This is a genomic window from Caulobacter sp. UNC279MFTsu5.1, assembly GCF_900114015.1.
GTDB lineage: Bacteria > Pseudomonadota > Alphaproteobacteria > Caulobacterales > Caulobacteraceae > Caulobacter.
Genome location: NZ_FORN01000006.1, coordinates 1 through 57416, shown reverse-complemented (window position 1 = coordinate 57416; position 57416 = coordinate 1). Strand labels below are relative to the sequence as shown.

At 69.1% G+C, this 57416-nt stretch carries 50 protein-coding genes (1 of these 50 running past the window's edge); 33 read left to right on the top strand and 17 right to left on the bottom strand.

The window, feature by feature from the left end; genetic code table 11:
• Window positions 1–415 carry the 3' portion of a flagellar basal body rod protein FlgC gene (gene flgC / locus BM066_RS04915; protein ID WP_018113272.1) on the top strand. It extends 5 nt beyond the left edge of the window, so the window shows 415 of its 420 coding nt (coding positions 6–420); its start codon lies beyond the left edge, outside the window; its stop codon occupies window positions 413–415.
• 11 nt (window positions 416–426) lie between these two features.
• Entirely contained in the window at window positions 427–735 is a 309-nt protein-coding gene (gene fliE, locus BM066_RS04910) for a flagellar hook-basal body complex protein FliE (RefSeq protein ID WP_018113273.1), read from the top strand.
• A gap of 254 nt (window positions 736–989) precedes the next feature.
• Here fliE and BM066_RS04905 read toward each other — a convergent pair whose 3' ends face one another.
• From BM066_RS04905 to BM066_RS04895, 3 genes are all read right to left on the bottom strand, one after another.
• A complete protein-coding gene (locus tag BM066_RS04905) occupies window positions 990–3410 on the bottom strand; it encodes an FG-GAP-like repeat-containing protein (protein WP_089924722.1) in 2421 nt (806 codons plus the stop codon).
• Window positions 3411–3865: 455 nt separating this feature from the next.
• The gene (locus BM066_RS04900) at window positions 3866–4333 is read right to left on the bottom strand and encodes a BLUF domain-containing protein (RefSeq protein WP_018113275.1); all 468 of its coding nucleotides are present in this window, start codon (window positions 4331–4333) and stop codon (window positions 3866–3868) included.
• 154 nt (window positions 4334–4487) lie between these two features.
• Window positions 4488–4751, bottom strand: a complete 264-nt coding sequence (locus BM066_RS04895; protein WP_018113276.1) for a hypothetical protein — start codon at window positions 4749–4751, stop codon at window positions 4488–4490.
• A gap of 158 nt (window positions 4752–4909) precedes the next feature.
• Between BM066_RS04895 and BM066_RS04890 the strand changes: the two genes are divergently transcribed.
• Window positions 4910–5674 carry an ATP-binding cassette domain-containing protein gene (locus BM066_RS04890; protein ID WP_018113277.1) on the top strand — a complete coding sequence of 255 codons (765 nt, stop codon included), beginning with the start codon at window positions 4910–4912 and terminating at the stop codon, window positions 5672–5674.
• Window positions 5667–7211: a glycine betaine ABC transporter substrate-binding protein gene (locus BM066_RS27260; RefSeq protein WP_018113278.1), complete on the top strand. Its 1545-nt coding sequence runs from the start codon at window positions 5667–5669 to the stop codon at window positions 7209–7211. Before BM066_RS04890 ends, BM066_RS27260 begins: the two co-directional genes overlap by 8 nt.
• A gap of 270 nt (window positions 7212–7481) precedes the next feature.
• Here BM066_RS27260 and BM066_RS04875 read toward each other — a convergent pair whose 3' ends face one another.
• Window positions 7482–7955 (bottom strand): Lrp/AsnC family transcriptional regulator, encoded by a 474-nt coding sequence (locus BM066_RS04875; RefSeq protein ID WP_018113279.1) that lies wholly within the window; start codon window positions 7953–7955, stop codon window positions 7482–7484.
• A gap of 136 nt (window positions 7956–8091) precedes the next feature.
• Between BM066_RS04875 and BM066_RS04870 the strand changes: the two genes are divergently transcribed.
• From BM066_RS04870 to flhB, 12 genes are all read left to right on the top strand, one after another.
• The gene (locus BM066_RS04870; protein WP_018113280.1) at window positions 8092–8454 is read left to right on the top strand and encodes a VOC family protein; all 363 of its coding nucleotides are present in this window, start codon (window positions 8092–8094) and stop codon (window positions 8452–8454) included.
• A 65-nt stretch (window positions 8455–8519) separates the two neighbouring features.
• Window positions 8520–10193: an alkaline phosphatase PhoY gene (locus BM066_RS04865; protein ID WP_018113281.1), complete on the top strand. Its 1674-nt coding sequence runs from the start codon at window positions 8520–8522 to the stop codon at window positions 10191–10193.
• Between the two features lie 50 nt (window positions 10194–10243).
• Window positions 10244–12808: a family 20 glycosylhydrolase gene (locus BM066_RS04860; RefSeq protein ID WP_018113282.1), complete on the top strand. Its 2565-nt coding sequence runs from the start codon at window positions 10244–10246 to the stop codon at window positions 12806–12808.
• Between the two features lie 371 nt (window positions 12809–13179).
• Window positions 13180–15576 (top strand): TonB-dependent receptor plug domain-containing protein, encoded by a 2397-nt coding sequence (locus BM066_RS04855; protein ID WP_018113283.1) that lies wholly within the window; start codon window positions 13180–13182, stop codon window positions 15574–15576.
• A gap of 480 nt (window positions 15577–16056) precedes the next feature.
• Window positions 16057–18459, top strand: a complete 2403-nt coding sequence (locus BM066_RS04850) for a TonB-dependent receptor plug domain-containing protein (protein WP_018113284.1) — start codon at window positions 16057–16059, stop codon at window positions 18457–18459.
• A 304-nt stretch (window positions 18460–18763) separates the two neighbouring features.
• Window positions 18764–20380 (top strand): flavin monoamine oxidase family protein, encoded by a 1617-nt coding sequence (locus tag BM066_RS04845; RefSeq protein ID WP_018113285.1) that lies wholly within the window; start codon window positions 18764–18766, stop codon window positions 20378–20380.
• Between the two features lie 50 nt (window positions 20381–20430).
• Window positions 20431–20835: a c-type cytochrome gene (locus tag BM066_RS04840; RefSeq protein ID WP_018113286.1), complete on the top strand. Its 405-nt coding sequence runs from the start codon at window positions 20431–20433 to the stop codon at window positions 20833–20835.
• A 189-nt stretch (window positions 20836–21024) separates the two neighbouring features.
• A complete protein-coding gene (locus tag BM066_RS04835; RefSeq protein WP_029589477.1) occupies window positions 21025–21519 on the top strand; it encodes a RidA family protein in 495 nt (164 codons plus the stop codon).
• An 80-nt stretch (window positions 21520–21599) separates the two neighbouring features.
• Window positions 21600–22664, top strand: coding sequence for a serine hydrolase domain-containing protein (locus tag BM066_RS04830; protein WP_255367474.1), 1065 nt, complete (start codon window positions 21600–21602; stop codon window positions 22662–22664).
• Window positions 22665–22792: 128 nt separating this feature from the next.
• The gene (fliQ, locus tag BM066_RS04825) at window positions 22793–23056 is read left to right on the top strand and encodes a flagellar biosynthesis protein FliQ (RefSeq protein WP_018113289.1); all 264 of its coding nucleotides are present in this window, start codon (window positions 22793–22795) and stop codon (window positions 23054–23056) included.
• A gap of 13 nt (window positions 23057–23069) precedes the next feature.
• Window positions 23070–23825, top strand: a complete 756-nt coding sequence (gene fliR, locus BM066_RS04820; protein ID WP_018113290.1) for a flagellar biosynthetic protein FliR — start codon at window positions 23070–23072, stop codon at window positions 23823–23825.
• Between the two features lie 9 nt (window positions 23826–23834).
• On the top strand, window positions 23835–24917 hold the full coding sequence (gene flhB / locus BM066_RS04815) for a flagellar biosynthesis protein FlhB (protein WP_018113291.1): 1083 nt from the start codon (window positions 23835–23837) through the stop codon (window positions 24915–24917).
• Window positions 24918–24927: 10 nt separating this feature from the next.
• Here the strand turns inward: flhB and BM066_RS04810 are convergent, their stop codons facing one another.
• Window positions 24928–25281: a hypothetical protein gene (locus BM066_RS04810; protein ID WP_018113292.1), complete on the bottom strand. Its 354-nt coding sequence runs from the start codon at window positions 25279–25281 to the stop codon at window positions 24928–24930.
• Window positions 25282–25344: 63 nt separating this feature from the next.
• Here BM066_RS04810 and BM066_RS04805 point away from each other — a divergent pair, with 63 nt between their 5' ends.
• Both BM066_RS04805 and cckA read left to right on the top strand, forming a co-directional pair.
• Window positions 25345–25800 carry a MarR family winged helix-turn-helix transcriptional regulator gene (locus tag BM066_RS04805; protein ID WP_255367473.1) on the top strand — a complete coding sequence of 152 codons (456 nt, stop codon included), beginning with the start codon at window positions 25345–25347 and terminating at the stop codon, window positions 25798–25800.
• Window positions 25801–25948: 148 nt separating this feature from the next.
• Window positions 25949–28033 carry a cell cycle histidine kinase CckA gene (gene cckA / locus BM066_RS04800; protein WP_049801626.1) on the top strand — a complete coding sequence of 695 codons (2085 nt, stop codon included), beginning with the start codon at window positions 25949–25951 and terminating at the stop codon, window positions 28031–28033.
• 171 nt (window positions 28034–28204) lie between these two features.
• On the opposite strand, the gene BM066_RS04795 is transcribed toward cckA, so the two are convergent.
• Entirely contained in the window at window positions 28205–28744 is a 540-nt protein-coding gene (locus BM066_RS04795) for a GNAT family N-acetyltransferase (protein WP_018113295.1), read from the bottom strand.
• A gap of 66 nt (window positions 28745–28810) precedes the next feature.
• Between BM066_RS04795 and BM066_RS04790 the strand changes: the two genes are divergently transcribed.
• The gene (locus BM066_RS04790) at window positions 28811–29188 is read left to right on the top strand and encodes a YybH family protein (RefSeq protein ID WP_018113296.1); all 378 of its coding nucleotides are present in this window, start codon (window positions 28811–28813) and stop codon (window positions 29186–29188) included.
• Between the two features lie 139 nt (window positions 29189–29327).
• On the top strand, window positions 29328–31160 hold the full coding sequence (locus BM066_RS04785) for a DUF885 domain-containing protein (protein WP_029589478.1): 1833 nt from the start codon (window positions 29328–29330) through the stop codon (window positions 31158–31160).
• Between the two features lie 179 nt (window positions 31161–31339).
• Here BM066_RS04785 and BM066_RS04780 read toward each other — a convergent pair whose 3' ends face one another.
• The gene (locus BM066_RS04780) at window positions 31340–32944 is read right to left on the bottom strand and encodes an EAL domain-containing protein (RefSeq protein ID WP_089924716.1); all 1605 of its coding nucleotides are present in this window, start codon (window positions 32942–32944) and stop codon (window positions 31340–31342) included.
• A gap of 269 nt (window positions 32945–33213) precedes the next feature.
• Between BM066_RS04780 and recA the strand changes: the two genes are divergently transcribed.
• From recA to BM066_RS04765, 3 genes are all read left to right on the top strand, one after another.
• Window positions 33214–34284 (top strand): recombinase RecA, encoded by a 1071-nt coding sequence (gene recA / locus BM066_RS04775; protein ID WP_089924713.1) that lies wholly within the window; start codon window positions 33214–33216, stop codon window positions 34282–34284.
• Between the two features lie 471 nt (window positions 34285–34755).
• The gene (gene alaS, locus BM066_RS04770) at window positions 34756–37404 is read left to right on the top strand and encodes an alanine--tRNA ligase (protein ID WP_089924711.1); all 2649 of its coding nucleotides are present in this window, start codon (window positions 34756–34758) and stop codon (window positions 37402–37404) included.
• A gap of 159 nt (window positions 37405–37563) precedes the next feature.
• Entirely contained in the window at window positions 37564–38433 is an 870-nt protein-coding gene (locus tag BM066_RS04765) for a retroviral-like aspartic protease family protein (RefSeq protein WP_177218379.1), read from the top strand.
• Here the strand turns inward: BM066_RS04765 and BM066_RS04760 are convergent.
• From BM066_RS04760 to BM066_RS04750, 3 genes are all read right to left on the bottom strand, one after another.
• The gene (locus tag BM066_RS04760; RefSeq protein WP_089924706.1) at window positions 38397–39914 is read right to left on the bottom strand and encodes a TIGR01777 family oxidoreductase; all 1518 of its coding nucleotides are present in this window, start codon (window positions 39912–39914) and stop codon (window positions 38397–38399) included. The two genes, BM066_RS04765 and BM066_RS04760, sit on opposite strands and share 37 nt — an antisense overlap.
• Entirely contained in the window at window positions 39911–40615 is a 705-nt protein-coding gene (locus BM066_RS04755; protein ID WP_089924990.1) for a DUF4166 domain-containing protein, read from the bottom strand. Before BM066_RS04755 ends, BM066_RS04760 begins: the two co-directional genes overlap by 4 nt.
• Window positions 40616–40680: 65 nt before the next feature.
• Complete coding sequence (locus tag BM066_RS04750) at window positions 40681–41256, bottom strand: GbsR/MarR family transcriptional regulator (protein WP_089924704.1); 576 nt, start codon at window positions 41254–41256, stop codon at window positions 40681–40683.
• A 359-nt stretch (window positions 41257–41615) separates the two neighbouring features.
• Between BM066_RS04750 and BM066_RS04745 the strand changes: the two genes are divergently transcribed.
• The 5 genes from BM066_RS04745 to BM066_RS04730 all read left to right on the top strand — a co-directional run bounded on the left by BM066_RS04745 (window position 41616) and on the right by BM066_RS04730 (window position 45156).
• Window positions 41616–43106, top strand: coding sequence for an amino acid permease (locus tag BM066_RS04745; RefSeq protein ID WP_089924701.1), 1491 nt, complete (start codon window positions 41616–41618; stop codon window positions 43104–43106).
• A gap of 127 nt (window positions 43107–43233) precedes the next feature.
• The gene (locus tag BM066_RS04740) at window positions 43234–43581 is read left to right on the top strand and encodes a hypothetical protein (RefSeq protein ID WP_089924698.1); all 348 of its coding nucleotides are present in this window, start codon (window positions 43234–43236) and stop codon (window positions 43579–43581) included.
• The gene (locus tag BM066_RS26350) at window positions 43578–43733 is read left to right on the top strand and encodes a hypothetical protein (RefSeq protein WP_177218378.1); all 156 of its coding nucleotides are present in this window, start codon (window positions 43578–43580) and stop codon (window positions 43731–43733) included. Before BM066_RS04740 ends, BM066_RS26350 begins: the two co-directional genes overlap by 4 nt.
• A gap of 40 nt (window positions 43734–43773) precedes the next feature.
• Window positions 43774–44280, top strand: a complete 507-nt coding sequence (locus BM066_RS04735; protein WP_143093652.1) for a hypothetical protein — start codon at window positions 43774–43776, stop codon at window positions 44278–44280.
• 120 nt (window positions 44281–44400) lie between these two features.
• Window positions 44401–45156, top strand: coding sequence for a class I SAM-dependent methyltransferase (locus BM066_RS04730; RefSeq protein WP_089924692.1), 756 nt, complete (start codon window positions 44401–44403; stop codon window positions 45154–45156).
• A gap of 87 nt (window positions 45157–45243) precedes the next feature.
• Here the strand turns inward: BM066_RS04730 and BM066_RS04725 are convergent, their stop codons facing one another.
• The 6 genes from BM066_RS04725 to BM066_RS04700 form a co-directional block, all read right to left on the bottom strand.
• On the bottom strand, window positions 45244–47565 hold the full coding sequence (locus BM066_RS04725; protein ID WP_255367472.1) for a CHASE2 domain-containing protein: 2322 nt from the start codon (window positions 47563–47565) through the stop codon (window positions 45244–45246).
• A 3-nt stretch (window positions 47566–47568) separates the two neighbouring features.
• A complete protein-coding gene (locus BM066_RS04720; protein ID WP_089924689.1) occupies window positions 47569–48939 on the bottom strand; it encodes a FecR domain-containing protein in 1371 nt (456 codons plus the stop codon).
• Entirely contained in the window at window positions 48936–49781 is an 846-nt protein-coding gene (locus tag BM066_RS04715) for a response regulator transcription factor (RefSeq protein WP_369823223.1), read from the bottom strand. The genes BM066_RS04720 and BM066_RS04715 overlap by 4 nt, the downstream gene beginning before the upstream one ends.
• A gap of 134 nt (window positions 49782–49915) precedes the next feature.
• A complete protein-coding gene (locus BM066_RS04710; RefSeq protein ID WP_089924683.1) occupies window positions 49916–50542 on the bottom strand; it encodes a DUF1190 domain-containing protein in 627 nt (208 codons plus the stop codon).
• Window positions 50543–50550: 8 nt separating this feature from the next.
• Entirely contained in the window at window positions 50551–50961 is a 411-nt protein-coding gene (locus tag BM066_RS04705; RefSeq protein ID WP_089924680.1) for a DUF350 domain-containing protein, read from the bottom strand.
• A gap of 28 nt (window positions 50962–50989) precedes the next feature.
• The gene (locus BM066_RS04700) at window positions 50990–51643 is read right to left on the bottom strand and encodes a DUF2491 family protein (RefSeq protein WP_089924676.1); all 654 of its coding nucleotides are present in this window, start codon (window positions 51641–51643) and stop codon (window positions 50990–50992) included.
• 199 nt (window positions 51644–51842) lie between these two features.
• On the opposite strand from BM066_RS04700, the gene BM066_RS04695 reads away from it, so the two are divergent.
• The 3 genes from BM066_RS04695 (at window position 51843) to BM066_RS04685 (ending at window position 54244) form a co-directional block, all read left to right on the top strand.
• Entirely contained in the window at window positions 51843–52274 is a 432-nt protein-coding gene (locus BM066_RS04695; protein ID WP_089924673.1) for a YjfI family protein, read from the top strand.
• Window positions 52275–52352: 78 nt separating this feature from the next.
• The gene (locus tag BM066_RS04690; protein WP_089924669.1) at window positions 52353–53087 is read left to right on the top strand and encodes a PspA/IM30 family protein; all 735 of its coding nucleotides are present in this window, start codon (window positions 52353–52355) and stop codon (window positions 53085–53087) included.
• A complete protein-coding gene (locus tag BM066_RS04685) occupies window positions 53087–54244 on the top strand; it encodes a glutathionylspermidine synthase family protein (protein ID WP_089924664.1) in 1158 nt (385 codons plus the stop codon). Before BM066_RS04690 ends, BM066_RS04685 begins: the two co-directional genes overlap by 1 nt.
• A gap of 3 nt (window positions 54245–54247) precedes the next feature.
• Here BM066_RS04685 and BM066_RS04680 read toward each other — a convergent pair whose 3' ends face one another.
• Window positions 54248–55033, bottom strand: coding sequence for a YadA C-terminal domain-containing protein (locus tag BM066_RS04680; protein WP_177218377.1), 786 nt, complete (start codon window positions 55031–55033; stop codon window positions 54248–54250).
• Window positions 55034–55273: 240 nt separating this feature from the next.
• On the opposite strand from BM066_RS04680, the gene BM066_RS04675 reads away from it, so the two are divergent.
• Window positions 55274–55633: a YciI family protein gene (locus BM066_RS04675; protein ID WP_089924656.1), complete on the top strand. Its 360-nt coding sequence runs from the start codon at window positions 55274–55276 to the stop codon at window positions 55631–55633.
• A gap of 31 nt (window positions 55634–55664) precedes the next feature.
• Window positions 55665–56918, top strand: coding sequence for an RNA polymerase sigma factor (locus BM066_RS04670; RefSeq protein WP_089924653.1), 1254 nt, complete (start codon window positions 55665–55667; stop codon window positions 56916–56918).
• Window positions 56919–57416 lie beyond the last annotated feature (498 nt).

The window sequence follows — 57416 nt, the reverse complement described above, 5'->3', positions numbered from 1 at the left end:
CGAGATCCGCTCCCAGTCGATGGCGACCATGGCCATCGCCGCCAGCGCCCTGAAGGCCCAGCAGGGCCGCATGCGGGTGATCGCCGAGAACATCGCCAACGCCAATTCGACGGCCCGCACGGCCGGCGGCGATCCCTATCGCCGCCAGGTGCCGGTGTTCAAGCCGACCCAGGTGGCCGGCGGCGAGGGCGTGGCCATGGCCTCGGTCGATCCCGACCGCAGCGACTTCCGCACCGAATACGACCCCGGCAACCCGGCCGCCGACGCCAAGGGCTACGTCAAGCTGCCCAATGTCGACACCCTGGTCGAGGCGCTGGACATGAAGGAGGCGCAGCGCGCCTACGAAGCCAACATGAACGTCATCGAGACGTCGCGCGCCATGGAATCGCGCACGCTCGACATCCTGCGCAAGTAAGGAGCTAGGCGATGATCACCGCGCTCGCGGCCGCCAAGGCCTACGCCGCCCAGGGCTCGATGGCCGCGCCTTCGCTGGGCGGGACCGGCGAGGCCAAGAAGGCCATGGACTTCGGCGCCCTGCTGAAGTCGGCCATGACCGACACCCTGCACCAGACCCGCGCGGCCGAAACCAAGATGGCCCAGCAGGCGGCCGGCAAGGCCGAGCTGATCGACGTCGTCACCGCCATCTCGTCCGCCGAGGCCAGCCTCGACACGGTGATGGCCGTCCGCGACCAGGTGATCTCGGCCTACCAGGAAATCATGCGGATGCCGATCTAGGCGGCGGGCGTTGGCGCGGCGCTTCTCGGCGGAGGCGACGAAGGCCGGCGGTTTGACCGGACGATGATTGGCTGAGTTCGACCCCTGTGAGACGTTTAGACCAGCGCGATTGCATGGCCAAATTGGGCTCTCTCGGACTCTGGGAAAGTCCGCTGTCGGGAAGGGAGGCCCAGGCCGCCGGCTCGGAGTGGAGCGGCGCGTCGGCGGACCCCGGCGAGCGCCTGCTGGCGTTCGGCCCAAACTATGCCGCGCCATCAGACGAAATCGTAGCCTAAAGCCGCAAGGCTCCAGTTCGCGCCCACTGTTCCGTCCACCAAGACGTTCTGCAGGAAGCTCGTGCCGGCCGATTGCCAAATTGAGAAAGCCCCGCCGTCGTGGCGCCAAAGAAGATCGGCCCTGAGGTCGCCATTGAAGTCACCCGCGCTCTCGAGCCTCCAGTCGACGCCGACCGAAAAGTCGACATGGACGTTCTTCTGAAATCCGTCGCCGGTCGATCGCCACTCGCTGAAACCGCCGTCACTGTGCCGCCAGATCAGGTCGTCCTTGCCGTCGCCGTCGAAATCACCGGCCAACGCCAAAGACCAATCGGGACCGACTGAGCCATCGACTACGGCGTTCATTTGGAACCCGCTGCCCGTCGACATCCAGACGGTAAAGGTCCCTCCATCCTCGCGCCAGATCAGATCGTCTTTGCCATCGCCGTTGAAGTCGCCCGTCGCCGACAGGCTCCACGCAACGTCGACTCCTGCATCGGCATAGACGTTCTTCTCAAAGCTGGTCCCGGTCGATTGCCATTCGGTGAAAAACCCTCCGGAATGGCGCCAGATCAAATCGGCCTTGCCGTCGCCGTTGAAATCACCTGCCGCCGCCAATGACCAATCGGGAGACACCGTTCCGTCGACAACGACGTTCATGACGAAGTCGTTGCCGGTCGACCGCCATAGCGCAAACGTTCCTCCCTCGCGACGCCACATCAGGTCGTCCTTGCCGTCGCCGTCAAAATCCGCCGCCGTGGCCAGACGCCAGCTCGGATCGATGGCCGTCGTAAAGACGTTTTGGGTCACGGACAGTTGACCAGGCTGCGCCGCGAGCGCCCAGGTCGAGAACGCCCCGCCCACTTCGCGCCAAGCCAGGTCGTTGATGTCGTCGCCATTAAAATCCGCGACGAAGTTCATCGTCGGTAGCCGCGTTGCAAGAGACAGATTGACCCCGCCCTGGCCATCAGCCGAAGCGATCAGGCGCCCCTGGGGATTGCCCGCCAGGGTCAAGCTACTTCCCCCTCCCAGCGACACGGTCGCGTCGCTGCGGGTGAACGTGAAGCTTGAGAGGTCGGCGTCGCTGACATTGATCACATCGCCTAATGCGAAGTCGCTGATCACGTCGCCTGCCAGTTCGGCGCGGGAACCGCGGAAGATATCCTGCCCCGCTCCGCCCACAATACGGTCGTCGCCGAGGCCACCGACAAGAATGTCGTTTCCGGCGCCGCCCGAGATCAAATCTCCATCATCGCCGCCGACCAGGAGATCGGCCCCATCGCCCCCAGACAGGGTCCAGTTCGCAGTCGGGACGGCCATGAGTCCGTCCGAGAACGACAGGAACTCGACGCCACGCAGCGTATCGCGGCCATCCGTTTCGCTCTGAACCGTCACCACGCCATTTCCGAAGGTTAGGACGTGATCTGTTGCTGGCCCTACGAACACGACGGTGTCGATTCCCCAGCCGCCTTCGATCAAATCATCGCCCGCGCCGCCCTCGAGGCGGTCGTTGCCCGCGCCGCCAAGCTGATGGTCGTCGCCGCGCCCACCCCATAGCGAGTCGTCGCCATCGCGTCCGCGCAGGAGGTCCGCCTTCACGCCACCGTAGATGAGGTCGTTGCTGGCTCCGCCCATCAGCGGATCATTGTCCATCGCGCCATCTATGGCGAAGGCCACCACTGCCCCGCCCGCCGGATCGTAGCCGGCAAGATTGTGGGCCGTCAGCGTCCCAATATTGAGATCGGGGAATTCGGCGAGCAGCGTCCATTGATTGCCCCCGCCGTTGACGTCCATCTCGAGCCGGAGGGTCGATCCAGCCTGGACGAGCCGTAAGTGCTGGGTCGCGAAAGGGTTGTCCACTCCGTTCCAGTTGGTCAGGGTCCCTTCAAGATAGCCCGCAAGATCGACAACGTCGCCGCGATCACCCGCCGTGAAATGAGCAAGAACCAGGCTCGGAGCGTCCTGGGTCGTCCCATGGCTTGCCGCCTTGACCTCAACAACGTCCAACCCTGCGCCCAAACTGAAGCGGGCGTAATTTGCGTAGACGATCGTCGTGTAAGAACCAAAACCGGTGTCTGCGAGTAGCAGCCCATAGTCGCTGACGGTGATTCGATCGCCGCTATAGGCTTTGAGCGTCACAGCGCCCCCGGAGTCGATTACGATGCGATCATGCCCGAGGCCGCCGTCGAGATAGACATCCCCCTTATTGGCGAAGCCCCCCGTGATGCTCAGGACGTCATCACCTGCCCCACCTTCCAATCTGTCGCCGCCAACCCCGTTCAGGACGTCGTCGCCGTCACCCCCTTCCAAGTAGACGTTGCCGCCGCCCGTCAGGCGATCATCGCCCCCCTCGCCATCCACACGATCGCCGTTTTGTCCCGACAAAACGTCTGGCCCCTCCGTGCCCACGATCAAAGCCATGACATCCCCTCCCCCGAACTCGACGCGTTCATGCAATCGCACGTTGCCTTTATTGCGGTCACCCACAAACTGTCTTTACGTATTTGCTGCCAAAGGTGGGAAAGAGAATAATTGACGAGATAGCTCCGATTGGCCTCGGAATTCGATATATCGGAGTGAATGAAATAATCTTCTGAGCCGTGTCGCAGCTCACCGCTGTCGGGAAACGGAGAGGCGCCCGTCGGCGACCGCGATTAGCCCGTCTGGAGCCTTGGCCAAAAGAACGCCGGTCAGAAAATTCGCGCATCCTCAATGAACAGCAAAGCGGCTCGGGACCGACATCGACACGCGACCTCGAATGTCAGCTTTCGGCCTGGGCTCAATGACCGATCCTGGCGCGGAACAGTCGCGTCAGGTCTGCGGGTTCGGCGACCGGTTGAGCCCACCACCCATTGCCGACATTCCGTGCGTCCGCTCTAGGCCGACGCCAGCCCCTGTTGCTGGGTCAGTGTGAGTTTATGCACATCGGCGACGGTCCGCAGCAGACGCATCACGGCATGTTCTGGGAAGTCCGCCGGCTCAAAGGTTGGCCGCCGGTCAAGCTCTCCAAGGATCATCGCGTCGGTTGGCGAGAGCTGACGCGCGCACATGCTCCAAAGCCCGAATTCGCGGACCTGGGCGGGACCCTCGCCCAGGAGGATCGCATCGCGATGCCTGCGGTCGGTGCAAATATGCTTGAAAAGCTCGTGGACTTCGCCGGCCGGCCCTTCCAAGACCTGCAAGAACCATCCGCGATGTGCGATCAAAAGGCCGGTTATGTCCTTGGATCGATTGTTGCTGATCGACGACGCAAGGATCTGCTCAATATTTTCGTCTAGGTTCGCCAGGCACTCGGGGGTGGCGCGGCTGGCATAGACGACGCGAACGAGGGGTTGGGTTTTCATGGATCACCTGATCGGGTGGACTGCCGCCTAGATGCGGGACCACCCCGCTAGACCCGGTTAATCGGCCCGTGTGGCGAATCGCCGCTTGGAAGACGGCGACATCATCAACGCGAAAGAACGACCATCGACCTGGTGTCGGTCAACGGAGGCCGCCTCAATGGGTGATCGTGATGCTCACCTGGGGGATCGCCGCGATCCAGGCCGCGCCCCAGGCCCAGGCCTGGTCCACCAGCTGGTGCACGTCGATCAGGCCGCGCGCCGTGGCGATCATGCCGCCCCAGACCAGGACGTTCAGCAGCGCCATCAGCACGACGGCCTCGCGCAGGCGGGCGTTGGCGGCGCGAGCCCGCTTGCAGGCGGGGGTGAGGCGGGCTTCGAAGGGGCGGCCCGGGGCGAGGGTGTCGAGTGCGAGGGTCATGGTCGGTCTCCGGAAGCCGCTTCCCCTCGCGTCGAATCGCGCGGGGAATCAGCTGTCGCATTAGGCTTCCCACGCCGGGCGTTCTGGCTGACTGTGACAGGACGCCCCTGCGACAGCCTGTCCCGGGCGTTCCTCGTTCCTTCTGGCCTGGGAGCCGCATGACCGACGCCATCGTCCTGGACCAGGTGCGCAAGGCCTATGACGGCGCGACCGTTCTGGAGCCCACGAGTCTGTCTATCACGCGAGGCCAGTTCGTGGCCCTGGTCGGCGGATCGGGCGCGGGCAAGACCACCCTGCTCAAGACCATCAACGGCCTCGTCGCGCCCGACGGCGGCCGGGTGTCGATCGACGGGACGGCGACCGCCGATCTCGACGGCCCGACCCTGCGCCGGCGGATCGGCTACGTGTTCCAGGAGGTGGGCCTGTTCCCGCACCTGACCGTGGGCGAGAACATCGGGATCGTCCCGACCTTGTTGGGCTGGGAGGCCGCCGCGATCGCCGCGCGGACCGCCGAGCTGCTGGACCTGGCCGCGCTTCCCCAGGAGGTGGCCGCGCGCCGCCCGGCCGCCCTGTCCGGCGGCCAGCGCCAGAGGGTCGGCGTGGCCCGGGCCCTGGCGGCGCGTCCGTCGATCCTGCTGATGGACGAGCCGTTCGGGGCGCTGGACTCGGTGACCCGCACGGCCCTGGCCGACGACGTGCGCCGCTTGCACGACCAGCTGTCCCTGACCACGGTGATGGTCACCCACGATATCGCCGAGGCCGTGCTGCTGGCCGACCGAATCGTCGTGATGCGCCAGGGACGGGTGATCGCCGACGATACGCCGCGCGCCCTGCTGGCCGGCCACCCCGATCCGGCCGTCGAGGCCCTGATGCAGGCCCCCCGCCGCCAGGCGGCGCGGATGCGGGAGATCGCCGGTGAATAGCGGCCTGCTGTCCCTACTGCCGGAACGTCTGGCCTGGCACGTGGCCCTGTCGGCGGCGGCCCTGGCCCTGGGCTTGGCCGTCGCCCTGCCGCTGGGCGTGCTGGCCGCCCGCAGCCCGCGCCTGCGCTGGCCGGCCCTGGCCCTGGCGGGCCTCGTCCAGACCATCCCCAGCCTGGCCCTGCTGGCCCTGTTCTATCCGCTGCTGCTGGGGCTCTCGAACCTGGCCAAGGGGGCGTTCGGCCACGGCTTCTCGGCCCTGGGCTTCCTGCCGTCGCTGCTGGCCCTGACGCTCTATTCGATGCTGCCGATCCTACGCAACACGGTGACCGGCCTGGCGGGCGTGGAGCCGGCGGTGGTCGAGGCGGCGCGCGGCGTGGGCATGACCGACCGCCAGCGGCTGTGGCGGGTGGAGTTGCCCCTGGCCGCGCCGGTGATCATGGCCGGGGTGCGCACGGCGGCGGTGTGGACCATCGGGGCGGCGACCCTGTCGACCCCCGTCGGCCAGACCTCGCTGGGCGACTACATCTTCTCCGGCCTGCAGACCGAGAACTGGGCCATGGTCCTGACCGGCTGCGTCGCCTCGGCCGTGCTGGCCCTGGCCGTCGACCAGCTGCTGGGCCTGGTCGAGCGCGGGACCGAGCGGCGCGACCGGCGGCTGTGGGGCGCGGGCCTGGCGGGCCTCGCCGTCGGCCTGGCGGTCGCCGTCGCGCCCCTGGCCGCCGACCTGGCGCCGCGCCCGGCCCGCTACGTGATCGGGGCCAAGAACTTTTCCGAGCAGTACATCCTGGCCGAGCTGATGGCCGACCGGCTGGAGGGGAAGGGGGCCAGCGTCACCCGCAAGATCAACCTGGGCTCGGCGGTGGCCTACCGCGCCCTGGCCGCCGGCGAGATCGACGCCTATGTCGACTATTCCGGCACCCTGTGGGCGAACGTGTTGGGCCGCAAGGACAATCCCGGCCGGGCCGCGGTGCTGGGTGGGCTGCGCGCCGAGCTGAAGCGCCGCGACGGGGTGGTGCTGCTGGCCCCCCTGGGCTTCGAGAACGCCTACGCCCTGGCCATGCGCCGCGACCGGGCCCAGGCGCTGGGGATCCGGACCCTGGCCGACCTCGCGGCCAAGGCCCCTCAGCTGACGATGGGCGGCGACCTGGAGTTCTTCTCGCGCCCCGAATGGACCGGCGTCGAGACCGTCTACGGCCTGCGATTCAAGGCCCGGCGGCAGTTCCAGCCCACCTTCATGTACCGCGCCCTGAGCTCGGGCGAGGCCGACGTGATCTCGGCCTTCTCCAGCGACGGCCGCATCGCCGCCGACGATCTCGTGGTGCTGGCCGACCCCAAGGGGGCGCTGCCGCCCTACGACGCGGTGCTGCTGGTCGCCCCGGGCCGGGCGGAGGACCGCCGGCTGCGGGCGGCGCTGGCGGGACTGGACGGGGCGATCACGGTGGAGGCCATGCAGCGGGCGAACTATGCGGTGGACCGGGACGTGGGGAAGGTGTCGCCGGGGGAGGCGGCGAGGGCGTTGGAGGCGGGGCTCAAATAGGTCCTCCTCCGGTGGGGAGGCGGTCGCATATGGGTTCAAAGCCAAGGAAGCTGTCATCCCGGACAAGCCCGGCGAAGCCGGGCGCGGATCCGGGACCGCCGCAAGCGCCGAGTTCACGCCCCGGTCCCGGATCTTCGCGCCATGCGCTCGTCCGGGATGACAGTTTTATTTGGGCATGCGCCATAGCCCTCCTCGGTGGGAGGAGCGGACCACCTCGACCAACTCCCCCCTCCGTCGGCTTCGCCGACACCTCCCCCACAGGGGGAAGATTTACTCCTCCTCCAGCGACACCGGGATCGTCAGCCCGCGCTTGACCACGCCCAGGGCCACGTTGGTGGTGAACTTGCGGACATTGGGGTTCTCGGTCGCCAGCCGCGCCATGAGGGCGTCGTAGGTCTCGGTGTCCGGCGCGGTGACCACCAGGATGAAGTCGGCCTCGCCGGTCACGTAGAAGGCCTGCTGCACGTGTTCCTCGCCGGCCAGCCAGGCGCGCAGCTGGGTCAGCAGCTCGGGCCGGTCGCGCTCGATCTCCAGCGAGACGATGAAGAAGGTCGGCCGCCCCACCTTGCGCGGCTCGAGCATGGCGGTCTGGCGGACGATGACCCCGGCCTCCTTCAGCTTGCGCAGGCGACGCTGCACGGCCGAGGGCGACAGGGCCACCCGCTGGGCCAGGTCTTCCGACGTGCGGCCGGCGTCCTCCTGGATCAGGTTCAGCAGCTGGCGATCGAAGCGGTCGAGTTTCATGGGGCGGAACCTACGTCAAATCCACGCGCCGGAACGCCGAATTTCCGCGTTCCGGCGCCGATCTTCGCCGCCAACTGGCGCGTCGGCGCGGCTACACGTCACGGCGTCGTTTCGCTCCCCCTGAAAGGTCGCTCCCTTGCTCGATCATCTGGAAATCCGCACCCGCCGCCTGGACGACTGCACGGCCTTCTATCGGCAGGTCCTGGAGCCCGCCGGCTATCGCCTGGTCGTGGACGGCCCCAAGAAGGGCTTCGGCTCGAACGGCGGCCGGCTCGACTTCTGGATCGTCGAGGGCGAGCCGTCGATCGACGTGCACTACGCCTTCCTGGCCGCCGACCGCGCCGCCGTCGACAGCGCCTATGGCCGGTCCGGCCAGCATGGCGGCGTCCAGGAGCGCGCCCCGGCCGTCCTGCCGCAGATCCACCCGCACTACTACGCCGGCTTCGCCCACGATCCCGACGGCCGGCTGATCGAGTTCGTCAGCCACGTGCCGATGTAGGTCAAACGCCGGGTTCGGCTCACTTCCGGCTTGCGACGGTTTTGCGACAATGCTTGGTGGCGAGCATGCTCAGCCTGCCCAAAACCGTCGCCGCCGCGACCCTGACCGCCGCCGTCCTCGCCACGCCGACCCTCGCCGCGCCCGTCGAGACGCCCAGGCCCAGGCTGGTGGTGGTGATCTCGATCGACCAGTTCGGCGCCAATCTGTTCGAGCAATACCGCGCCGACTTCCACGGCGGCCTGGGCCGGCTGGCGCGGCAGGGGACGGTCTATCCCAGCGGCTACCAGTCGCACGGCATGACCGAGACCTGCCCCGGCCACTCCACCCTGCTGACCGGCAAGTCCCCGAACAAGACCGGCATCGTCGCCAACGACTTTTACGACCTGGCGACCGGCCAGAAGACCTATTGCCTGGCCGACCCGTCGGTGACCCTGGCCAACGACCCGTCGGGCGGCGGCCGGCTGGTCAGTCCAAAGCTGCTGATGGCCACCACCTATGGCGACTGGCTGAAGGCGGTGTCGCCCAAGAACCGGGTCTATGCGGTGTCGGGCAAGGACCGCGGCGCGATCAACATGGCCGGCCACCAGGCCGACGGCGTGTTCTGGCTGGAGACGCGCTTCGGCATGACCACCTGGGTCGAGCCCGGCCAGGACGCCAAGGCCCGGCTGGCGCCGGTGGCGGCGTTCAACGCCAAGCTGGTCGCCGACCAGAAGAAGACGCCGTTCACCTGGACCTACGCCGACAAGCGCTGCGCGGCGCTGGAGGGCGACTATGTCACCGGCGGCCGGGCCTGGCGGGCGGCCCTGCCTCGCCCGGCGCCGAAGGACGCCGCGGCGGCCACCGACGACCTGTCGGTCAGCCCCTATACCGACCGCGTGACCCTCGACGCGGCGCAGATGCTGCGCGACCAGTTCAAGCTGGGCGACGGCGAGGCGACCGACGTCCTGACGATCAGCCTGTCGGCCACTGACTTCATCGGCCACCGCTTCGGGACCAAGGGGCCGGAGATGTGCGACCACCTGATGCGGCTGGACGACCGGCTGGGCGTGTTCCTCGACAGCCTGGACAAGGTCAAGGGCCAGGTGCTGGTCGTGCTGGCCGCCGACCACGGCGGTTCCGATTTCCCCGAGCGCCTGGCTCAGCAGGGCTACGACGCCGGTCGCGTGCCGCCGGTCCAATGGCTGAAGGATCTCAACGCCGCCCTTCGCCAGCAACTGCAGCTGGCCTACGACCCGCTGGTCCAGGCCGGCGGCATCGAGTCGCTGTACGTGGTCGGGGCCGACGGCAAGACGCCGACCGCCGGCGACCACGCTCGGGTCGTCGCCGCGGCCCTGGCCGTGCTGGCCAAGCGCCCCGAGGTGTTCGCCGCCTACGACGCCAACACCCTGGTCACCACGGCCCCGCCGCCGAAGGGCGCGCCGCCGGACGAGGTCAGCGTCGCCGAGCGCATGCGCCGCAGCGCCTATCCCGGCCGGGTCGGCGACATCCTGGTGGCTTTCCAGCCCTACCTGACCCCGGCCTCGGCCGGCGCCACCTATGTGGCCAGCCACGGCAGCCCGTGGAACTACGACCGCCGGGTGCCGATCCTGTTCTGGTGGAAGGGCGGTCCGGCCCGCGAACGCGTGCTGCCGGTCGAGACGGTCGACATCGCCCCGACGATCGCCGCGGTCACCGGCGTGCCGGTCCCGGCCGACATCGACGGCCGCTGCCTGCCGTTGGGGGCGGGGCCGGCTTGCTAAACCCCTCTCCCGCAGGAGAGGGTTAGGGCCTGGCCAATCCGGGAGGCTCCATGCCACGACGCCTGATCGCGCTCGCCGCCTCGACCCTGCTAACGGCCGCCGCCGCCCACGCCCAGCCGAGCCAGGCCCAGCTCGATCGTTTCGCCGCCGTGCTGGACGTCCGCTACCGGGTGTTGGACAATCGTCCCGGCCCCGCCGTCTGCGCGCCTGCCCCGTCGTGCCACCTGGCCGAACTGACCCTGGCCGCGCCGCAGGCCCCGGCCGCCGGCTGGGCGCTGTATTTCAGCAGCGTCACCCCGATCCTGCGGGCCGGCAGCGACGACTTCGCCCTGACGTCCATCAACGGCGACCTCTACCGCCTGGCACCGACCACGGCCTTCGCCGGGTTCGCGCCGGGACGACCGATCCGCATCCCCCTGAAGCTGGAAGGCCACCAGCTGTCCGAGCTCTATCCGATGCCCAACTACTACGTCGCGGCCGAGGGCCTCGCGGCGCGGACCATCGCCAGCACCCGGCCGACGGTCGATCCAGAGACCGGACTGGAAAGCCTTCCGTTCGTCGCGCCGTTCACCGACGAGGCCCGGCTGGCCGGCGGCTCGGCGGCTGACACGACGGTCTGGGCCACCGCGCCGCGGGTCTTCGCCGTCAACGCCGCCGCCGGGGCGAGTGTCCAAGCGATCCCGCGCGGCGCCGTCCTGCCCACGCCCTTGCGGACCCGGCTGGACCCGAGCGGCGGGGACCTGGACCTGTCGCGCGGCGTGAAGATCTCGATCGCTGGCGCGCCGCGCGCGGCCCTGGCCGCCGGCCTGGCGCATCTGGCCCGGGCGGGGGCGGGCGAAGCCGACGGCGGCGTCCCGCTGCGGATCCGGCTGGCGCCCGCCGAGAAGCTGGCTCTCGGCGGCTATCATCTGGCGATCAGGGCGGGCGGGATCGAGATCGTCGCCTCGGACCCCGAAGGCGCGGCCAACGGCCTGGCGTCGCTGGCCCAGCTGATCGACGCCCGTCGCACGGTCCCGCTGCTGGCCATCGACGACGCCCCGCGCTTCGATTTCCGCGGTCTGCACATCGACGTGGCCCGCAACTTCCATTCCAAGGCCGAGATCCTGGCCATCCTCGACCAGATGGCGGCCTACAAGCTGAACCGCCTGCACCTGCACTTGGCCGACGACGAGGGCTGGCGGGTCGAGATCGCCGGCCTGCCGGAGCTGACCGCGATCGGCTCGCGCCGCTGCCACGACCTGGCCGAGCGGACCTGCTTGTTGCCGCAGCTGGGCTCCGGGCCGGATCCGTCGACGCCGGTCAACGGCTTCTATTCCCGCGCCGACTATGTCGAGATCGTCCGCGCGGCCCAGGCGCGCCACATCCAGGTGATCCCGTCGTTCGACATGCCGGGCCATTCGCGGGCGGCGATCAAGGCCATGGAGGCGAGAGCCGCCCGCCTGCGCGCCGAGGGGGCGCCGGAGGCCGAGGCGGGCCGCTACCTGCTGAGCGAGGCCGAGAACAGGTCGGTCTACAGCAGCATCCAGCACTACAACGACAACACCATCAATGTGTGCCTGGACAGCGCCTACGCCTTCCTCGGCAAGGTGGTCGACGAGATGGTCGCCCTGCACGCCGCCGCCGGCCAGCCGCTGACCCGCTACCACATCGGCGCCGACGAGACCCCCGGCGCCTGGAGCGCCTCGCCGGCCTGCGCGGCTTATGAGGCCCGGACCGGGGTCAAGCCCGCGGACCTTGGCGGCCACTTCATCGAGAAGGTCTCGGCCTTGCTGGCGGCGCGGGGCGTGGTCGTGGGCGGCTGGAGCGACGGCATGGGCCACGCCCAGGCTGACCGCATGCCGGCCAAGGTCCACTCCAACAATTGGGGCGCCCTGGCCGGCGAAGGCCCCGCCAGCGCCCACCTCCAAGCCAACCAGGGCTGGGAGGTGGTGATCTCCACGCCCGAGGTCCTGTATTTCGACAGCCCCCAGGCCGCCGATCCCAAGGAGCGCGGCTACGACTGGCCCTCGCGGGCCACCGACACCCGCAAGGTGTTCGACTTCATGCCCGAGAACCTGCCGGCCCACGCCGAGCTGTGGACCGACCTGCACGGCAAGCCCCAGGCCTCCAAGGACGAGCATCCGCTGCAGCCCGGCGTGCGCTTCGGCGGCCTGCAGGGCCAGCTGTGGAGCGAGACGATCCGCTCGGACGCCCAGGTCGACTACATGCTGTATCCGCGGATGCTGGCCCTGGCCGAGCGGGCCTGGCACGGCGCCAGCTGGGAGACGCCCTACACGCCGGGCAAGGCCTACGACCCCACGACCGGCGCTTTCACGGCCGAGATGCGCGCCCGGCGCGACGCCGACTGGGCGGCCTTCGCCAACCTGCTGGGCGGGCGCGAATTGGCGCGGCTGGACGCGGCGGGCGCAGCCTATCGCATCCCGACGGTCGGGGCGGTGGTCGAGAACGGCCGGCTGCGGGCCAATGTCGAATTCCCCGGCCTGCCGATCGAATACCGGGTCGACGGCGGCGCCTGGCGGCCCTATGCGCCGGACGCGCCGGTCGCCGGCAAGGTCGAGGCGAGGGCCCGCTCGGCCGACGGAAAGCGGGCGGGGCGGACGGTTTTTATCCCCTAGGCGCCGCAAACCTCATCAGCGCATTGCACAAAAATCATGGCGGGCGCCGCCCAAAGGGGCGCCGGAGCCCTTCGCAACGCCCGTTACGATCCTGCAACGGTCGCGGCGCTTGCGGAAATTTCAGGTTCGACGAACTGTTTCCATCGCGGCCGTGGCCGTGAGTTACGTCTGTATTCGCGTATAACAACAAGAACACGCTTACCGGGAAACGCCTTAGAGGAGAAAAACAATCGCGCTTAGATAGCGCACGAGGGGGTATCATGAATAATCGTACGCGAAATATCCTATTGTCGGGTGTTTCGACTGTCGGCATCGGTCTTGCTTTTGGTGTCAATGCTTATGCAGCCGCTGCGCCCGAGCCTTCGCCGGACGTGGCCGAACTCGAAGCCGTCATCGTCACCGGGACGCGCACGTCCGGCATGAAGGCCGTCGACAGCCCTGCGCCGATCACCGTGCTGGGCAACGACGTCCTCAAGAAGACCGGCCAGCCGGACATGATCCAGGCGCTGGCCCAGAACGTCCCGTCGTTCAACGCCCAGGCCTTCGGCGGAGACACCGCCAACCTGACCCTGTCGGCCAAGCTGCGCGGCCTGAGCCCCAACCACGCCCTGGTGCTGGTCAACGGCAAGCGTCGTCACGGCACGGCGAACCTGGCGGTCCTGGGCGGACCGTTCCAGGGCGGCGCCTCGGCCGACCTGAACTTCATCCCCCTGGCCTCGGTCGACCACGTCGAAGTGCTGCTGGAAGGCGCCGCCGCCCAGTACGGCACCGACGCCATCGCCGGCGTCATCAACATCATCCAGAAGAAGTCGACCACCGGCGGCGAGGTCGTCCTGTCGGGCGGCAAGTATTTCGACGGCGGCGGCGACACCGGCGACTTCACCGCCAATGTCGGCTTCGCCCCCAACGACAAGTCGTACCTGAACATCACTGGCGAGACGAAATATCACGGGTTCAGCTTCCGCGGGGATTCCGACCCGCGCACCCTGAACACCCCCTACAACACCACCTCGAGCTCCAGGCTTTCGAACTATCCGGAGATCGTCAACGCCAGCGACTATCCGTACATGAACCGGATCGCCGGCGACGCGCAGTACCGCCTGAGCACCCTGGCCTACAACTTCGGCTACGAGGTGACGCCCGACATCGAGCTCTACAGCTTCGGCACCTACGGCTACAAGAAGAGCCAGGCCTATGAAAACTACCGGGTGCCCAGCCTGGTGGTCGGCAAGGACGGCACGCGAGCCCGTCCGCTGGGCTTCAGCCCCAAGGAGTCGATCACCGAGCACGACTACGCCGTCACCGGCGGCGCCAGCGGCGTGCTGGCGGGCTGGAACTTCGACCTGAGCACGACCTACGGCAAGGACGACGAATCGGTCAACGTCCTCAACTCCCTGAACCGCTCGCTATACATCGACAGCTCGACCGCGACGACCAAGGGCTTCTCGCCCAGCAACTTCCATGCGGGCGACTTCATCGGCTCGCAATGGACGACGACCCTGGACGTGACCCACGACTTCGACGTGGGCCTGGCCGGGCCGCTGACCTTCGCGGCCGGCGCCGAGTACCGGAAGGAAACCTACGAGATCAAGGCCGGCGACGAGGGTTCGCGCTACAAGGAAGGCTCGCAGTCCTATCCGGGCTTCTCGCTGACCGACGCGGGCAAGCACGATCGCGACAACAAGGCCGTTTATGCCGATCTGGCCGTCAAGCCGATCGAGGCCCTGCAACTGGACGCCGCGGTCCGCTACGAGAAGTTCAGCGATTTCGGCGACACCACGGTCGCCAAGCTGACCGGCCGCTACGACTTCTCGCCGGCCTTCGCCGTGCGGGCCACGGCCAGCACGGGCTTCCGAGCCCCGACCCTGGCCGAGGAGTTCTACTCGGCCACCAACGTGTCGCCGACCTCGGCCTTCGTGCAGCTTCCGCCCAACTCGGCGGCCGCCAAGCTGGTGGGCGTCAACGGCCTGAAGCCGGAAAAGTCCGATAACTACAGCGTGGGCTTCGTGACCCACCTGGTTCCGAAACTGACGATGACGCTCGACCTCTACGAGATCAAGATCAAGGATCGCATCGTCGGCTCCGGCTCGCTGTTCGGCTCGGGCGGCGCGATCAACTCGCCGGCGGTGCTGGCGGCGATCATCGCCAACGGCAACGTGCTGGACTCCACCGTCACCCAGACCGGCATCAACATCTTCACCAACGGCCTGGACACCCGCACCAAGGGGGCCGACTTCGTGGCCACCTACAGCAGCGACTTCGACGATTGGGGCCGCGTGGACTGGTCGCTGACCGCCAACTACACCAAGACCGAGGTCACTCGGATCGCGCCGCCGCCTTCGCAGCTGGCGCCGGGAGTGTCGCTGTTCGACAAGACCGCGATCTCCAACCTGGAGGACACCGCGCCGAAGTACCGTGTCGTGTTCGGCGAGCTGTGGTCCAAGGACAAGTGGACCGTGAACCTGAAGGAGTCGCTCTACGGACCGGCCTCGCAGTGGGCCAGCCGCACCGGCGCGACCTACTACAAGACCGAGATCAAGGCGGCGGTGCTGGTCGACCTCGACGTCAGCTACCAGGCCCTCGACTCGGTCAAGCTCAGCATCGGGGCCAACAACCTGCTCAACAAGTACCCCGACCGGGTGAACGGCGGCCTGAAGGACGACTATTTCCGCGCCAACAGCAACGGCTACGTCACCAAGTTCCCCAGCTTCTCGCCGTTCGGCATCAACGGCGGCTACTATTACGGGAAGATCACCTACAGCTTCTAAGGTCCAGAGCGGTCCCGGCGTCCACGGTTCGGATGTCGGGGCCGCGATCGGGCCAGGTCCTCGAGCCGGATGTTCGCGTCCGGCTCGTCCTGTTTCAGGGGGGGCGAGGGGCTTCTTTGCGGGCCTGGACGCCAAGCCGATGATCAGAAGACGGCCAAAGGGCGCCGTGGGCGCCGCGCAAAGGGGCGCCAGGGTCGGTCTGGTGTTACGCCGGCGTCCATTAAGGGGTGCGACTATTGCCGAACTTTACCCTGTGAGGAAGTCTTCGATCAGCGGTGGTCAGCTGCTGATCGTATATGTGACCAGCGTTTGAAATATTATTCCTACGGTTGACAGCATTCAGATCAAAAAAAAGAAATCTATCGGGGGATTCCGCAGGCGGCGAAACCACAACGCGTTCATAACGCCACCCAGGGGATCTTAATGAATAAGTGTTCGAGGAATATCCTGCTAGCCGGGATCTCAATTCTTTCGCTCAGCATGGCGAGCGCCGGCCTGGCCTACGCCGCTGACGCGCCGGCCGAGACGCCCGCCACCGAGGTCGAGACGGTCATCGTCACCGGCACCCGCACCACCGGCATGAAGGCCGTCGACAGCGCCGCGCCGATCCAGGTCGTCGATTCCACGTCGTTGAAGCGGGCCGGCAAGCCGGACCTGATCGCGGCCCTGGCCCAGGCGATCCCCTCGTTCAACGCGCAATCCTTCGGCGGCGACACCGCGGCCCTGACCCTGTCGGCCCGGCTTCGCGGCCTGAGCGCCAACCACACCCTGGTGCTGATCAACGGCAAGCGGCGACATGGCACCGCCAACCTGGCGGTCCTGGGCGGACCCTACCAGGGCGGCGCGGCGGCCGACCTGAACTTCATCCCGCTGTCGGCCATCGACCACATCGAAGTGCTGACCGACGGCGCCGCGGCCCAGTACGGCACCGACGCCATCGCCGGCGTGGTCAACATCATCCTGAAGAAGAACACCTCGGGCGGCTCGCTGGACGTCACGGCCGGCCGCTATTACGCCGGCGACGGCAAGACCGGCAACGTGTCAGGCAATATCGGCCTGTCGCCGTTCGCCAACTCCTACCTGAACCTCACCGCCGAGACCCGCTACCACGACTTCAGCGACTGGGGCGGCGCCGACCAGCGGGTCGTGCGGGCCGTGGCGGCGGGCGCCGACTGGGCCACCAGCCTGGCGGGCTATCCGCACACCAACAAGATCTCGGGCGACGCCCGCTATCAGCTGACCACCGTGGCCTACAACGGCGGCGTGGAGATCGGCGACCTGGAGCTCTATTCGTTCGGCACCTACGGCCACAAATACGCCGGCGCCTACGAGAACTTCCGCACGCCCACCCGCCTGCCGCAGCTCTATCCGCTGGGCTTCAACCCGATGGAGACCATCAAGGAAGAGGACTACGCCGTCACCGGCGGGGTTAAGGGCACGGTGTTCGGCGGCTGGGACTGGGACCTGAGCTCGACCTACGGCCGGGACTTCGACGCGATCAACGTCACCAACTCGGTCAACAAGGATCTCTATCTCGCCCCGTCGACGGTTCCCGGCCATGGCTCGACCCAGTCGGCCTTCCACGCCGGCGCCTTCCTCGCCACCCAGTGGAGCACCACCCTGGACGTCAGCCGTCCCTTCGACGTCGGCCTAGCCGGACCGTTGACCGTCGCCTTCGGCGCCGAGCAGCGTCACGAGACCTACAAGATCAAGGCCGGCGAATACGCCTCGCGCTACAACGGCGGCTCGCAGTCCTATCCGGGCTTCTCGTTGACCGACGCCGGCAAGCACGAGCGGGACAACGTCGCGGCCTATCTCGACCTAGCGGTCAAGCCGGTGGAGGCCCTGCAACTGGACGCCGCCGTCCGCTACGAACACTTCAGCGACTTTGGCGACACCACGGTCGGCAAGCTGACCGGCCGCTACGACTTCTCGCCGGCCTTCGCCCTGCGCGGCACGGCCAGCACCGGCTTCCGCGCGCCGACCCTGGCTGAAGAATACTATTCGGCCACCAATGTCGGGCCGACCTCGGCCTTCGTGCAACTGGCGCCCAACTCGGCCGGCGCCAAGCTGGTGGGCGTCAACGGCCTGAAGCCTGAAAAATCGACCAACTACAGCGTCGGCTTCGTGGCCCACCCGGGCGGGGGGCTGTCGGCGACCTTCGACGTCTACCAGATCAAGATCAAAGACCGCATCGCCGGCAGCGGCTCGCTGTACGGGGCCGGCGGCGCGGTGAACTACCCGGCGGTGGCCGCGGCGATCGCCGCCAACGGCAACTCGATCTCCGACGACGCCACCGACATCGGCATCAACATCTTCACCAACGGCCTGGACACCCGCACCCGCGGGGCCGAAGCGGTCATCAACTATGCGAGCAGCTTCGGCGACCTGGGCCGGGTCGACTGGAGCCTGGCGGCCAACTACGGCAAGACGGAGGTCACCAAGATCGCCGCCGCGCCGGCCCAACTGTCCGGCGCCTCGCTGTACGACAAGTCCGCCATCTCCGACCTGGAAACCGCCGCGCCGCGGTACAAGGTCTCGGCCGGCGCGCTCTACAGTCTCGGTCCGGTGACGGTCAACCTGCACGAGACGCTGTACGGAAAGTCGTCCAGCTACACCACCTACGACGGCGGCACCTACTGGTTGGAGAAGATCAAGCCGGCCTTCATCACCGACCTCGAGATCGACTGGCGGGTGATGGAGCAGTTCAAGGTCTCGGTCGGGGCCAACAACCTGTTCGACAAACAGCCGGAGAAGAAGAGCGCCGCCCAGATCAAGGATGCCGCCGACAACGGCAACGGCGCGCAGGACATCTATCCCAGCTTCTCGCCCTATGGCCTCAATGGCGGTTACTACTACGCCAAGTTCTCCTACGACTTCTGATCTCCGAAAAGCGTTGTGAAACAAGGAAAAGCCGGGTCTCGCGCCCGGCTTTTCTGCATTTTCGTCAACGATGTCCGCCGACGGATTTTCCGGCGGTGAAATCTTGATTTCGGGCGTGAAATTTCACGCCGCCCGCTCTCCGCACAAGCCTCGCCACCGGCGCCCAAGGGGGCGGCGCCAGAGGGTTTTCTCATAAGACGGACAAGTTTTTCGCATTGTTGTCGGACCGGCTTGGTCTGACATAGCCAAGGCGGTCGCCTGGCTAGCAGGCGTCTTTCGCGACAAGAAAAAATCGGGGACGAGTATGGGTGATCAATCGGCGGCCGCGCCGTTGGGCGGGGCTGGCGGCGTACTGACGCGGCGGCGGTTCTTCGAGGGGCTGGCGGCGTTCGGCGGGGTGTCGCTGGCCATGGCCGGCATGGACGCCCTGGGCTTCGGCTTCGCCTCGGCCCAGGCCGCGCCGCCCAAGCTGGAAGGCGACGCCAAGGGGACCAAGGTCGTGGTGCTGGGCGCGGGCCTGGCCGGCATGACCGCCGCCTACGAACTGACCAAGGCCGGCTACCAGGTGCAGATCATCGAGGCCCGTTCGTTCGCCGGCGGCCGCTGCCAGACGGCCCGCAAGGGCTTCCAGCACACCGACCTGGTCGGCAATAGCCAGACCTGCGAGTTCGACGAGGGGCTCTACATCAACCACGGCCCGTGGCGGATCCCGTATCACCACCGCTCGACCCTGCACTACACCAAGCTGTTCGGGGTGCCGCTGGAGAGCTTCGTCAACGACAACGACGCGGCCTATGTCTATTTCGAAAAGGGCGACGGGCCGCTGGCCGGCAAGCCGATCCGCAAGGGCCAGATCGCCGCCGACGCCCGCGGCTACGCCGCCGAGATGATCGCCAAGGCCGCCTCCAAGGGCCAGCTGGACGCGCCCCTGACCCCGGAGGACCGCGACCTGTTCGTGGCCTACATGATCAACGAGGGGCGCTTGTCTCCGACGGATCTTGCCTATACCGGCACGGAGGGCCGGGGTTTCGCCGTCCATCCCGGGGCGGGCGTGGATCCGGGCCCGGGCAAGCCCTCGACGCCCTACAGCCTGAGCGACGTGCTGCACTCCAAGGCCTGGCGGGTGCTCAGCTCGGTCTCCGGCTACGAGCAGCAGCGCACCATGCTGCAGCCGATCGGCGGCATGGACCAGATCGCCAAGGGCTTCGAAAAGCGCGTCGGAACGATGATCCGCTATTCCTGCGTGGTCGACAAAATCAAGCAGGGCCCCAAGGGCGTGGTCGTCACCTACACCGACAAGTTCGGCGAGCAGGACACCATCACCGCCGACTACTGCGTCTGCACCATCCCGCTCAGCGTGCTGAAGAACATCGACGCCGACTTCTCCGCGCCGTTCAAGGCGGCGATGTCGGGCGTGGCCTATGCGCCGGTCAACAAGATCGGCCTGCAGATGAAGACCCGGTTCTGGGAGGAGAACCACCAGATCTACGGCGGCCACATCTATAACGACATGCCGGGGATCGGCACGATCACCCTGCCGTCCACCGGCTGGCAGGGCCAGAAGGGCGTGCTGCTGGGCTACTACGCGTTCGGCGGCGAGGCGGCCAAGATCAGCGCCAAGAGTCCGGCCGACCGCGCGGCCTTCGCCGTGGCCGCCGGCCAGAAGATCTTCCCCGAATACGCCGAGAACTTCGAGAACGCCTTCTCGTTCAGCTGGCACCTGGCCGAGTTCAATCTGGGCGGCTGGGCCGAGTGGGGCGAGGAGGGGCGCAAGTCCGCCTATCCGGTGCTGACCGAGCCCGACGGCCGCGTCTATCTGGCCGGCGAGCACCTGACCTATCTGGGCGGTTGGCAGGCGGGCGCCATCGAGTCGGCCTGGCAGCAGATCGGCAGGCTGCACGCCCGCGTGCTCAAGGCCTGAAGTCGCGCTATGCCTGTTTCTGCTGTTTCAAGGTTCTCCGGGGAGTTTTCATGAGTCGCTCGATCGCTTTCCTCGTTCGTTTTGCGGGAGGGCTGCTGGCCGCCTCCGCTGTCTCGGCGGCCGCTTTCGCCGCCACGCCCTCGGCCCTGTTCAACGACAACTGCTCGGCTTGCCACCAGACGACGGGCAAGGGCGTGAAGGGGGCCTTCCCGGCCCTGGCCGGCGATCCGTACGTGCAGGGCGATCCGGCCCCGATGATGGCCACGGTCCTGGCCGGGCGGGCCGGCATGCCGTCGTTCAAGGACGATCTGAGCGACCTGGAGCTGGCCTCGGTGCTGACCTATGTCCGCACCTCGTGGGGCAACAAGGGCAAGCCGGTCAGCGCCTCCGACGTCGCGGCGGCGCGGGCCAAGCTGAAGGCCGGCAAGAAGCCGGCGAGCCTGCAGGCGCACTAGCGACAGTAAAATCCGCTCATCCCGGCGAATGCCGGGACCCAGATGGAAAGGCGGTCGGGCCGACGCCAGGAGCTCTGAGCTTCTCCAGTCGACCACACCGCCCTGGGATCTGGGTCCCGGCATTCGCCGGGATGAGCGGCGAGAGGAATGGTTTTGATCTTTCGGACCCAAATTCAACAGGAGACGACCATGAAGCGCCTGATCCTCGCCGCCGCGGCCCTCGCCAGCCTCGCCGGAACCGCCGCCAACGCCCAGGAGATCGTCCGGGGCGGCGCGCCGACCTCGCCGATCGCCAGCGTGGTGACCGTGCCGGCCGGCTACGACACCATCTATGTCAGCGGCATGACCCCGCCGCCGCTGGACCCCAAGGGCGATCCCGCCCTGACCGCCACCTTCGGCGACACCAAGACCCAGACGATGGGCGTGCTCAAGCGCATCGAAGAGGCGCTCAAGAGCCAGGGCGCGACCATGGGCGACGTGGTCATGATGCGCGTCCTGCTGGTCGGCGACCCGGCCAAGGGCGGCAAGATGGACTTCGCCGGCATGATGGAAAGCTACAAGACCTTCTTCGGCACCGCCGAACAGCCCAACAAGCCCTCGCGCATCACCAGCCAGATCACCTCGTTGGTGCAGGGCGGCATGCTGGTCGAGATCGAGGTCCAGGCGGCGCGGAAGCCGAAGTAGAGCGCATCTGAACGATCCTTAAGTTGCATGGTCCCGGCCGGGGGCGCGATGGTTCGTCGGGCTCACGGTCGGGATTTTTCATGAGACGCATGCTTCTGGCGGTCCTGGTGGTTGTGGCCTTCGCCAGGCCGGCCCTGGCGGCCGACTATCACGCCATCGTCCGCCGGTTCGTCGACGAGCAAGGCTTCAACGGAGTCGCCCTGGTGGGACGGGGCGACAAGGTCGTGGCTGTGGAGGCCGCGGGCCTGGCCGACGCCGCCGCCGCCAGGCCGATGACCGCCGACACCCGCTTCGAGGTGGGATCCATCTCCAAATGGATCGCGTCCATCGTCGTGCTCCGGCTGGTCGATAAGGGTCAGCTGTCGCTGGACGCGCCGATCTCGACCTATCTGCCGGACTACCGACCCGACACTGGCAAGGTCCTGACGCTGCGTCGGCTGATGAGCCATTCCAGCGGCGTGCCCAACCAGGTCGACGCCGCCCGCAAGGCGGACCCGGCCGTCAAGGGCGTCGAACTGGAGCAGATGGAGGCCGTGCGCCGCTACGCCAGCGGCGACCTCGCCTTCGCGCCTGGCTCGGCCTGGGACTATTCCCATTCCAACTGGATCCTGGTGAAGGCGATCGCCGAGCGCGTGTCGGGTAAAGTCTACGCACAGCTGGTGCGGGACGAGATCGTGCGGCCGCTAGGGTTGAAGAACAGCGGGGTGTTCCACGGCATATCCGCCCGGTCCGTCGAGGCGGCCGAGGGCTACGCCGCGCTGACGCCTGTTCCACAGCTGAAGTCCTCGCCCATGCCCGACTACATGGCCATGGTCGGCGGCTACTACACCACCGCGCCCGACCTGCTGAAGCTGATGGACGGCGTGCTGGGCGGCCGCCTGCTCAAGCCGGCGTCGCGCCAAGCCTTGCTGATGGTGCTGATGCCTGACCAGCACTACGCCCTGGGTGGACGCGTGAGGGCGCCCATGATCGCCGGTCGGGCTCGCGAGGCGGCCTGGGAGGACGGCTCCAACGGCGGCTTCCGTGTCCTGGCCCGGCGAGTCCTGGCCGACGGTCACACCGTGATCGTGCTGACCAACGCCAGCTTCGACTACCAGAAATTGGGCGATCTGGGCGAGGCGCTGATGGAGGCCGGATACCCTTGACGGGCGACGTTTCGCCACGCGCGCAACGGCCCCCTGTTAATCCTCCCTAACTGGCTGTTAACCATGACGGGCGATGGTGCGAGTCACCGTCAGTTCCCCGCGTGCGCGCGTACCGTAGAGGCCTTCCGATGACCGGAGCCGAAGTCCTGGATGTCGGCCGCGACGCGATCTGGCTGACCCTGCAGCTCTGCGCGCCGATCCTGATCGTCGGCCTGGTGGTCGGCGTGGCCATCGGCCTGTTCCAGGCCCTGACCCAGATCCAGGAGGCCACCCTGGTCTACGCGCCCAAGATCGTCGCGATCTTCGTTTCGCTGCTGCTGTTCCTGCCGCTGATGGGCGCGCTGATGTCCGGCTTCATGAAAGAGATCGCCGCCAAGATCGCCGGAATGTAGGGGGCAGGGGGCTTTGGACAGCTTCGCCACCGTTCTGCAGGTCTATACCGGCGGGCTGGTCTTCGCTCGGATCGGCGCGATGGTCATGCTGATGCCCGGCATCGGCGAGACCGTGGTGCCGCCGCGCATCCGGCTGTCGTTCGCGGTGCTGATGGCCCTGCTGCTGGCGCCCCTGGTCTCCAAGTCGATCGTCACCGTGCCCAGCAGCGTCGGCGCCATGAGCGGCGCGGTGCTGCACGAGGTGCTGGTCGGGCTGATGATCGGGGCGGTGTTGAAGCTGTTCGTCAGTTCGCTGACCACGGCCGGCGAGATCATCTCGCTGCAGACCACCCTGTCGTTCGCCCAGACCACCAACCCGGCCGGGGCCCAGACCAGCACGGCGGTGGCCACCTTCCTGTCGATGCTGGGCCTGACCCTGATCATGGTCACCGACCTGCACCACCTGTTCATCGGGGCGATGGTCAAGTCGTACGACCTGTTCCCGTTCAGCCGCCCGGTGCCGGTGGGCGACGCCGCCGCCCTGGCCGTGCGCACGGTGGCCGACTCGTTCAAGCTGGGCCTGCAGCTGTCGGCCCCGGTCCTGGTGTTCTCGATCGTCTTCAACCTGGCGACCGGCCTGGTCGGCCGGGTGATGCCGTCGTTCCAGATCTTCTTCGTCACCTCGCCGCTCAGCGTCATCCTGGGCCTCTCCTTGCTGGGCCTCTCGCTCGGCGGCATCGCCATGGTGTGGACCGATCGCTATCGGGACCTGCTGGCGGTGTTCAACTAGGGGGACGCCATGGCCGACGAGCAGGACGACGCCTCGAAGACAGAAGAGCCAACAGCCAAGAAGCTGTCGGACGCCCGCGCCAAAGGCGACGTCCCGAAATCCGCCGACATCTCGCAGTTGGCCTCGCTGTCCGGGGCGTTCGGCGTCGTGGTCATCGCCGGCGGCTGGCTGACCCGCGACATGGTCAATTCCCTGACCCCGTTCCTGGCCCATGCCGGCACCATGGACGTCGAGGGCGGCATCCGCGCCATCGCCAAGACCGCGGTCATGGCCGCCCTGCCGGCGGTGATCCTGGTGATGGTGGTCTCGGGCCTGCTGGGGGCGGCGGCCAACGTGGCCCAGTCCGGCTTCATCCTGTCGGCCGACAAGATCAAGCCCGACCTGAAGAAGCTGGACCTGATCAAGGGCCTGGGCCGGATCTTCGGTCCCGACGGCTTCGTGCAGTTCGCCAAGTCGGCCCTGAAGTTCCTGGTCACCGGGATCATCGCCTGGTTCGTGGTCAAGCCCGACGCGGCCCAGATCACCACCCTGGTCGGCATGGACGTCGGGGCGATGATCCCGATGTCCATGAAGCTGTGCACGAAGCTGTTCTGGATGGTGCTGATCTTCCTGATCGCCACCGCCGGCTTCGACTGGTTCTGGCAGCGCATCCGCTTCAACAAGCGCATGCGGATGAGCCTGCAGGACGTCAAGGACGAGATGAAGCAGTCCGAGGGCGACCCGCATATCAAGGGCAAGCAGAAGCAGCTGCGCATGCAGCGCTCGCGCCAGCGGATGATGGCGGCCGTGCCCAAGGCGACCGTCGTGGTCATGAACCCGACCCACTACGCCGTGGCGCTGAAGTACGAGCAGGGCGAGACCGCCGCGCCGATCTGCGTGGCCAAGGGCGTTGACGACCTGGCCCTGAAGATCCGCGCCGTGGCCGAGGAGGCCGGCGTCTACGTGCTTGAGGACCCGCCCCTGGCCCGCGCGCTCTACGCCGCCATGGACATCGACGAACAGATCCCGGCCGAGCACTTCGAGGCCGTGGCCAAGGTCATCGGCTTCGTGATGAGCAACAAGCAGGCCAAGAAGCGGGCCTGGGCGGACTGACGGGCTTGGCTCAAGCCACGTAGCGGGCGACGACCATGCCCAGGATCGTGATGATCAGCAGGCCGCCGGCGATGCGCTGGCTGCGGGCCGGGGCGCCGCGATCGACGATCTGGACCACCAGGGCGATGACGGCCGCGGCGACGGCGACGGCCAGCACCTGCTCCTGCCGGCCGAAGGCGCCGCCGTGTAGGAGGACGGCTAGCGGAACCCCGGTGACGATGGCGACTCCCGCCGCGCCGAACTGCGGACGGCGCAGGGCGTCGATCCCGCTTCCGCCCGTCCGAGCCAGCACGAAGGTCGAGCCCGCCCAGAAGGTGGCGGACAGCACGTGAAGTGACAGCAGCAGCATCAGGCCGATGGTCATGGCGGCATCCTTTCGTGAACCGCCGTTCCGGCGGCGCGATATAGATAGACATTGAATCATTCGATGTCTATCTATTGGTCCATGAACGCTCCAGGTCCGCCCTCCGCCCCGCCGATCGGCTTCGTGCTGGCCCAGGTGTCCAAGGCCGTGGCCCGGAGTTTCGACGAGGCGATGACCCAGGCGGGCGGTTCGCTGCCGACCTGGCTGGTCCTGCTGTCGCTGACGCCCGGCGGCCATCGGCCCCAGTCGGACCTGGCCCAGGCCGTCGGCGTCCAGGGGCCGACCCTGACCCACCACCTGAACGGCCTGGAGGCCCGGGGCCTGATCACCCGCGTCCGCGACAAGGCCGACCGCCGCGCCCACCAGGTGGCCCTGACTCCGGAGGGCCGGGCGATGTTCCTGCGGCTGCGCCAGACCGCCGAGCGCTTCGACGCCCGCCTGCGCGGCGACCTGACGCCGGAGGAGGTCGACCTGCTGCGCGGCCTGCTGCACCGCCTGCGCGCCAACGTGGCGGACTAGGTCGGCGACCATAATCCCGTCACGGAATCAGGAATCGATCACGGATCGCGCTCCGCGAGCGGGTTAAGGCTATTCTATCCCGCGAATCGATGGGCTGGACGCCCGCAAGGCTGCAGAAGGATTTCGGTCGACCATGACCGAGACGCCCATGAAAGACTTTGGCGCGACGGATTCCGTCGGCGCCGGAAAGCGCCGCCCCGATCTGTTGATCTGGGGCGCGGCCATATTCCTGGTGCTGGCCGCGGTGTTCGCCGCCGCCCCCGCCCTGCGGGCCGGTCCGGCCACCCTGGCGGGGCTGCTGCTGCTGGGCGGGCTCGCCGGCGTGGCGATCCTGGGCCTGGTGGCCATCCGCGCCTCGACCGCGATCGGCGATCCCGAGCCCGAGGGGGCCGAGGCCTTCGTCGAGGCCCTGTCCGAGCCGGCCGCCGTCACCGCCGCCGACGGCCGCCTGCTGGCCGCCAACGCCGCCTGGATCCAGGCCGTGGGCGACGCCCGCCGCCTGCCCCGGGGCGCGGCCGGCGCCCGCCTGTTCGCCGCCCTGGTCAAGGCCCGCGACGGCCAGCGGGCCGAGGGAACGCTGATCATCGCCGGGCAGGAGCGGCGCGCTGAGGCCGCCCGCCTGAGCGGAGGCCGCCTGCTGGTCCGCCTGCCGTCGGTGGTCGAAAAGGAGGTCTTCGTTCCGACCGCCGCGCCCGCGCCGGTCGTCGCCCCGTCCGCCCCGGCCCCGCGCTCGCTGGACGCCTTCTCCGGCGCCTCGCCGTTCGGCGCGGCCCTGCTGGAGGGGCTGGACCCGTTCAACTCCCGCATCCTCGAGGCCAATCCTGCCCTGGCCGCCATGACCGGCGTCGCGCCATCGGGCGCGCTGTTCGGCGCCCTGATCGACCCGCCCTCGCGCGCCGAGGCGGAGACCCGGCTGGCCGAGGGCAAGAGCGGCCCGTTCGAGGTGCGCCTGGCCCGCGACCCGACCCGCATCGCCCACCTCTATCTCTACCGGGCCGACGAGCGGCTGGTGGCCTATCTGATCGACGTGTCCGAGCAGAAGCAGATGGAGCTGCAGCTGGCCCAGGCCCAGAAGATGCAGGCCATCGGCCAGCTGGCCGGCGGCGTGGCCCACGACTTCAACAACCTGCTGACCGCCATCCAGCTGCGCCTGGACGAGCTGCTGCACCGCCACCCGGTCGGCGATCCCTCGTACGAGGGCCTCAACGAGATCCGCCAGACCGGCGTGCGGGCCGCCGACCTGGTCCGCAAGCTGCTGGCCTTCAGCCGCAAGCAGACCGTGCAGCGCGAGGTGCTGGAGCTGGGCGAGCTGATCAGCGAGTTCGAGGTGCTGCTGCGCCGGCTGCTGCGGGAAGACGTCAAGCTGGTCACCGACTATGGCCGGGACCTGCCGCAGGTGCGGGCCGACAAGAGCCAGCTGGAAACCGCCGTCATGAACCTGGCCGTCAACGCCCGCGACGCGGTGCGGGCGGCCAAGGGCGGCGGCGTCGTGCGCATCCGCACCGCCCGCCTGTCCCAGGACGAGGCCCAGTCGCTGGGCTTTCCCGGCGCCGAGGGCGACCAGGCCTTCATCGAGGTCAGCGACGACGGACCCGGCATCCCGCCCGAGGTGATGGGCAAGATCTTCGACCCGTTCTTCACCACCAAGCCGGTGGGCGAGGGGACGGGCCTGGGCCTGGCCACGGTCTATGGCATCGTCAAGCAGAGCGACGGCTGGATCCACGTTCACAGCCGTCCGGGCGAGGGCGCGGCCTTCCGCATCTTCCTGCCCGTGCACGAGCCGACCCCGGCCCAGCAGGCCGCCGCCGCGACCGCCGCCGCCGCGCCCGAGGCCAAGCCGCGCCCGCCGCGCGACCTGTCCGGCGCCGGCCGCATCCTGTTCGTCGAGGACGAGGACGCCGTGCGCGGCGTCGCCGCCCGCCTGCTGCGCGCCCGGGGCTACGAGGTGCTGGAGGCCAGCGACGGCGAGGAGGCCCTGATCATCGCCGAGGAGCACGCCGGCACGATCGACCTGCTGATCAGCGACGTGATCATGCCCGGCATCGACGGCCCGACCCTGCTGAAGAAGGCCCGCGGCTACCTGGGCAACGCCCCGGTGATGTTCATCAGCGGCTACGCCGAGGCCGAGTTCAGCGACCTGCTGGAGGGCGAGACCGGCGTGACCTTCCTGCCCAAGCCGATCGACATCAAGACCCTGGCCGAACGGGTCAAGCAGCAGCTGCAGGCGGCTTAAGGGGCGGCGAGCGTCTTCTTCGAGGCGCGTTCGGGAACGCGCATCGGACCGCATTGCTCTGAATTCCTCATCCTGAGGCGCCCGCGCAGCGGGCCTCGAAGGACGCAAAGCGGTTCGATCCCACCAGCCGTTGCGGACGTTGTCCGCCCCCCCCGGGGGGGGCGGAGCGCCTCACCCTCGCTGCAGCAGCACCGTCGGCGCCTCGCGGTAGGTGGTGCGGGCCACCTCCAGGAAGCCCATCTTGTAGGCCAGCTTCAGGGACGGGGCGTTGTCCGGATCGATGATGCAGACCACCGGCGCGTCGCCCCACTGGTCGCGGCCCCAGGACAGGGCGCCGATGATCGCCTCGCTAGCGAAGCCCTTGCCGTGGGCCCAGCTGGCCAGGGCCCAGCCCATTTCGGGGATCCCGTCGATCGAGGGCTGGATCCCCCGGCGGAAGTCGGCGAAGCCGATCTCGCCGACATAGCGGCCGGTCGCCGTCTCGCGCGCCGCCCAGTAGCCGTAGCCCAGCACCGCCCACAGCCCCCGGGCCCGCAGCAGGCGGTGCCAGCTCTCCTCGGGCGTCGAGGTGCGGCCGCCGATGTGGCGGGTGACCATCGGATCGCTCCACATCGCGGCGCTGTCCTCGAAGTCGGAGGCTTGCGGCGGGCTCAGGGTCAGGCGGGCGGTGGTCAGGGTGGTCAGGGTGGGCGGGATCGTGGACGGAATCATCGAGGTCCTGTTCGGCTTTGCGCGGCCAGCCTATACGGGCTGAACCTGTTCGCCAGGACCTGATCCATGACCGCGCCGCAAGACGCCATCGCCGCCCGCCGCAAGCTGACCAACAGGCTGATCGCCGGCAAGGACGCCCGCCGCCTGGCCCCGTTCTTCGCGCCGGACGCCAAGGTGATCGTCGGCGACGGCTCGCTGATCCTGGGGGCGCGCGACGTGCTGGAGGCGTTCGCGGGCCAGTTCGCCGACCCGGCCTTCGTCGCCTATGTCCGCACGACCGAGCGCATTGAGCTGGACGCCGCCGGCGACCGGGCCGCCGAGCACGGGACCTGGGTCGGGACCACGCGCGGCGTGGCCGACACTCGCGGGACCTATCTGGCGACCTGGCGCAAGGTCACTGGCCAATGGGTGATCGAGAACGAGCTGTTCGTGACCCTGAGCTAGGGGGCGGAGCGACGCTTTCGACCGCACGAAACGTGCGCTTCGCCGCAAGATGACGGGAAATTAATGCCGGCGCCGTTGCCCGGCCGGGCAAGGCCCTCTACCCCTTGGCGTCCGAAGATCGAGGGAAGGGGACCCAACCTTGCAAAACCGCCGTCAGATGCTGCTGTCCACCGTCGCCGTGGGCCTGGCCGCCGCGACCCCCGGCCTGGCCCTCGCGCAGGGCGCCGCGCCGGCCCCGGGCGAGAGCGCCAAGCTCAACGCCCTGTTCGACGCCATCATGGCCAAGCAGCTGCGCCAGTCGCCCGAGACGGCCACGGGCCTGGGCCTGGACGTCGGCGACCTGGCCTGGACCAAGTCGCAGCTGGGCGACCGCTCGTTCGCCGCCATCGACGCCGGCGTCGCCCAGACCCGCCAGCAGCTGGCCGACCTGCGGGCCATCGACCGCAAGGCCCTGACCGGCATGGACGTGGTCAACTACGACACCGTCGAGTTCACCCTGGCCGTGCAGGACGAGGGCAACAGCAAGTTCACCTACGCCGGCGGCGGTTCGGGCGCGCCCTATGTGCTCAGCCAGCTGACCGGGTCCTACCAGTCCTATCCCGACTTCCTCGACACCCAGCACTCGATCGAGACCAAGGCCGACGCCGACGCCTATCTGTCGCGCATGGAGGCCTTCGCCCGGCTGATGGACCAGGAGTCGGCCATCGCCAAGCGCGACTACGCCGACGGCGTGATCCCGCCGGACTTCGTCATCGACAAGGCCCTGATCCAGATGAAGGCCTTCGCCGGCACGCCCACCGCCGAGGCGCCGCTGGTGCTGTCGGTGGCCCGCCGGACCAAGGACAAGAACATCCCCGGCGACTGGGCCGGCGAGGCGAGCAGGATCTACGAGACCTCGGTGCTGCCCGCCCTGAAACGCCAGATCGCGCTGCTGGAGAGCGTCCGTCCGAAGGCGACCCACGACGCCGGCGTCTGGCGCCTGAAGGACGGCGGCGACTACTACGCCGTGTCGCTGAAGAACTACACGACCTCGACCCTGACTCCCGACGAGATCCACCAGCTGGGCCTGGACCTGGTGAAGTCGATCTCGGCCCAGGCCGACAAGCTGTTCAAGAGCATCGGCATGACCAAGGGCACGGTCGGCGAGCGGATGGCCGAGCTGGGCAAGGACGTCTACGACAACACCGATCCGGCCAAGGAACAGCTGATCCGCGACCTGAACGACAAGGCCAAGTGGATCGAGAAGCAGCTGCCGGCCTATTTCGGCCAGCTGCCCAAGGCGCCGCTGGAGATCCGCCGCGTGCCCAAGGCCATCGAGGCCGGCGCGCCGGGCGGCTACTACAATTCGCCCTCGCTGGACGGCAAGCGCCCGGGGATCTACTGGATCAACCTGCGCGACACCAAGGAACAGGCCAAGTACACCCTGACCACCCTGACGGTGCACGAGGGCGTCCCCGGCCACCACCTGCAGCTGTCGATCTCCAACGAGACCAAGGGCCTGCCGCTGCTGCGCAAGACCATCGGCAATTCGGGCTATACCGAGGGCTGGGCGCTCTATTCCGAAGAGCTGGCCGTTGAGATGGGCATCTACAAGACCGACCCGCGCGGCCACATCGGCATGCTGCACGACGCCCTGTTCCGCGCCGTCCGCCTCGTGGTCGACAGCGGCATGCACTACAAGAAGTGGAGCCGCGAGCAGGCGGTGAAGTACATGGCCGAGACCATGGGCGACGAGGAAAGCGGCACGATCACCGAGATCGAACGCTACGTCGTCTGGCCGGGCCAGGCCTGCAGCTACATGATCGGCAAGATCACCTGGCTGCGGGCCCGCGAGCGCGCCAAGAAGGCCCTGGGCAAGCAGTTCGACATCCGCAAGTTCCACGACGCCGGCCTGCAGGCGGGCATGACCCCGCTGACCGTGCTGGACCGCGTGATCGACGACTACATCGCGCGGACCAAGGCGGGGAAGTAATACCCTGATCCCTCTCCCCTTGTGGGAGAGGGCGGCCTCCGAAGGAGGTCGGGTGAGGGGGCGAAGAACAGAAACGCCGCGACAGCCTCAAGGCCGGTCGCGGCGTTTTGCTTTTGAAAGACCCCTCATCCGTCGGCCGCGCCGACACCTTCTCCCGCAAAGGGAGAAGGATCCCGGACCTACCCCCACCCCTCCGACACCCCCGCCCGGCGCGCCGCCGGCGTCACCGCGCCGATCTTCAGCGCCGGCTGCGGCTGGTCGCTGGGCTTGCCGAACAGCCAGCCCTGGGCGAAGTCGACGCCGGCCTTGCGGAGCACCTCCACGACATCGGCGGTCTCGACCATCTCGGCGACGGTGCGGACGTTCAGGTCTTGGCACAGCTCGACCAGCCGGCGCACCATCGCCCCGTCGCGGCCGTTGCCGGCCAGCTCGCGGACGTAGCGGCCGTCGATCTTGACGATGTCCAGGCTCAGCTCCTGCAGATAGGCGAACGACGAGGCCCCGGCCCCGAAATCGTCCAGGCAGACCAGCGAGCCCAGGCCGCGCAGGGCCTGGATATGCTGGTTGGCGCGCGGCAGGTCGTCGATGGCGCTGGTCTCGGTGATCTCGAAGATCAACCGGCCCCGGGCGACCTCGGCCTTGGCCAGCAGGCGGTCGACATGGTCGACGAAGCCTTCGTTGACGATGGTTCGGCCCGAGACGTTGATCGCCAGCTTGAGCGCGTCCGAACGGTCGGCGGCCAGGCGCTTGACCGCCATCTCGGCGATCGCGTGGTCCAACTCCTCGATCAGGTCGAACTCCTCGGCCATGCGGATCAGCTGGAACGGGCTGCCGCCGTCCTCGAAGCGCACCAGGGCCTCATGGTGGTGGGCCGCGCCGGTCTTCAGGTCGACCACCGGCTGGTAGGCCAGGGTGAAGCGGCGCTGGCTGACCGCGACGCCCAGGGCCCCGGCCCGCGACAGGGTGCGCTTGACCGAGCGGTTCATCGCCTCGGACAGGCTCAGCGGCGGGGTGTCCTTCAGGCCCTCGCGCAGGAAGTCGTCCAGGGCGTAGCGCAGGGCCTTCAGGCCACGCGACGGGGCCACGCCGCCGTCGATCGGCACGACGTGGGCGCTGGCCTGGACGGTGGTCGAGCGGGTCAGGCGCTGAGCCATGTCGTCGGCGTGGTCGGCCTTGGCGCGGACCAGGGCGAAGCGGTCGGGCGACAGGCGGGTGGCCATGCCGCCGGCGTGCGACTCGGCCCGCACGGCGCCGGCCAGCTTCAGGTCCAGGGCCCGGGCCTCGGGCTGGGACAGCTGCTGGCGCAGGGAGTCCAGGTCCGAGAAGTCGACCATGGCCAGCTCCAGTTCCAGGCCGGTGACGCGCGCCGCCTCGAACAGGCCGCGGGCGATGTCCTCGAAGCTCTGGCGGTTGCGCAGGCCTTCCTCGTCCACCTGGCCCGAAGGCGCGTTGGCCGGCGTGACCGAGACCGAGATCCTGTCGCCGTTGTCGGGCAGGGCGCGCATGGTCAGGTTCACGTGACGCGGCGGCTCGCCGGCCATGCGCACCGTGACCGGGCCGCGTCTCTGGCCGTCGTCCATCACGCGGGTCGCCGCGTCGATCAGCGGCTGGTCGGCGGCGGCGAACAGGTCGCGCCAGGCGCGGCCCGTCAGCGTCCGCTCGTCCTGGCCCATGATCCGCTGCGCCGCGCCAAGCGCCAGCGACACCCGGTCGTTCTCGATTTCCAGAAGCAGGTCGGCGCTGGCGAAGGCCAGGCCCAATAGGCGGCGCGGATCGATCGACAAGGCTGCAGTCCCCCGGAAGAGGATCAGGATCGCCGGGGCGGCGTTAAGGACCGGTTTCGACGGGCTCGCGCCGCACGTTCGGGTCCGGGAGACGGTCGCATGGCTCCCAGCGATACGACCGATCTTGGCGCATATCGTCTTTACAGTAAGAACATGTTGCGAACATGGAACAAAACATGTACGCATTAATCATTCTACAGGCGGGTGGACGCGGCGGTCGCGAACCTCCGATCCGACTGTCGGAATCATGGAATAAGGGCGGATCTCCAATGAGCAATCAGGCGGCTTTGAAACTCGTGGGCAAAGAAGACGGCGACAAGCAAAGGGCTCTGGAAGCCGCGCTGGCCCAGATCGACCGGGCGTTCGGCAAGGGCTCGGTGATGAAGCTGGGCGAGAAGGGCAAGGTCGAGATCGAATCGATCTCCACCGGCTCGCTCGGCCTGGACATCGCGCTGGGCATCGGCGGCCTGCCCAAGGGGCGGGTGATCGAGATCTACGGTCCGGAAAGCTCGGGCAAGACGACCCTGGCCCTGCACGTGGTGGCCGAGTGCCAGAAGGCCGGCGGCACCGCCGCCTTCGTCGACGCCGAGCACGCCCTGGATCCGGGCTACGCCTTCAAGCTGGGCGTCAATCTCGACAACCTGCTGGTCTCGCAGCCCGACAACGGCGAACAGGCCCTGGAGATCACCGACACCCTGGTGCGCTCGGGCGCGGTCGACATCGTGGTCGTCGACTCCGTGGCGGCCCTGACCCCCAAGGCCGAGATCGAGGGCGAGATGGGCGACAGCCTGCCCGGCCTGCAGGCGCGTCTGATGAGCCAGGCGCTGCGCAAGCTGACCGCCTCGATCAACAAGGCCAACACCATCGTCATCTTCATCAACCAGATCCGTCACAAGATCGGGGTGATGTACGGCAGCCCGGAAACCACCACCGGCGGCAACGCCCTGAAGTTCTACGCCTCGGTCCGCCTGGACATCCGCCGCACGGGTTCGATCAAGAACCGCGACGAGATCGTCGGCAACAACGTCCGGGTCAAGGTGGTCAAGAACAAGGTGGCCCCGCCGTTCCGCGAGGTCGAGTTCGACATCATGTACGGCGAGGGCATCTCCAAGCTGGGCGAGATCATCGACCTGGGCGTCAAGGCCGGGATCATCGACAAGGCCGGCTCGTGGTTCTCGTACAACAGCCAGCGCATCGGCCAGGGCCGCGACAATGTCCGCGAGTTCCTCAAGGCCAACAAGGATCTGTCGGCCGAGATCGAGGCCGCCGTGCGCCAGTCGTCCCGGAAGATCGAGGAAGAACTGCTGGTCGGCGGCCCCGACGACGACGGCGACGAATAGGACCTCCCCGGTCCGGGCCGCCTTCCGGCGCCCGGACCGCTCGAAGGTTTCGCGGCCGCCGCCCGCAGCGGGCGACCCCGCCTCATAGCCCGCCGCGCACACCGCCCGGCCGGCCGCGATCCCCGGACGCCTGGACCCCATGCCAGGCGTCCGATTTCGTTGGTCTGGGGTTCTCCTCCCCCTCAGGGGGAGGTGTCGCCTCGGGCGAAGTCCGAGGTGACGGAGGGGGTCTGCCGAGGCCGCCGCCTGAGATCCTCCTCCTCAGGGGGAGGTGGCTCGAAAGGCCGGAGGGGGTAACCGAGTCGGCCGCCCAGTTTCTCCTCCCCGTCCCCACAGGGAAAAGGACTTGTCGGGTCCGGCAGCGGCTCGCCGCGCGCTCGCGCGCCAACGCGTTTCCACAAATCTTGAAACCGCGCTATGCAGCGCCGACTTCCGGTTCGACCGGACCCAGTACGAACACCCGAGACGCCGATGCCCAGCCTGAACGAGATCCGCAGCACCTTCCTGAACTATTTCGGCGCGGCCGATCACGCCATCACGCCCTCGGCGCCGCTGGTGCCGCAGAACGATCCGACCCTGCTGTTCGTCAACGCCGGCATGGTGCCGTTCAAGAACGTGTTCACGGGCGCCGAGACCCCGCCGCATCCGCGCGCGACCTCGTCGCAGAAGTGCGTGCGGGCCGGCGGCAAGCACAACGACCTGGACAATGTCGGCTACACCGCCCGCCACCACACCTTCTTCGAGATGCTCGGCAATTTCTCGTTCGGCGACTACTTCAAGGAACAGGCGATCCACCACGCCTGGACCCTGCTGACCCGCGACTTCGCCCTGCCCAAGGACAAGCTGCTGGTCACCGTCTACCATACCGACGATGAGGCGGCTGATCTGTGGAAGAAGATCGCGGGGCTGGACGATGGCCGTATCATCCGCATCCCGACCAACGACAATTTCTGGTCGATGGGCGACACCGGCCCGTGCGGCCCGTGCTCGGAGATCTTCTTCGACCATGGTGAGGGCATCCCCGGCGGCCCGCCTGGCAGCCCGGACGAGGACGGCGACCGCTTCATCGAGATCTGGAATCTGGTGTTCATGCAGTTCGAGCAGATGGCCGGCGGCGAGCGCGTCTCGCTGCCCAAGCCGTCGATCGACACCGGCATGGGCCTGGAGCGCGTCGCCGCCGTCCTGCAGGGCGTGCACGACAACTACGACATCGACCTGTTCAAGGCGCTGATCGCCGCCAGCGTCGAGCTGACCGGCGTCAAGGCGCAGGGCGACCAGGCTCCGTCGCACCGGGTGATCGCCGACCACCTGCGCTCGTCCTCGTTCCTGCTGGCCGACGGCGTGACGCCTTCCAACGAAGGCCGCGGCTATGTGCTGCGCCGGATCATGCGCCGGGCCATGCGCCACGCCTACCTGCTGGGCGCCAGCGAGCCCCTGATGCACCGCCTGGCCCCGACCCTGGTGGCGGAGATGGGCGCGGCCTATCCCGAGCTGCGCCGCGCCGAGGCCTCGATCGTCGAGACCCTGCGCCAGGAGGAGGAGCGCTTCCGCGTCACCCTGGGCCGCGGCATGGGCTTGCTCGACGAAGCCACCGCCAACCTGACGGCCGGCGGCGTGCTGGACGGCGAGACCGCCTTCAAGCTCTACGACACCTACGGCTTCCCGCTGGACCTGACCCAGGACGCCGTGCGCGCCAAGGGCATCACGGTCGACACCGACGGCTTCGACGTGGCCATGGACCGCCAGCGCCAGATGGCCCGCGCCAACTGGGCCGGCTCGGGCCAGCAGGGCGCCGCCGCCGCCTGGTTCCCGATCCGCGAGGCCAACGGCCCGACCAACTTCGTCGGCTACGACACCACCGAGACCACCGGGACCGTGAAGGCCATCGTGCTGGACGGCGCCCCGGTTTCGTCGGCCGAGGCCGGCGCCAGCGTCGATGTCTTGCTGGACCGCACCAGCTTCTACGCCGAGAGCGGCGGTCAGGCCGGCGACACCGGCGTGATCGAGGCGGGCGGCGTCGAAAGCCGCGTCGTCGACACCCAGAAGCAGGCCGGCGACCTGCACGTCCACCGCGTCGAGCTGGCCGGCCCGCTGAAGGTCGGCGACCCGGTCGTGGCCTCGGTGGACGCGGCCAAGCGCACCACCACCCGCGCCAACCACTCGGCCGCCCACCTGGTGCACGCCGCCCTCCACCACGTGCTGGGTCCGCACGTCGCCCAGAAGGGCCAGATGGTCGACGGCGACCGCATGCGCTTCGACTTCAGCCACGGCGGCCCGCTGACCGCCGACGAGATCGAGCGCATCGAGGCGGAGGTGAACGCGGTCATCCGCCAGAACGTCCCCGCCCAGACCCAGGAAATGGCCCCGCAGGAGGCCATCGAGGCCGGCGCCGTGGCGCTGTTCGGCGAGAAGTACGGCGACAGCGTCCGGGTGCTGACCCTGGGCGAGTCCCTGACCGAGGCCGGCAAGGCCTATTCGGTCGAGCTGTGCGGCGGCACCCACGTGGCCCGCACCGGCGACATCGCCCTGTTCAAGATCGTTTCCGAGCAGGGCGTGGCCGCCGGCGTGCGCCGCATCGAGGCCCTGACCGGCGAGGCGGCCCGCCGCTTCCTGCTGGACCAGGCCGGCGTCGCCAAGGCCCTGGCCGACCAGTTCAAGACCCCGGTCGCCGAGGTCCTGGCCCGCGTCGACGCCCTGGTCGCCGAGCGCAAGGCCCTGGAAAAGCAGCTGGCCGAGGCCAAGAAGCAGCTGGCCCTGGGCGGCGGTTCGGGCGGCGGCGCGGCGGGTCCGGAAGACGTCGCCGGCACGGCCCTGATCGCCCGCGTCCTGGACGGCGTCGGCGGCAAGGAACTGCGCGGCGTGGCCGAGGAGTTCAAGAAGCAGCTGTCCTCGGGCGTCGTCGCCCTGGTCGGGACCACCGACGGCAAGGCCGCCGTCACCGTCGCCGTCACCGCCGACCTCACGGCTCGGTTCAGCGCCGCCGACCTGGCCAAGGCCGCCGTGCTGGCCATGGGCGGCCAGGGGGCCGGCGGCAAGGCCGACTTCGCCCAGGGCGGCGCGCCCGACGCGACCAAGGCCCAGGACGGCCTGGACGCCATCAAGGCGGCGCTGGCGGGCTGAGCCAGGACGGCTGGACAGCGACCGGAAACCGCCAAAGAGCGGTTTCCGGTCAGCGCACCTTGGCCCCGACGCCTGCAGGCTGTTTCATGGCGAAATCTTAACTGGATTTCCGAGCGGGCCGCAGATCACCTCGGCGCCATGCGGCGATCAGCGATCAGAATGCTGGCGGTCGGGTTCGCGTCGATGATCGCGAGCGGCGCCCATGCCGGCGAGGCCTGCCTGCGCATGGAGCCTGGCGAAGGCGGCGCGCCCCTCATCCGGGCCGCGATCAACGATCGGGGACCCTTCCTGTTCGTCCTCGATACGGCCGCCAGCGGGTCCACGCTGGATCCGAACGTGGTGCGGAAGCTGGCCCCGCCGCGCGATACGGCCACCGAGCAAGCCCAGGGCCTCGGCGGACCGATGGATGCGCCGCTCTATCGAATTGCGTCCTTCGAAGCAGGACCCTTGATCCTGCGCAACTTCACCGCCCCGGAGATTCCCGCGCCCGAATTCGCGGAGCGGGACATCGCCGGTCTTGCCGGTGTCGATCTGTTCGGCGACAAGCTGGCGGTCTGGAGACCGGCGCGACGTTGCGTCGATGTCTTCCCCTCGGGCCGCGAGCCGAATGGGGGCGGCTGGAGCCCCATCGAGGCGACCTGGATCCGCCCCTGGAAGATCCTGCTGCCAGTCCGGATCGATCAGGTCGAAGGCTTGGCCCTGCTCGATACGGGGGCTCAGTATTCTGTTCTGAACCCGGCCTTCGCCGATCGCCTGGGCCTGGCCGAAGCTTCGGGTCGGCTGCAGCCGGGCGGCGAGATGTCCGGTATCGACGGCCGCCCCCTGAAGCTGTCTCAGGCGGAGGTGAAGTCCGCATCGGTCGGCGTCTGGACCTGGTCCGGTCCGACGATAAGGATCGCGGACCTGCCGGTGTTCGAACGGCTCGGTCGGGCGGATGCCCCCTTGATGATCCTGGGCATGGATTGGCTGCACGATCGCCCGTTCGCGATCGACTACGGCGCCCGGAAGGTCTGGCTGGGCGGCCCGTGACCGTCGACCCGGCCGGCTAAGCGAGGGGGCGACCGCCGGCGCTTCCCGACGATATCAGCCAGCGCCCCGTCCAGCGTGGGGTGGCTGAACCGAAATCCGCCGCCCAGCGCCGCCGCTGGAACCACCCGTTGGCCCTTCAGCAACAGCTCGTCGGCGAAGGCGCCGAGCGCCAGGCGCAGCGGCGCGGCCGGGGCCGGCAGCAGGGCGGGGCGGCGCAGGGCGCGGCCGAGGGCGCGGGCGAAGGCCGCGTTGCGGGCCGGTTCCGGGGCCGTGGCGTTGACCGGCCCTTCGAGGGCGGGCGTGGCGATCGTGTGGGCGATCAGGGCCACCAGGTCGTCCAGGTGGATCCAGCTCATCCAGTGACGGCCGGCCCCGAACGGCCCGCCCAGGCCGAACTCGAACGGCGTCAGCATGCGCGACAGGGCGCCGCCGTCGAGGGCCAGCACGATGCCGATGCGCAGGCGCACCACGCGTACGCCCAGGTCCCGGGCCCGCATGGCCGCGCGCTCCCAGCGCCGGCAGACGGTGCGCGAGAAGCAATCGTGGCCGTCGGCGGTCTCGTCCAGCACCTCGTCGCCGCGCAGGCCGTACCAGCCGATGGCCGAGCCGCTGACCAGCACGGCGGGGCGATGCTTCAGCCGCGCGATCAGCGCGACCACGGCACGGGTCACGGCCAGGCGCGAACCGACGATCCGCCGGCGTTTGGCGGCGGTCCAAAGGCCGTCGGAGATCGGCTCGCCGGCCAGGTTGACGATCGCGTCGATCCGCGTGTCGTCGGCGATCTGGTCCAGGCTGGTGACGATGCGGATCGGGGCGGGCAGGCCGGCGGCCGTGGCGCGGTCGCGGGTCAGGGCGGTGACCTCGTGGCCGGCGCCGACCAGGGCCGCGACCAGACGGCGGCCGATCAGGCCCGTGGCCCCGGTGACCAGGATCGACTGGCGCGGCGCCAGCGCCGCGACCAGGGGAACGGGATCGGTCGCGACGATCCGCCGGGTCCGACCGGCGGCGAAGAGGTCGCGCAGGCCAAACACCACCACCCCGACGGCGGCCAGGGCGCAGAGTCCGCTCCAGACGCTGTAGAACGCCGGGGCCAGCGCGATCGGGTTCGTCGCCCATCGGGCCAATATCGGGACCACCAGCGCCAGCACCACGCCGTAGTTCAGGGTCAGCAGGGCGTGGACGACCCGTTCGCTGGCCGGCAGCCTGCGGGTGCGGTCCTCTTCGACGAAGTCCCACAAGGTCACGGCCAGCTCACCCAGCATCAGCACGATCAGGGCGATCGCCGGCGCCCCCTGCGGCCGGCTCCAGCCCAGGGCCAGCAGCATCACCGCATAGGACAGGTTGCGCGCGCCGTGCAGCCGCAGCTCGCCGACCTGCGACGGCCGCCAGGCCAGGCGCTCGGTCAGCTCGTGGTGATAGAGGGTGTCGAACCCGCCCATCGCCACCTGGACGAACACCAGGGTCCAGATCAGGTCGGTCATCGGCCTTGCTCCTCGCTGGCCGGGCGCTCGCGGAACATCCCGACCTGGCGAAGCATCCGGCCCAGCAGCGGATGGCGCAGGTCCAGCACGAAGGCGAAGCCGCCGTCGCCCTGGTCGATGTGGCTGATGGTCAGGGCCCCCGGCGCCAGCCAGGCCGGCAGCCTCAGGCGCAGGCCCAGCCGCGCCGGGCCCAGCGCCAGGAAATAGCCGCGGCTGTGGAAGTGCAGCGCCGTCTCGTCGGCGCTGACCGCCAGGGTGATGCCGAAGCCGCAACCGAGATACTCCTCCAGGCCCGTGGGGCCGGCGAAGCGCTTGCTGCTGTGGATCACCTGCGGGAAGCCGTGGGCCTGGTTGTACATCCGGGTCCAGAACTGGCCGCCGGCCCGGCCGTCCTCGGTGACCGTCACGACCGCGGCCACGCCCAGGTCGTCGTACAGGGGCAGGGGCGCGCCGATCAGGCGGCACAGCTGCGCCAACGCCCAGCCGGCCCGGTTGCGCCGGCTTTCGGTGATCTCGCCGACATAGGTCACGGCCATGCCGGGACGCAGGCGCTTGCTGAACCGGTCGCGCACGGCCTGGGGCAGGCGGCTCCAGCCGGCCTCGCCCAGCAGGGTGCGGAAGCGCAGGTCGTGCAGCTCGGCCGGCGCGGTCTCCGGAAGGTCCCGAACGGCCGCCGGAAGGGTTCCTGCGATCTCGAGCATGGCCAAATCCCCTGTTCCTGTTCTACCTGTTATTTCTGTCTAAAGAGAAATGATCGACCAAATTTTTAAGTCGCCTTGTCCGCCTTGCCGCGCCCGATGTTCAGCAGGCCGACCACCTTGGAGCCCATCTTGATCAGCGACATCAGGGTGCTGGGCGGCACGGTGAGCATCTGGCCGTACCAGCTGTCGATCGTGGTGACGAAGCCGTGCATCTCCTTCAGGCGCTTGCGGGCGACCGCGCTCAGGGCGGGATCGTGCTCGGCCGCCGCCAGGACGGGGCCCAGCGCCTCGACCATCGGGTCGATCTCGCGTTCCTTGCGGCCCTGGGCGATGCGGGTCAGCATCTGCCAGAGGTCGGCCTCGGCCTCGTAGTGGTCGCGCCGGTCGCCCAACTGCGGCACGCGGCGGATCAGCTTCCAGCCGATCAGCTCGCGGATGCTGTTGGAGACGTTGGAGCGGGCCATGCCCAGGCTGTCGGCGATGTCCTCGGCGGTCATCGGCTTGTCGGCCAGGTAGAGCAGGGCGTGGATCTGGGCGACGGAGCGATTGACGCCCCACTGCCCGCCCATGTCGCCCCAGCGCAGCACGAACTGCTCGACCGCGGCGGGGAGGCGTTTCGCGTTGTCTGCTGTTTCTGTCATGACAGAAATCTATGATTGGTGGCCTGCTGAGTCAAGTCGAGGGGGATGTGGCTTGACGAGCGGTCGTCCCTCAAACGGGTTGTCATCCCGGACAAGCGCGAAGCGCGCAGATCCGGGACCGCCGGAAGCGCTTGCGTTCACGCGTCGGTCCCGGGTCTTCGCTTCGCTGCGCCCGGGATGACAACATTATTGGGTGGGGCCGAGGCCTCCCCCAGCCCAACGTGCTGAGTGTCGCGGCAGACCGCGCCGAAATAATGAACGCCGGTCTCCCACTGGCGAAATTCGTGATCACGAAGCTCGCCGTCCCGCCCCGGCCGGCGCAACCTGCGGCTGGGACCAGGGACGAGGAGGGACGGATCGTGAGCGAGGAAACCACCGGCGGCGTCAGCTACGAAAAGGTCGGCGCCGAGTATTTCGACAAGCGGGGCCTCAAGCGCTATGCGGGCGTGTTCTCGCTGTGGGCCCTGGGCGTCGGGGCGGTGATCTCCGGCCAGTTCTCGGGCTGGAACCTGGGCATGGGGACCGGCGGCTGGGGCGGCATGCTGGTCGCCACCCTGATCATCACTATCATGTACCTGGGCCTGACCTTCTCGATCGCCGAGATGGCCGCCGCCCAGCCGCACACCGGCGGGGCCTACAGCTTCGCCCGCGCCGCCATGGGACCATGGGGCGGCTTCATCACCGGCCTGTGCGAGAATGTCGAATACGTGCTGACGGCGGCGGTCGTCTGCTTCTTCATCGGCTCGTACCTGGGCGGCATCTTCGAGACGCCGGCCTGGGTGCAGCCGCTCTACTGGATCGGGGCCTATGTCGTCTTCGTGGGGCTGAACGCTGGCGGAGTGGCGATGTCGTTCCGGTTCACGGTGGTCATCACCCTGCTGGCCCTGGCCTGCCTGGCGGTGTTCTGGATCAGCGCCCTGCCGCACGCTGACTTCTTCAAGTACGCCCTGAACGTCGGCCCGGGCGGGACCGAGCTGAAGGACGGCCACGGGCCGTTCCTGCCGGCCGGGGTCGGCGGGGCCCTGGCCCAGCTGCCGTTCGCGGTCTGGCTGTTCCTGGCTATCGAGCAGCTGCCGCTGGCGGCCGAGGAGAGCCACACCCCGCAGCGCGACCTGCCCAAGGGCATCCTCCTGGGCATGGCCACCCTGATCGTCTCGGCCCTGCTGGTGCTGTGGCTCAACAGCGCCATCTCGCCGGGCGCCTTCGCCCTGGCCAAGTCCGGCGAGCCGATCCTGGAAGGCTTCCGCACGCTCTATGGCGGCGGCCTGGCCAAGGTCCTGTCCGCGATCGCGGTGGCGGGCCTGATCGCCAGCTTCCACGCGATCATCTTCGCCTATGGCCGGCAGATCTATTCGCTGTCGCGGGCCGGCTACTTCCCGCGCGCCCTGTCGGTGACCCACGGGGTGCGCAAGACCCCGGACGTGGCCCTGATCACCGGCTCGGCCGCCGGCCTGGCCGTGATGCTGGCCGTCTGGTTCATCCTCGGAGCCGAGAAGGGCGCGGCGGTGATCGGCGGCACCCTGCTGAACATGGCGGTGTTCGGGGCCATGCTGTCCTACGTGGCGCAGGGCGTGTCGTTCATCCTGCTGCGCCGGAAGTTCCCGACGATGGAGCGGCCCTACAGGAGCAAGTTCGGCCTGACTGGCGCGGGTCTGACGGTGGTCATCTCGCTGGTGACGATCTTCTACCAACTGAAGGACCCGATCTATCGGAGCGGAGTGATCGGGGTGGCGATCTGGTTCGCGGCGGGCGTGGCCTATTTCGCCCTGTTCGGCCGCAAGAAGCTGGTGTTGTCGCCGGAGGAGGCCTTCGCCATCAGCGGCGGCAAGGCCGCCTACGAGACGCACTGACAAGCCGGCCGGCCCTTCCGGGATGGTTGGTCAATGTAACGCATTGTAAAAACCGACATTCACCCTCTGGTCGATCTCCGGCGCATGGCCTTTAACTCCGTCCCGCAGATTATCGGGGGGCGGATCGATGGGGTGGTCGGAAGCCGGACGGCGAAACCTGGAGGGGGGCGCGGGCGGAATCGCGATCCTCAACCCCCTGGTCGGCGAGATCGCCGAGGCGCTGCTGGACCTGGGCGGGGCGGCCCATCGCGACCTGGTCGTGGCCTATATCGCCAAGCGCCGAGGGGTCTACCGGCCGTCCGAGGCGATGCAGCGTGAACTGGACGAGGCGTTCGCCGCCTATTGCCGGGGCGCCAGCGACCCGCGGGCCGCCAACCTGCTGCACCTGCCCTATGGCCCGCACAGCCGCCGCTGGGCCCTGACCGACCACGCCTACGGCATGCTGCGCGGCCAGGCGCGCGCCGAGGCCCGTTGAAGTTGGACCTGCCGCTGCGGGCCTTGGCCGACAGCCTCGGCCTGGATCTTGCGCGGCGTCCGCGCCTGCTGCTGGTCGCCGCCCTGCTGAGCCTGGCGCTGTGGAGCGTGATCGGCTGGGCCGCGTGGTGGCTGGTCGGGCGGCTGGTCTGACGCTAAGGTTCGGGCGGCCAAGGGCCGTCGGGGGTGTTCCATGCGTATGTTGTCGACGACCCTGGTCGCGGGCCTGCTGCTCAGCGCCTGCGCCACGCCGCCTCAGGTGGCGAGCGAGGGCGATTTGACGGTCTTGCGGGGCCAGACCGCCGTGATCGAGGCCGGGCCGGCCGCGTCGCCCGGCGTCGACCAGGCCCTGGTCCAGGCGATCCAGGCCCGGGTGGCCAGCCGGGTCGGCGAAGCCGGCGCCGTCCAGCCGGGCGCCATGCCGGCCCGCTATCGGCTGCAGGTGACGGTCGGGACCTCGCCCGCCGCGGTGGGCGTCTCCACCGTCGTCGGCCCGCAGGTCGGCGTCGCCCCGTGGCGCAGCGCGCCCACCAAGCTGCGCCCCTGGTCGCGGCGGGGACCGGTCCGCACGGCCGCCCTGGCGGTGCTGGACCTGTCGAGCGGCAAGGTCGCGGCCTGGGCGACGGTCCGCACGTCCGGCGACGACCCGGTCGACCTGGCCGACCGGCTGGTCGCGGCGTTGACGCCGGCCAAGAGCTAAGGGCGCGCGGCCCGCAAGCCGTCCCCAGTTTGTCCCCTGAATCTCGTCGTGATCTCGAATACCGATGTTCACCCAGGCGGCGTGACGCGCTATCGAGGGGAAACAACGAAGAGGAAGCCCATGACGTCGCGGTCGATGATCTCCGCCCTGGTCGCCGCCTGCCTGCTCGGCGCGGTCGCCGCGCCCGGCTTCGCCCAGGTTCCCGCCAACCTGGCGGCCGCCCTGGCCGACCCGGCCCGGCCGGCGGCCGACACCGCCCGCGACGCGGCCCGCCATCCGGCCGAGCTCCTGGCCCTGGCCGACGTCAAGCCGGGCGGCAAGGTGGCCGATTTCATCATCGGCGGCGGCTATTTCACCCGCATCCTGTCGGCCGCGGTCGGACCGACGGGAACGGTCTACGCCTATCAGCCGGCCGAGTTCATCAAGTTCCAGGCCAAGTACGGCGAGGACCTGAAGACCGTCGCGGCGGCCTACAAGAACGTCACGCCGCTGGACGGCAGCCTGATCGGGCTGGATCTGCCCGACGGCCTGGACGCCGTGGTCACCGTCCAGAACTATCACGACCTGCACCTCAAGCCGTTCCCGGCCGACACGGCCGCCAAGATCAATGCCGAGGTGTTCAAGTCGCTGAAGCCCGGCGGGGTGTTCCTGGTCGTCGACCACTACGCCGCCGACGGTTCGGGCCTGTCGGCGCCGGATACGCTGCACCGCATCGACATCGCCGCCGTCAAGTCCGAGGTCGAAGCCGCCGGCTTCAAGCTGGCCGCCGAGAGCCCGCTGCTGCGCAACCCGACCGACCCGCGCACCGCCAGCGTCTTCGACCCGGCCATCCGCGGCAAGACCGACCAGTTCGTGCTCAAGTTCGTGAAGCCATAGGGGAGGGGAAGGGGACACGCGCTCGCGGCCAGCCGCGCCGCGCAAGAGCGCGATGCGCGAGGGCGTGTCCCCCGGTTCCGATGCCGCTCAGGCCATCTCCGGCAGCCGCAACGTGAACGTCGCGCCGCCGCCGGGCGTGCTGCGGCAGCTGACCCCGCCGCCGTGTCGCGTGGCGGCCGCCTGGACGAAGGCCAGGCCCAGGCCCGCGCCGCCCGCGGCCTCGGCGCCCGGCCGGTCGAAGCGCTGGAACGGCCGGAAGGCCAGGGCGGCCTCCTCGACGGTCAGGCCCGGCCCCTGGTCGGTGATCGACAGGTCGACATAGGTGCGGCCGCCGTCCAGCACCGTGGCGGCGCGCACCACGATCGTCGAGCCGTCCGGACCGTACTTCACCGCGTTGCCGATCAGGTTGACCAGGGCGCGGGCCAGCACGCCGCGATCGCCCAGGGCCATCATCGGCCCGTCGCAGCCCTCCTGGCGGATCTCGATGTGGCGTTGGCGGCATTGCGGCCACAACTCGTCGATCGCCTCGACCGCCACATCGCACAGGTCCACCGGCTCCATCGTCGTCTGGGTGACCTCGGCGCGGGCCAGTTGCACGAAGCCGTCGGCCAGGGCCAGGGTGCGGCGGGCGTAGGCGGCCAGGCGTTCGGACGCCTCGGGCGGCAGGCCGGGCGTCGTCGCCAGCAGGGCCAGGATCGAGGTCTGCGGCGAGCGCATGTCATGGGTCAGCAGCTGCAGCGCCTGCTCGCGCTGGCGCATGGCGGCGGTCAGGGGCGTGATGTCGGCCAGGCGCACGATCCAGCCTTCGCTCTCGCCCGCGGCGTCGCGCCGGAACACGGTCTGGATCTGGAAGGCGCGGCCGTCGGCCAGGTGCAGGTCGATCGGATGGCCGCTGTCGCCCTCGGCCGGCCAACTGGCCGGAAAGGTGCGGCCCAGGGGCTCCAGGGCGTTGAGGGCGTCGGCCAGGCCGCCGCCTTCCAGCACCCAGGGGCGATCGGCCAGCAGGGTCTGGGCGGCGGCGTTGGCGGCGATCACCTGGCGCTCGGCGTCGGCCACCAGGGTGGCGTCGGGCAGGCTGAACAGGGCGTCGGCCGAGAACCGCCGCAGGTCGTCGATCCGGGTGATGGCCGCGCCGAGGCTGAGGGCCTGGCGGGTGACGACGTCGCTTTCGAACTCGGCGTCCGCGCCGGCGGCGCCGGCCGGATCCACCGAGCGCAGGCGGTCCAGCTCGTGGCCCAGCAGGTCGTTGACCCGTCCCAGCCGGCCCCAGCCCCACACCAGCGAGACCAGCGCCATGCCGAGGATCGCCGCCACCGGCGACAGCCACAGGTGGCCGCGGGAGAACAGGGCCGCGCTGGCCCCGACGGCCGCGACCAGCAGCACGGCCAGCAGGGCCAGGTTGGCGCGAGGCGGCAACACCAGCAGCCCGGCCAGCAGCAGCCACAGCAGGCTGAGGGCGAAGATCAGGCGCGCGCCCAGACCGGCCGGCTTGATCATCCGCCCGCCGCGCAGGCCGTCCAGCACGCTGGCCTGCAGCTGCACCCCGGTCATGCTGGCGGCGTCGGGGGTGACCGGGGTCGGGAAGGCGGGGCCCAGGCCCGGCGCGGTCAGGCCGACGAACACCGTCCGGCCGGCGATCATCTCGGGCGGGACCTCGCCGGCCAGCACGCTGGAGAAGGCCACCTGGCGATAGCGGTCCGGCGGCCCCGCGAACGGGATCAACAGGGTCGGGGCGTCGCCGCGCGTGGCGTCGGGAGCGTCGAACGACTTGGTGGCGCGGTGGACCACGGTCATCAAGTCGGGTTCCAGCTCCGGCCCGTTGGCCTCGAACGGCGCCATGCGGCGCACCACGCCGTCGGGGTCGAAGCGGACATGGACCAGCCCGACCGCCGCCGCGCCCTGGGCGATGATGGGCAGGGGCATGACCAGGGTCGGCGGCGCGCCGTTCTGGGCCGGGGGCTCCAGGAACTGCGGCAGGTAGACCTTGCCCGACCGGGCGACCGCCGTGGCCAGGGCCTCGTCGGCGGCGGGGTCCTGGGACGGCTGGCCGAACAGCACGTCGTAGACGATCGCCTTAGCGCCGGCCTGGCTCAGCCGGTCGATCATCGCGGCGTGCTGGGCGCGGGACCACGGCCAGGCGCCCAGTTCGCGCAGGCTGCGCTCGTCGACGCCGACGATCAGGATCGAGGGATCGACCGGACGTTCCGAAGCGCGCACCAGCCGGTCGTAGAGGATGTTGTCCAGCCGCGTGGTCAGCGGGCTGGCGGTCAGGCCGGCCAGGACCAGGCCGGTGAGGGCGGCGACGGCCAGCCAGCGCAGCAGCCGCCGGCGCGGAGATCGCGGCGGTCCGGGCCTCAGCCGCCGGAGGGGGGCCAGGCGCGGGACGGGCAGGCTGGGAAACGCGGCCAAGGCCTAGCTTCCGATCTTCAGCGACTGCGGCGGCGCGACCTTCTCGGTGACCACGCCGTTCTTCACCCGCGTGGCGCTGACCCGCCAGCTGTAGAGTCCCGGCGGCAGGTCGGTCAGGGTCAGCTGCGGCTCGACCAGGCCCGGCTGGTCGACGATGGGCGCGGTCGGCTCGGTCCCGGCGAACAGCTGGAAGCGGAAGCTGCGTACGCCGCCGCCCGCCGCGCTCCAGCGGAACAGGAAGTTGCGATGCTTGCCGCGGACCTCGGCGACGGGCGGGGCGCCCGGCTCCAGCACGTCCAGGTCGCGGTCGAAGCTGTAGTCGGCGGGCTGACCCTCCAGGCCGGAGGGGTCGAGGGCGGTGACGCGGACGAAATAGGTCCCGTCCGCCAGGGGGCCGAAATCGGCGGCGGGTTCAGCCTGGGTCGCCTCGTCGAACAGGTCGACGAAGCCGGCGTCGTGCGACAGCAGCAGCCGGTAGGCCGCGACTCCGGCCTGGGGCCGCACGGCGAAGTGCACGGTCCGGTCGGTCTGGTTCTGGTCGGCCTCGTTCAGCCGGGGCGGGGGCAGCAGGGCGACAGGGGCGCTGACTCCGGCTCCACCGGAATTGACCGTGACGCCGAAGCCGGCCGGAACCGGCGGACCGGCTGGCGGCGCCTCGCCGGGGCCCACGCCGACCGCGCCCTTCAGCACCTCGGTCCGGGCGCGCCCGTCCGCCGCCGCGACCCGGAACTCGGTGCCGCGCACGGCCGAAATCGACACCGGCGTGCGCACCTCGAAGCGGGCGTTGGGATTGGGGTTTGGCGTCGCCTGGATCGCGCTGCGGCCCTCGTCCAGCTTGAACACCCGCTGCGGGGCGTTGGTCAGCAAGACGCTGCGCAGCCGCACCACGCGCATGGCGGTGTTCGAGGGCAGAGTGACGCGCGAGGCGTCCTCCATCTCGAAGGTGGCGAAGGCGCCGGGGCCGGTGATCACCCGCTGGCCTTCCCTGAGGGCCATGCCCGTCTGGGCGGGCGCCCGCCGGCCGTCGGTCTCGATCTCGACCTTGCCGCTGAAGGCGCTGAGCCGGGCGTCGATGGGCACGGTCTTGAGCAGGTCCGCGTCGATGGTCAGGGTCTTGCCCACGGGCATCACGCGCGGCTGGCTGATCTGGTTGGCGCGCTGCACATGGCGGTAGTCGTTCGTCTTGCGCAGATAGGCGCGGCCCAGGTCGAACAGGGTGTCGCCGCGCTGGACCACGTAGCGGACCGGCGGGTCGGCCGGTGGCGCAAGGGCGGCCTTCGGCGGCTTCGCCGGGGCCCGCGGCGCGCACAGGGCGGGGCCGGACGCCAGGGCCAGGACGGAGGCCAGGGCGAACAGCGAAGGTCGAAGGATCATTCAGCGGCTCCGGACGCGGCGTCGGTCTCGGGCTCGCAGACTTCCAGCCGGTAGCCGAACCCATAGACCGTCGTCAGTCTAAAGCCGTTCGCGGGGCGCAGGTGAAGCTTTGATCGCAGGCGCGAGACGTGGGCGTCCAGGGTGCGGGTCTCCAGGTCCGGCCGCTGGCCCCACACCCGGCGCAGCAGGTACTCGCGCGACAGCGGCCGGGCCAGGTTGTTGAACAGCAGGGCGGCCAACTGGAATTCCTTGGGCGTCAGGGTCTCGACATTGTCGCCCCAGGCGACCGTCTGGGCGCCGGGGTCCAGGCGATAGGGGCCGTGCTGCTCGACCTGGGGGGCGGCGGTCGGGCGGTAGGCGCGCCGGGCCAGGGCGTTGACGCGGGCCAGCAGCACCGGCGGCTGCAGCGGCTTGACGATGTAGTCGTCGGCCCCGGCGTTGAGCCCCTCGACCAGGTCGGCCTCGACCGAGCGGCTGGTCAGCAGCAGCACCGGCGGCGAAGGGCTCAGCAGTTCGCCGACCCGGCGCAGGGTCTCGATGCCGCTGAGCTCGGGCATGTTCCAGTCAAGGATCAGCAGGTCGAAGGTCTGGCGGCGCAGTTCGGCCAGCAGACGTTCGGGACGCGTGAAGCTGGTGCAGTCATAGCCCGCCGGCCCCAGAAGGGCGGCGACCAGCGCGTTGTGGCTGTCGTCGTCGTCGAGCAGGGCGACTTTCATGCGTTCACTTGCAACCAAGATAACTCGCGCGCCCCGCGGATGGGGGCGCGGGGCGCGCGGCGGCGGGACGCTGTCCAGGGGGAGGATCAAGGCGGCCATCCGCGCTGCGCAGCGTAACGCGCCCATGCGCCGTCCGCTCCGGTTGTACAGTCAAATTTACAATGGTTTACAGTCCGGTTCGAGGCCGTTCGCGGCGCCGGGCGCTCGCGAGAAAAAAACGCCGTCCTCCCCCGCATAAAAGCGGAGGAAGACGAATGGACTTACCCCCCGAACGCGCGACCGCCGCCGCCGAAGCCGCCGCGCGAGATCACCGCGCTGCGGGTCTGGACGCGGGCCGGGGCGCGCATCTCCGGGGCGTTGAAGGTGTCGGTGCGCACGCGGGTGCGGCCGGTGACGTAGTCGCGCGACAGCGGATACCCCGAGCCGCCGTAATAGGTCCCCTCGCGGTCGCGGTACATCGGCGCGCCGTAGTAGCCGCCGCCCATGTTGTTCAGCGCCTGGCCGACGATGAAGCCGGTCAGCAGCGGAGTGAAGAAGCTGCCGCCGTTGTTGTCGTTGCGCGGCACGCACTGGGAGACGCCGTAGCGCTCCTCGCAGGTCTGCTGGTCGCTGAACTTGGGGGCGTTGGCGGCGCTGTCCTTCTGGGCCTGGTCATAGGCCGTCTGGCATTGCTCGGCGGTCATGTCGCCGGAGCTCTTGCAGTCGGCCAGGCTGGCGTAGGTCTTGGCGTCGACCTCGCGCGAAGCGGCCGGCGGGTCGCCCCACTGGGTGGCCGTGCCGGGATCGTCGCAGGCGCTGACCGAGATCGCCGTGCCGGCCATCAGGCCGGTCAAGGCCAGGCCGCTGGAACGCAGGCGGCGGCGCGGAGGGGAGGGCTGATGGGTCATGGCGCGCCTCAGGCCGTCATGCAGGCGGCGTTCAGCACGCCGACCGCCAGGGAGATGCTCAGCAGATAGACGCCGGCGGCGATCTCGCCCTTCTCGATCCGGGCGGCGACGTCCTTCATCACCACCATCCGCACCAGGGTGAAGGCGGCGATCTGCAGCACGCCGGCCAGGGCCGCCCAGGCGCAGAACTCGATCAGCGATACGGTGTTGCTGAGCGCCGAGGCCAGGGGCAGCACGTAGCCGACCAGGGCCCCGCCCAGGGCCAGGGCCGCGGCGACATTGCCCTCGCGGATCAGCTTGCCCTCGTTGTATGGCGTCACCCACTGGTAGACGACCTTGAAGATCACCGTGAACAGGCCAGCGGCGACGAAGGCCACCACGAAGGCCAGGGCGCTGGCGCCAAATCCGTGCAGATCCATGTCTTTCCCCCTAAAGCGGTTTGTGGGCCTAGGCCCGGAATTCGCCGACGCCCAAGGCCACGCCGATCATGATTTCGAACGAGACTTCGCGCTGGCGGAGGTCCTCGTTCTCGTTCTCCTGCTGGATGGCCAGCAGAAGCTCGCGGCCGTCGCCCGGCAGATCGCGGGAGAACAGCATGCAGGTCTGGAAGATCCGCCGATCGGGGATCCCGTCGCGGTCGTCGTGGACGTCTTCCCAGAAGCTGACCGGCTCCTGGCTCTCGGCCTCGTCGCCGAACCAGTCGCGGCGGTATTCGGGCAGGCCCGGACCGGTGAAGGTGCGCGCCCGCAGCCGCCTGGCCCAGGCCTCCTCGTCGGCCCGGCCGCCCGGATAGGCGCTGTCCCACGGGATGAACAGCGTGATGTCGGTGACCCGCTGGCCGTCGCGATCATCCGAGACGGCTTGGAACATGATGTTGTCGTCGGTGTAGAACCGGTGGACGAAGCCGCCCTCGCGCAGCTCGACCAGGCCCTGGGCGGTGATTTCCAGCGTATCGGTGTCGAGCGCGAACTTCAGGTCGTCGCCCAGGCGCCGCCAGGCCAGACTATCCAACCAGACCGTGCGGCCCAGGGTGACATTGCGGATCGCCGGCAGGGCCGAGGCGGGGCTTGCGTCCTTGCGGCCGAAGAGCTTGCTGAACATGAACGACCCGGCTTGCGAAACTCGCGTCACATGTACGACGTCGAACCCGGCGACAAAAGAGGGAAGGGGATTACCAACTTGTCATCCGCGCACGTAAGGTTGCGCTCTCGACGACTGGCGTTCGTTCGCCCATCTAGTATGAAACGGCCCCAAGACGGGTTCGCCCCCAAAAGACACGCTCCCGAGGAGACACCGCCCGATGACGACCCCCGCCTGGACTGTTCGCTCGCTGAAGACGGCGCTTTCCGACGGCTTCAGCGACGCCATGACGGCCCGCGTGGTCGAGGGAACCGATCCGATCCTGCTGGTGACCATGCACGACCACGGCGACCTGGAGATCTTCGTCAGCGTCAGCGACCAGCAGATCGCCGCCTCGGTGCTGCTGTGGCCGGTCGACGAACAGGCCGACCGCCACGCCTTCAACGAATTCCTGCTCAAGGCCCAGAAGCTGGTGCCGCTGTCGAACTTCGGCATCAGCGCGGTGAACGGCCGCGACTATTACGAGCTGTTCGGCGAGCTGTCGCCGAGCTCGTCGCTGGACGACATCCTGATCGAGCTGCGGGTCCTGGCGCAGAACGCCATCGAGGCCGCGTCCGACCTGCGCTCGTCCTTCACCCCCGCCGCCGCCTAACTTTTTTCGACGCGCAATAGCCGCCGAAACCGGTATCCACTTTCGGCTATTGCGCTTCCCGATCCTCGGAGACCCCTCATGTCCATCTGGAACAAGCTGTTCACCCTGGGTCGCGCCGGCGCGCACGAAGCCACGGCCGCCGTCGTCGACGCCAACGCCCTGCGCATCCTCGACCAGGAAATCCGCGACGCCGACACCGCCCAGGGCAAGGCCCGCGACGACATGGCCACGCTGGTCGCCCGCCGCCGTATCCTGGAGAAAGAGGTCGCCGGCTTCCGCGACCAGGTCGTGAAATACGAGAGTTCGGCCCGCGCCGCCGTCGCCAAGGGCGACATGGACCTGGCCCGCCAGGTGGCCCAGCGCATCGCCGACCTCGAGCAGGACATCGCGCTGAAGGAGCCGCAGATCGGCGACATGCGCGCCGCCGAGGACCAACTGCACCAGGCCATCACCGCCACCGACCGCCGCATCGAGACCCTGCGTCGCGAAGTCGAGGTCGTGAAGGTCAACGAGAGCGTCCAAAAGGCCCAGGCCGCCGTCTCGGCGCGCGGCGCCGGCGCCGGCGCGGCGCTCGGCTCGGCCGCCGACAGCCTGGCCCGCATCAAGGAGCGCCAGGCGATCCGCGGCGAGAGGATCAAGGCGGCCGGCGAGCTGGAAGACCGCCGCACCGGCGCCGATCTCGACGAGAAGCTGCGCCTGGCCGGCATCCTGCCCGGCCAGTCCAGCGCCGACGACATCCTGGCCCGCCTGGCCCCGGCCGCCCCGCCGCTGCAGATCGAGCAGAAGGCCGGCGACGGCGGCAAGACCGAATAGTGCGCCGCCTCACGCTGACCCCGCGTCCCGACTGGCAGGCCAAGGCCGAGGCGGTCGGGTTCGTCTATCACCACACCGAAGGCCAGGCCTATTGGGACGAGAGCGTGGCCTACGCCTTCACCCTGGAGCAGGTGGAGCAGGACCTGGAGCCGGCCGCGGCCGAGCTCCACGACCTATGCTTGGACCTAGTCGACGAGGTCGTCGGGAGCCAGGCGCTGATGGAACGGCTGGCGATCCCGGAGGCGCACCGCGACTTCGTCGCCGCTTCCTGGCGCGCCAAGTCGCCGTCGCTCTACGGCCGCTTCGACTTCGGCTATGACGGCAAGTCAAAGCCGAAGCTCTACGAATACAACGCCGACACCCCGACCAGCGTCTTCGAGGCCGCCACCTTCCAGTGGTTGTGGCTGGAGGAGCTGATCGCCAATGGGACCTTTCCCGCCAACGCCGACCAGTTCAACAGCCTGTTCGAGGCCCTGCGCGACCGGTTCAAGATCCTGTTCCCCACAGGCGGCTTCGTCCACTTCGCCAGCGACGAGGACGCGGTCGAGGACCGCCAGACCGTGCGCTTCCTCGAGGATCTGGCCTTGCAGGCCGGGGTCGAGCCCAAGTTCGTGGCCATGGACCACATCGGCCTGAACGAGGAGGGCCAGTTCGTCGACCTGGAGGGCTTCGTCCTGCAGGCGGCGTTCAAGCTCTATCCGTGGGAATTCATGCTGCGCGAGCCCTACGCCGCGCACCTGAACACCGCCCAGGTCCGCTGGATCGAGCCGCCGTGGAAGGCGATCCTGTCCAACAAGGGCGTCCTGCCGCTGCTGTGGGAGCGCCACCGCGGCCACCCCAACCTGCTGGAGGCCTATTTCGAGGGCGACCCGGCGGCCTCGGCCCTGGGCGGGCGGTTCGTGAGAAAGCCGCTGTTCTCGCGCGAAGGGGCCAATGTCGAGATTGTCGGCGGAGACGAGCCGGTGCTCGACCAGGGCTATGGCCAGGAGGGCGCGATCGTCCAGGCCTACCACCCGCCGCCTGAGTTCGACGGCAAGCGGCCGGTGGTCGGGGCGTGGATGGTGGGCAACGAACCGGCCGGGATCGGCGTCCGCGAGGACGACAGCGTGGTTACCAAGAACCTGGCGCGGTTCGTGCCGCATGTGATCGAGGGCTAGGGGTCACCACCCCATGGTCAGGCCCGTGCGGAAGGCTGTTCCGCCGCCGCTCAGTCCGGACGCGACGCCGAGATTGAGGTAGGCGTTCTCGTTGACGACGAAGGCGCCCTGGAAGGCCATGGCCGATTTCCCCTCGTAGGACCCGTAGTTGATCGTCAGGTTCAGGCGCTTGCCCGGGATGAACCCGTTGCCGCTCAACGCCACGGCGGTCGCGGTCGCGACCTTGAACTGCGAGGAAAGGCGCGCGACATCCGCTTCGCGGGCGTTGGACTCGGTCACGATCGCCTGTCCCAGGACCGTCTCGGCCGCCCGGGCCCGGTTCGTCTCGGTGGTGATCGCCTGTCCCAGGACCGCTTCGGCGGCCACGGCGCGGTTCGTTTCGCCGCCGAGCGACGCGTTCATCGAGGCCACCGAAGAGGCGGTCGCGAAATCGGAGAGCGGCAGGGTGGTGGTGGCGACGGAATAGGCCGCGGTCGGGAATCTCGGATCTTGGTAGGGGCCGCTCACGAGGACGCCGACGCCCTGGCTCGCCCCGTTGGCGGGGAACTCGCTCTGTGTCACCGAAGGGCTGGTCTGGGTCACGGTGTCGTAGTTGGACGTGAAGTTGACGCCGCCCTGGCTCAATTGCCCGTTATCGCAGACGCCCTGCGTCACCACTCGGGGCTGTCCGGGCGCGTCGACCTGACAGTACTGATAAACGGGCTTGATGACCGTTCCAAAGGTCGGCTGGCCCGAGAAGTCGCCGGGAGCTATTTGAGCCGCGGACCGATTGAAAATCGAAAACATCATGGTCGCGGCCAAGAGAAGTACTTTCACGCGCATATACTGCCCCTTTATTGAAGCGTTGCTGAATTGGCCGGAGGCTGTCGCGAATGTCGTCGGAAAGCTAGACCCTAGGTTGGGTGGGATGGCGGTCGTCGAAAATCTTCGTCGCCCCCGTCGATCCGTTCAGGACTGGTTCGTCGTCCTCAATAGCGAGACAGTCCGGCGGCGACGGCGCCCCCGGTTCGCTTCAGCGAGGAGTCCCAGATGCGTTACATGTGCTTGATCGTCACCGCGCCCCCCGGCCCGCCGGAGGCCACGCCCGAGCTGGTCGAGGCGATGAACACCCTGGCCAATCGCGAGATCCAGGCCGGCCGGATGCTGGGCGGCGGCGGGCTGCTGCCGATCGACGCCGGGGCCCGCGTCTCGCTGGCGGCCGACGGCAAGTTCACCGTGCTGGACGGCCCGATGGTCGAGGCCAAGGAGGTGATCGGCGGCTATGCGATGTTCGAATTCGCCAGCAAGGAGGAGGCCGTCGCGTCGGCGGTCGAGTTCCTGCAGCTGCACAAGGACCACCAGCCGGGCTGGGCGGGGACGTGCGAGATCCGTCCGATGATCGAGCATTGATCGCGGCCTCGGTCGCTTCCGGCCGGCGTCGATGAGCGACGCCGACGCCCATCGCGCCGTCCTCGCCGTCTGGCGGGTCGAGCACCCCAGGCTGATCACCAGCCTGGCGAGGATGCTGCGCGACGTGCCCCTGGCCGAGGAACTGACCCAGGACGCCCTGGTGGCCGCGCTCGAGACCTGGCCCACCAGCGGCGTGCCCGAGCGCCCCGGCGCCTGGCTGATGGCCACGGCCAAACGCCGGGCCCTGGACCGCCTGCGGCGCGGGCCGATGCTGGAGCGCAAGCACGGCATGGTCGCCCGCGACCTGGAGGCCGAGCAGCAGGCCATGCCCGACTTCGACTCCGCCCTGGACGACGACATCGGCGACGAGATGCTGCGGCTGATCTTCACCGCCTGCCATCCGCTGCTGTCGCGCGAGGCCCGTGCGGCCCTGGCCCTGCGGATGGTCTGCGGCCTGACCACCGAGGAGATCGCCCGGGCCTTCCTGCTGTCCGAGGCCGCGGTCGCCCAGCGCATCGTGCGGGCCAAGCGCGCCCTGTCCGACTCCGGCCTGGCCTACGAGACCCCGCGTGGCGAGGAGCGCTCCGCGCGCCTGGCCTCGGTGCTGGAGGTCGTCTACCTGATCTTCAACGAGGGCTACACCGCCGCGCGCGGCGACGACTGGCAGCGGCCCCAGCTGTGCAACGAGGCCCTGCGCCTGGGCCGGGTGCTGACCGCCATCGCCCCGGACGAGCCCGAGGCCCATGGGCTGATGGCCCTGATGGAGCTGAACGCCTCGCGCACGGCGGCGCGGACCGACGCGGCGGGCCGGCCGGTGCTGATGCTGGACCAGGATCGCGGCCTCTGGGACCTGCTGCAGATCCGGCGCGGCCTGAAGGCCCTGAAGCGGGCGCGCGACCTGGGCGGCGCGAGCGGCTTCTACGCCCTGCAGGCGGCGATCGTCGCCTGCCACGCCCAGGCGCGGACGGCGGCCGACACCGACTGGCCGCGCATCGCCGCCCTCTACGCCGACCTGACGGCGGTCGCGCCCTCGCCGGTGGTCAGGCTGAACCGGGCCGTGGCGGTGGGCATGGCCGAGGGGCCGGCCGCCGGGCTGGCGATGGTCGAGGCCTTGGCCGACGAGCCGGCACTGAAGGCCTACCACCTGCTGCCCGCCATGCGCGGCGACCTGCTGTCCAAGCTGGGCCGGTTCGACGAGGCCCGCGCGGCGTTCGAGGCGGCCGCGGCGCTGGCGGGCAACCGGCGGGAGAAGGCGCTGCTGCTGCGGCGGGCGGAGGAGTGCTAGGTAGTTCCCCAAGTCGCCCGTTGCGCTTGGAGGCCGGGCTTTTGTTCGGGATGATCGTTCGGCGCCGTGGATGACTATGGGGACACGCGCTCACCCGATGGTCCGGGATCGATTTTCCGAGGCTTTGCCGTGAGAGCGCGTTCCCGGTTGGGCGTCTGTCCTCGGCGGATAGCGAACAGAGTTCAGCAATTTCAGCAGCTTGAACTTTCTCGACCCGATCTGTCCTCACCCCCTCAGACCGGCCGCATACTGCTTGCACCTGAAGGCATGGGGAGGGCGCAAGTACGGCGACCGATGCGGCCTTCGGGGGTGGACGAGCGGGAAGGCTTGTCCGTCGTGTCCCACAAGGACGTTCCAGGTCGGTTCGGAGCAGGTTCGCCTTGGTCGCGACGAAACTCCGGCGCCGGGGATAGACGGATCGAGCCAGCAGGCCTGGGCTGAAATCGCCCAGGCGGTCCGGAAGGGTCGTCAACCTTCCGCCCGTCGGGGGCCTCCATC

Bases quoted from the DNA above. Each gene is read 5' to 3' on its own strand.
- fliE (WP_018113273.1), top strand. From the start codon at position 427: ATGATCACCGCGCTCGCGGCCGCCAAGGCCTACGCCGCCCAGGGCTCG.
- BM066_RS04905 (WP_089924722.1), bottom strand. From the start codon at position 3,410: ATGGCTTTGATCGTGGGCACGGAGGGGCCAGACGTTTTGTCGGGACAA.
- BM066_RS04900 (WP_018113275.1), bottom strand. From the start codon at position 4,333: ATGAAAACCCAACCCCTCGTTCGCGTCGTCTATGCCAGCCGCGCCACC.
- BM066_RS04895 (WP_018113276.1), bottom strand. From the start codon at position 4,751: ATGACCCTCGCACTCGACACCCTCGCCCCGGGCCGCCCCTTCGAAGCC.
- BM066_RS04890 (WP_018113277.1), top strand. From the start codon at position 4,910: ATGACCGACGCCATCGTCCTGGACCAGGTGCGCAAGGCCTATGACGGC.
- BM066_RS04875 (WP_018113279.1), bottom strand. From the start codon at position 7,955: ATGAAACTCGACCGCTTCGATCGCCAGCTGCTGAACCTGATCCAGGAG.
- BM066_RS04865 (WP_018113281.1), top strand. From the start codon at position 8,520: ATGCTCAGCCTGCCCAAAACCGTCGCCGCCGCGACCCTGACCGCCGCC.
- BM066_RS04860 (WP_018113282.1), top strand. From the start codon at position 10,244: ATGCCACGACGCCTGATCGCGCTCGCCGCCTCGACCCTGCTAACGGCC.
- BM066_RS04850 (WP_018113284.1), top strand. From the start codon at position 16,057: ATGGCGAGCGCCGGCCTGGCCTACGCCGCTGACGCGCCGGCCGAGACG.
- BM066_RS04845 (WP_018113285.1), top strand. From the start codon at position 18,764: ATGGGTGATCAATCGGCGGCCGCGCCGTTGGGCGGGGCTGGCGGCGTA.
- BM066_RS04840 (WP_018113286.1), top strand. From the start codon at position 20,431: ATGAGTCGCTCGATCGCTTTCCTCGTTCGTTTTGCGGGAGGGCTGCTG.
- BM066_RS04835 (WP_029589477.1), top strand. From the start codon at position 21,025: ATGAAGCGCCTGATCCTCGCCGCCGCGGCCCTCGCCAGCCTCGCCGGA.
- BM066_RS04830 (WP_255367474.1), top strand. From the start codon at position 21,600: ATGAGACGCATGCTTCTGGCGGTCCTGGTGGTTGTGGCCTTCGCCAGG.
- fliQ (WP_018113289.1), top strand. From the start codon at position 22,793: ATGACCGGAGCCGAAGTCCTGGATGTCGGCCGCGACGCGATCTGGCTG.
- flhB (WP_018113291.1), top strand. From the start codon at position 23,835: ATGGCCGACGAGCAGGACGACGCCTCGAAGACAGAAGAGCCAACAGCC.
- BM066_RS04810 (WP_018113292.1), bottom strand. From the start codon at position 25,281: ATGACCATCGGCCTGATGCTGCTGCTGTCACTTCACGTGCTGTCCGCC.
- BM066_RS04805 (WP_255367473.1), top strand. From the start codon at position 25,345: ATGTCTATCTATTGGTCCATGAACGCTCCAGGTCCGCCCTCCGCCCCG.
- cckA (WP_049801626.1), top strand. From the start codon at position 25,949: ATGAAAGACTTTGGCGCGACGGATTCCGTCGGCGCCGGAAAGCGCCGC.
- BM066_RS04795 (WP_018113295.1), bottom strand. From the start codon at position 28,744: ATGATTCCGTCCACGATCCCGCCCACCCTGACCACCCTGACCACCGCC.
- BM066_RS04790 (WP_018113296.1), top strand. From the start codon at position 28,811: ATGACCGCGCCGCAAGACGCCATCGCCGCCCGCCGCAAGCTGACCAAC.
- recA (WP_089924713.1), top strand. From the start codon at position 33,214: ATGAGCAATCAGGCGGCTTTGAAACTCGTGGGCAAAGAAGACGGCGAC.
- alaS (WP_089924711.1), top strand. From the start codon at position 34,756: ATGCCCAGCCTGAACGAGATCCGCAGCACCTTCCTGAACTATTTCGGC.
- BM066_RS04765 (WP_177218379.1), top strand. From the start codon at position 37,564: ATGCTGGCGGTCGGGTTCGCGTCGATGATCGCGAGCGGCGCCCATGCC.
- BM066_RS04760 (WP_089924706.1), bottom strand. From the start codon at position 39,914: ATGACCGACCTGATCTGGACCCTGGTGTTCGTCCAGGTGGCGATGGGC.
- BM066_RS04755 (WP_089924990.1), bottom strand. From the start codon at position 40,615: ATGCTCGAGATCGCAGGAACCCTTCCGGCGGCCGTTCGGGACCTTCCG.
- BM066_RS04750 (WP_089924704.1), bottom strand. From the start codon at position 41,256: ATGACAGAAACAGCAGACAACGCGAAACGCCTCCCCGCCGCGGTCGAG.
- BM066_RS04740 (WP_089924698.1), top strand. From the start codon at position 43,234: ATGGGGTGGTCGGAAGCCGGACGGCGAAACCTGGAGGGGGGCGCGGGC.
- BM066_RS04735 (WP_143093652.1), top strand. From the start codon at position 43,774: ATGCGTATGTTGTCGACGACCCTGGTCGCGGGCCTGCTGCTCAGCGCC.
- BM066_RS04730 (WP_089924692.1), top strand. From the start codon at position 44,401: ATGACGTCGCGGTCGATGATCTCCGCCCTGGTCGCCGCCTGCCTGCTC.
- BM066_RS04720 (WP_089924689.1), bottom strand. From the start codon at position 48,939: ATGATCCTTCGACCTTCGCTGTTCGCCCTGGCCTCCGTCCTGGCCCTG.
- BM066_RS04715 (WP_369823223.1), bottom strand. From the start codon at position 49,781: ATGGGCGCGTTACGCTGCGCAGCGCGGATGGCCGCCTTGATCCTCCCC.
- BM066_RS04710 (WP_089924683.1), bottom strand. From the start codon at position 50,542: ATGACCCATCAGCCCTCCCCTCCGCGCCGCCGCCTGCGTTCCAGCGGC.
- BM066_RS04705 (WP_089924680.1), bottom strand. From the start codon at position 50,961: ATGGATCTGCACGGATTTGGCGCCAGCGCCCTGGCCTTCGTGGTGGCC.
- BM066_RS04700 (WP_089924676.1), bottom strand. From the start codon at position 51,643: ATGTTCAGCAAGCTCTTCGGCCGCAAGGACGCAAGCCCCGCCTCGGCC.
- BM066_RS04695 (WP_089924673.1), top strand. From the start codon at position 51,843: ATGACGACCCCCGCCTGGACTGTTCGCTCGCTGAAGACGGCGCTTTCC.
- BM066_RS04690 (WP_089924669.1), top strand. From the start codon at position 52,353: ATGTCCATCTGGAACAAGCTGTTCACCCTGGGTCGCGCCGGCGCGCAC.
- BM066_RS04680 (WP_177218377.1), bottom strand. From the start codon at position 55,033: ATGATGTTTTCGATTTTCAATCGGTCCGCGGCTCAAATAGCTCCCGGC.
- BM066_RS04675 (WP_089924656.1), top strand. From the start codon at position 55,274: ATGCGTTACATGTGCTTGATCGTCACCGCGCCCCCCGGCCCGCCGGAG.
- BM066_RS04670 (WP_089924653.1), top strand. From the start codon at position 55,665: ATGAGCGACGCCGACGCCCATCGCGCCGTCCTCGCCGTCTGGCGGGTC.